This window comes from Kitasatospora sp. P5_F3 (assembly GCF_054049135.1).
On the sequence record NZ_JBFUMY010000001.1, the window covers coordinates 115,344 to 170,819 of the forward strand.

56 protein-coding genes and 1 pseudogene (2 of these 57 running past the window's edge) are annotated in these 55,476 nt (G+C 73.0%); 26 read left to right on the forward strand and 31 right to left on the reverse strand.

Annotation, left to right across the window (positions count from 1 at the left end; genetic code table 11):
• The 3 genes and pseudogenes from ACXJMZ_RS00365 to ACXJMZ_RS00375 form a co-directional block, all read left to right on the forward strand.
• Positions 1-646: the 3' portion of a winged helix DNA-binding domain-containing protein gene (locus ACXJMZ_RS00365; protein WP_457027909.1), read on the forward strand. It extends 518 nt beyond the left edge of the window; 646 of the gene's 1,164 nt are visible here — the last part of the coding sequence; the start codon falls outside the window, past its left edge; the stop codon is at positions 644-646.
• A gap of 71 nt (positions 647-717) precedes the next feature.
• A pseudogene (locus tag ACXJMZ_RS00370) lies at positions 718-1,116 on the forward strand (N-acetyltransferase family protein); the annotation flags it as partial.
• Positions 1,117-1,182: 66 nt separating this feature from the next.
• Complete coding sequence (locus tag ACXJMZ_RS00375) at positions 1,183-1,719, forward strand: GNAT family N-acetyltransferase (protein WP_457028043.1); 537 nt, start codon at positions 1,183-1,185, stop codon at positions 1,717-1,719.
• Here the strand turns inward: ACXJMZ_RS00375 and ACXJMZ_RS00380 are convergent.
• Positions 1,624-2,190, reverse strand: a complete 567-nt coding sequence (locus ACXJMZ_RS00380; RefSeq protein ID WP_457027910.1) for an antibiotic biosynthesis monooxygenase — start codon at positions 2,188-2,190, stop codon at positions 1,624-1,626. The genes ACXJMZ_RS00375 and ACXJMZ_RS00380 overlap by 96 nt on opposite strands.
• A gap of 337 nt (positions 2,191-2,527) precedes the next feature.
• On the opposite strand from ACXJMZ_RS00380, the gene egtA reads away from it, so the two are divergent.
• From egtA to ACXJMZ_RS00430, 10 genes are all read left to right on the forward strand, one after another.
• Positions 2,528-3,850: an ergothioneine biosynthesis glutamate--cysteine ligase EgtA gene (gene egtA / locus ACXJMZ_RS00385; protein ID WP_457027911.1), complete on the forward strand. Its 1,323-nt coding sequence runs from the start codon at positions 2,528-2,530 to the stop codon at positions 3,848-3,850.
• Positions 3,844-5,166 (forward strand): ergothioneine biosynthesis protein EgtB, encoded by a 1,323-nt coding sequence (gene egtB / locus ACXJMZ_RS00390; protein WP_457027912.1) that lies wholly within the window; start codon positions 3,844-3,846, stop codon positions 5,164-5,166. The genes egtA and egtB overlap by 7 nt, the downstream gene beginning before the upstream one ends.
• Positions 5,166-5,903: an ergothioneine biosynthesis protein EgtC gene (gene egtC, locus ACXJMZ_RS00395; RefSeq protein WP_457027913.1), complete on the forward strand. Its 738-nt coding sequence runs from the start codon at positions 5,166-5,168 to the stop codon at positions 5,901-5,903. Before egtB ends, egtC begins: the two co-directional genes overlap by 1 nt.
• Positions 5,904-5,937: 34 nt before the next feature.
• Complete coding sequence (gene egtD / locus ACXJMZ_RS00400; RefSeq protein WP_457027914.1) at positions 5,938-6,906, forward strand: L-histidine N(alpha)-methyltransferase; 969 nt, start codon at positions 5,938-5,940, stop codon at positions 6,904-6,906.
• 241 nt (positions 6,907-7,147) lie between these two features.
• On the forward strand, positions 7,148-8,245 hold the full coding sequence (locus ACXJMZ_RS00405) for a nitric oxide synthase oxygenase (RefSeq protein WP_457028044.1): 1,098 nt from the start codon (positions 7,148-7,150) through the stop codon (positions 8,243-8,245).
• A 47-nt stretch (positions 8,246-8,292) separates the two neighbouring features.
• Positions 8,293-9,108, forward strand: coding sequence for an alpha/beta fold hydrolase (locus ACXJMZ_RS00410; protein WP_457027915.1), 816 nt, complete (start codon positions 8,293-8,295; stop codon positions 9,106-9,108).
• A 179-nt stretch (positions 9,109-9,287) separates the two neighbouring features.
• A complete protein-coding gene (locus ACXJMZ_RS00415) occupies positions 9,288-10,340 on the forward strand; it encodes a sugar ABC transporter substrate-binding protein (RefSeq protein WP_457028045.1) in 1,053 nt (350 codons plus the stop codon).
• 63 nt (positions 10,341-10,403) lie between these two features.
• Positions 10,404-11,183 (forward strand): ATP-binding cassette domain-containing protein, encoded by a 780-nt coding sequence (locus ACXJMZ_RS00420; RefSeq protein ID WP_457027916.1) that lies wholly within the window; start codon positions 10,404-10,406, stop codon positions 11,181-11,183.
• Between the two features lie 68 nt (positions 11,184-11,251).
• Positions 11,252-12,520: a sugar ABC transporter permease gene (locus tag ACXJMZ_RS00425; protein WP_457028046.1), complete on the forward strand. Its 1,269-nt coding sequence runs from the start codon at positions 11,252-11,254 to the stop codon at positions 12,518-12,520.
• Between the two features lie 13 nt (positions 12,521-12,533).
• Complete coding sequence (locus ACXJMZ_RS00430) at positions 12,534-13,841, forward strand: DUF2254 domain-containing protein (RefSeq protein ID WP_457027917.1); 1,308 nt, start codon at positions 12,534-12,536, stop codon at positions 13,839-13,841.
• 7 nt (positions 13,842-13,848) lie between these two features.
• On the opposite strand, the gene ACXJMZ_RS00435 is transcribed toward ACXJMZ_RS00430, so the two are convergent.
• Positions 13,849-14,232: a DUF4259 domain-containing protein gene (locus ACXJMZ_RS00435; RefSeq protein WP_457027918.1), complete on the reverse strand. Its 384-nt coding sequence runs from the start codon at positions 14,230-14,232 to the stop codon at positions 13,849-13,851.
• Between the two features lie 194 nt (positions 14,233-14,426).
• On the opposite strand from ACXJMZ_RS00435, the gene ACXJMZ_RS00440 reads away from it, so the two are divergent.
• Complete coding sequence (locus tag ACXJMZ_RS00440) at positions 14,427-15,494, forward strand: RNA ligase (ATP) (RefSeq protein ID WP_457027919.1); 1,068 nt, start codon at positions 14,427-14,429, stop codon at positions 15,492-15,494.
• Between the two features lie 68 nt (positions 15,495-15,562).
• Entirely contained in the window at positions 15,563-16,693 is a 1,131-nt protein-coding gene (locus ACXJMZ_RS00445) for an aminoglycoside phosphotransferase family protein (RefSeq protein ID WP_457028047.1), read from the forward strand.
• A gap of 5 nt (positions 16,694-16,698) precedes the next feature.
• Here ACXJMZ_RS00445 and ACXJMZ_RS00450 read toward each other — a convergent pair whose 3' ends face one another.
• Both ACXJMZ_RS00450 and ACXJMZ_RS00455 read right to left on the reverse strand, forming a co-directional pair.
• Positions 16,699-16,968, reverse strand: coding sequence for a glutaredoxin domain-containing protein (locus ACXJMZ_RS00450; RefSeq protein WP_457027920.1), 270 nt, complete (start codon positions 16,966-16,968; stop codon positions 16,699-16,701).
• Complete coding sequence (locus ACXJMZ_RS00455) at positions 16,965-17,618, reverse strand: TetR/AcrR family transcriptional regulator (protein WP_457027921.1); 654 nt, start codon at positions 17,616-17,618, stop codon at positions 16,965-16,967. Before ACXJMZ_RS00455 ends, ACXJMZ_RS00450 begins: the two co-directional genes overlap by 4 nt.
• A 120-nt stretch (positions 17,619-17,738) precedes the next feature.
• Between ACXJMZ_RS00455 and ACXJMZ_RS00460 the strand changes: the two genes are divergently transcribed.
• The 3 genes from ACXJMZ_RS00460 to fabG are packed head-to-tail and all read left to right on the forward strand — an operon-like array spanning position 17,739 to position 20,871.
• Entirely contained in the window at positions 17,739-18,887 is a 1,149-nt protein-coding gene (locus ACXJMZ_RS00460; RefSeq protein ID WP_457027922.1) for an acyl-CoA dehydrogenase family protein, read from the forward strand.
• 28 nt (positions 18,888-18,915) lie between these two features.
• Entirely contained in the window at positions 18,916-20,103 is a 1,188-nt protein-coding gene (locus ACXJMZ_RS00465) for a thiolase family protein (RefSeq protein ID WP_457027923.1), read from the forward strand.
• Positions 20,104-20,112: 9 nt separating this feature from the next.
• Entirely contained in the window at positions 20,113-20,871 is a 759-nt protein-coding gene (fabG, locus tag ACXJMZ_RS00470) for a 3-oxoacyl-ACP reductase FabG (RefSeq protein ID WP_457027924.1), read from the forward strand.
• Between the two features lie 16 nt (positions 20,872-20,887).
• Here the strand turns inward: fabG and ACXJMZ_RS00475 are convergent, their stop codons facing one another.
• The 4 genes from ACXJMZ_RS00475 to ACXJMZ_RS00490 form a co-directional block, all read right to left on the reverse strand.
• On the reverse strand, positions 20,888-22,459 hold the full coding sequence (locus ACXJMZ_RS00475) for a hypothetical protein (RefSeq protein ID WP_457027925.1): 1,572 nt from the start codon (positions 22,457-22,459) through the stop codon (positions 20,888-20,890).
• Positions 22,460-22,603: 144 nt separating this feature from the next.
• Positions 22,604-23,647, reverse strand: coding sequence for a S66 family peptidase (locus ACXJMZ_RS00480; RefSeq protein ID WP_457027926.1), 1,044 nt, complete (start codon positions 23,645-23,647; stop codon positions 22,604-22,606).
• 44 nt (positions 23,648-23,691) lie between these two features.
• Positions 23,692-24,480, reverse strand: a complete 789-nt coding sequence (locus ACXJMZ_RS00485; protein WP_457027927.1) for an MBL fold metallo-hydrolase — start codon at positions 24,478-24,480, stop codon at positions 23,692-23,694.
• 4 nt (positions 24,481-24,484) lie between these two features.
• Positions 24,485-25,018, reverse strand: a complete 534-nt coding sequence (locus ACXJMZ_RS00490) for a GNAT family N-acetyltransferase (RefSeq protein ID WP_457027928.1) — start codon at positions 25,016-25,018, stop codon at positions 24,485-24,487.
• Between the two features lie 86 nt (positions 25,019-25,104).
• On the opposite strand from ACXJMZ_RS00490, the gene ACXJMZ_RS00495 reads away from it, so the two are divergent.
• Positions 25,105-25,848 carry an aspartate/glutamate racemase family protein gene (locus tag ACXJMZ_RS00495; RefSeq protein ID WP_457027929.1) on the forward strand — a complete coding sequence of 248 codons (744 nt, stop codon included), beginning with the start codon at positions 25,105-25,107 and terminating at the stop codon, positions 25,846-25,848.
• Here the strand turns inward: ACXJMZ_RS00495 and ACXJMZ_RS00500 are convergent.
• Positions 25,802-26,398 carry a TetR/AcrR family transcriptional regulator gene (locus ACXJMZ_RS00500; RefSeq protein WP_457027930.1) on the reverse strand — a complete coding sequence of 199 codons (597 nt, stop codon included), beginning with the start codon at positions 26,396-26,398 and terminating at the stop codon, positions 25,802-25,804. The genes ACXJMZ_RS00495 and ACXJMZ_RS00500 overlap by 47 nt on opposite strands.
• Positions 26,399-26,459: 61 nt before the next feature.
• Here ACXJMZ_RS00500 and ACXJMZ_RS00505 point away from each other — a divergent pair, with 61 nt between their 5' ends.
• Entirely contained in the window at positions 26,460-26,966 is a 507-nt protein-coding gene (locus ACXJMZ_RS00505) for a DUF3995 domain-containing protein (protein WP_457027931.1), read from the forward strand.
• Between the two features lie 12 nt (positions 26,967-26,978).
• On the opposite strand, the gene ACXJMZ_RS00510 is transcribed toward ACXJMZ_RS00505, so the two are convergent.
• The 13 genes from ACXJMZ_RS00510 to ACXJMZ_RS00570 form a co-directional block, all read right to left on the reverse strand.
• Positions 26,979-30,536: a BTAD domain-containing putative transcriptional regulator gene (locus tag ACXJMZ_RS00510; protein ID WP_457027932.1), complete on the reverse strand. Its 3,558-nt coding sequence runs from the start codon at positions 30,534-30,536 to the stop codon at positions 26,979-26,981.
• 83 nt (positions 30,537-30,619) lie between these two features.
• Positions 30,620-31,060, reverse strand: coding sequence for a hypothetical protein (locus ACXJMZ_RS00515; RefSeq protein ID WP_457027933.1), 441 nt, complete (start codon positions 31,058-31,060; stop codon positions 30,620-30,622).
• Complete coding sequence (locus ACXJMZ_RS00520; protein ID WP_457027934.1) at positions 31,057-31,512, reverse strand: TadE/TadG family type IV pilus assembly protein; 456 nt, start codon at positions 31,510-31,512, stop codon at positions 31,057-31,059. The genes ACXJMZ_RS00515 and ACXJMZ_RS00520 overlap by 4 nt, the downstream gene beginning before the upstream one ends.
• Complete coding sequence (locus ACXJMZ_RS00525; protein WP_457027935.1) at positions 31,509-31,922, reverse strand: TadE/TadG family type IV pilus assembly protein; 414 nt, start codon at positions 31,920-31,922, stop codon at positions 31,509-31,511. Before ACXJMZ_RS00525 ends, ACXJMZ_RS00520 begins: the two co-directional genes overlap by 4 nt.
• A complete protein-coding gene (locus ACXJMZ_RS00530) occupies positions 31,919-32,170 on the reverse strand; it encodes a hypothetical protein (RefSeq protein WP_457027936.1) in 252 nt (83 codons plus the stop codon). Before ACXJMZ_RS00530 ends, ACXJMZ_RS00525 begins: the two co-directional genes overlap by 4 nt.
• 58 nt (positions 32,171-32,228) lie before the next feature.
• Positions 32,229-33,113, reverse strand: a complete 885-nt coding sequence (locus ACXJMZ_RS00535; RefSeq protein WP_457027937.1) for a type II secretion system F family protein — start codon at positions 33,111-33,113, stop codon at positions 32,229-32,231.
• Positions 33,110-34,090, reverse strand: coding sequence for a type II secretion system F family protein (locus ACXJMZ_RS00540; RefSeq protein WP_457027938.1), 981 nt, complete (start codon positions 34,088-34,090; stop codon positions 33,110-33,112). Before ACXJMZ_RS00540 ends, ACXJMZ_RS00535 begins: the two co-directional genes overlap by 4 nt.
• Positions 34,090-35,661 (reverse strand): CpaF family protein, encoded by a 1,572-nt coding sequence (locus tag ACXJMZ_RS00545; RefSeq protein ID WP_457027939.1) that lies wholly within the window; start codon positions 35,659-35,661, stop codon positions 34,090-34,092. Before ACXJMZ_RS00545 ends, ACXJMZ_RS00540 begins: the two co-directional genes overlap by 1 nt.
• Positions 35,651-36,706 carry a hypothetical protein gene (locus tag ACXJMZ_RS00550; RefSeq protein ID WP_457027940.1) on the reverse strand — a complete coding sequence of 352 codons (1,056 nt, stop codon included), beginning with the start codon at positions 36,704-36,706 and terminating at the stop codon, positions 35,651-35,653. The genes ACXJMZ_RS00545 and ACXJMZ_RS00550 overlap by 11 nt, the downstream gene beginning before the upstream one ends.
• Positions 36,706-37,473 carry an SAF domain-containing protein gene (locus ACXJMZ_RS00555; protein WP_457027941.1) on the reverse strand — a complete coding sequence of 256 codons (768 nt, stop codon included), beginning with the start codon at positions 37,471-37,473 and terminating at the stop codon, positions 36,706-36,708. Before ACXJMZ_RS00555 ends, ACXJMZ_RS00550 begins: the two co-directional genes overlap by 1 nt.
• A gap of 84 nt (positions 37,474-37,557) precedes the next feature.
• Complete coding sequence (locus tag ACXJMZ_RS00560; RefSeq protein WP_457027942.1) at positions 37,558-38,451, reverse strand: hypothetical protein; 894 nt, start codon at positions 38,449-38,451, stop codon at positions 37,558-37,560.
• Positions 38,452-38,486: 35 nt separating this feature from the next.
• Positions 38,487-39,101 carry a hypothetical protein gene (locus tag ACXJMZ_RS00565; RefSeq protein WP_457027943.1) on the reverse strand — a complete coding sequence of 205 codons (615 nt, stop codon included), beginning with the start codon at positions 39,099-39,101 and terminating at the stop codon, positions 38,487-38,489.
• A 134-nt stretch (positions 39,102-39,235) separates the two neighbouring features.
• Positions 39,236-40,078 (reverse strand): hypothetical protein, encoded by an 843-nt coding sequence (locus ACXJMZ_RS00570; RefSeq protein ID WP_457027944.1) that lies wholly within the window; start codon positions 40,076-40,078, stop codon positions 39,236-39,238.
• Between the two features lie 160 nt (positions 40,079-40,238).
• On the opposite strand from ACXJMZ_RS00570, the gene ACXJMZ_RS00575 reads away from it, so the two are divergent.
• The 3 genes from ACXJMZ_RS00575 to ACXJMZ_RS00585 all read left to right on the forward strand — a co-directional run bounded on the left by ACXJMZ_RS00575 (position 40,239) and on the right by ACXJMZ_RS00585 (position 42,557).
• A complete protein-coding gene (locus ACXJMZ_RS00575) occupies positions 40,239-40,673 on the forward strand; it encodes a pyridoxamine 5'-phosphate oxidase family protein (RefSeq protein ID WP_457027945.1) in 435 nt (144 codons plus the stop codon).
• Positions 40,674-40,756: 83 nt separating this feature from the next.
• Positions 40,757-41,212 (forward strand): MaoC family dehydratase, encoded by a 456-nt coding sequence (locus ACXJMZ_RS00580; protein ID WP_457027946.1) that lies wholly within the window; start codon positions 40,757-40,759, stop codon positions 41,210-41,212.
• Positions 41,213-41,378: 166 nt separating this feature from the next.
• Complete coding sequence (locus tag ACXJMZ_RS00585) at positions 41,379-42,557, forward strand: MBL fold metallo-hydrolase (protein WP_457028048.1); 1,179 nt, start codon at positions 41,379-41,381, stop codon at positions 42,555-42,557.
• 12 nt (positions 42,558-42,569) lie between these two features.
• Here ACXJMZ_RS00585 and ACXJMZ_RS00590 read toward each other — a convergent pair whose 3' ends face one another.
• The 6 genes from ACXJMZ_RS00590 to ACXJMZ_RS00615 form a co-directional block, all read right to left on the reverse strand.
• A complete protein-coding gene (locus ACXJMZ_RS00590) occupies positions 42,570-43,514 on the reverse strand; it encodes a DUF389 domain-containing protein (protein ID WP_457027947.1) in 945 nt (314 codons plus the stop codon).
• Between the two features lie 23 nt (positions 43,515-43,537).
• Positions 43,538-43,720, reverse strand: a complete 183-nt coding sequence (locus ACXJMZ_RS00595) for a hypothetical protein (protein WP_457027948.1) — start codon at positions 43,718-43,720, stop codon at positions 43,538-43,540.
• Positions 43,721-43,874: 154 nt separating this feature from the next.
• Positions 43,875-45,527 (reverse strand): BCCT family transporter, encoded by a 1,653-nt coding sequence (locus tag ACXJMZ_RS00600; RefSeq protein WP_457027949.1) that lies wholly within the window; start codon positions 45,525-45,527, stop codon positions 43,875-43,877.
• Positions 45,528-45,635: 108 nt separating this feature from the next.
• Entirely contained in the window at positions 45,636-46,253 is a 618-nt protein-coding gene (locus ACXJMZ_RS00605) for a TetR/AcrR family transcriptional regulator (protein ID WP_457027950.1), read from the reverse strand.
• A gap of 53 nt (positions 46,254-46,306) precedes the next feature.
• Positions 46,307-47,203: an acyl-CoA thioesterase gene (locus tag ACXJMZ_RS00610; protein ID WP_457027951.1), complete on the reverse strand. Its 897-nt coding sequence runs from the start codon at positions 47,201-47,203 to the stop codon at positions 46,307-46,309.
• A 67-nt stretch (positions 47,204-47,270) separates the two neighbouring features.
• Complete coding sequence (locus ACXJMZ_RS00615) at positions 47,271-48,689, reverse strand: DUF2398 family protein (protein ID WP_457027952.1); 1,419 nt, start codon at positions 48,687-48,689, stop codon at positions 47,271-47,273.
• Positions 48,690-48,828: 139 nt separating this feature from the next.
• Between ACXJMZ_RS00615 and ACXJMZ_RS00620 the strand changes: the two genes are divergently transcribed.
• Both ACXJMZ_RS00620 and ACXJMZ_RS00625 read left to right on the forward strand, forming a co-directional pair.
• Entirely contained in the window at positions 48,829-49,689 is an 861-nt protein-coding gene (locus tag ACXJMZ_RS00620) for a sterol desaturase family protein (protein ID WP_457027953.1), read from the forward strand.
• Entirely contained in the window at positions 49,686-50,378 is a 693-nt protein-coding gene (locus tag ACXJMZ_RS00625; RefSeq protein ID WP_457027954.1) for a lysoplasmalogenase, read from the forward strand. Before ACXJMZ_RS00620 ends, ACXJMZ_RS00625 begins: the two co-directional genes overlap by 4 nt.
• Positions 50,379-50,406: 28 nt before the next feature.
• Here ACXJMZ_RS00625 and ACXJMZ_RS00630 read toward each other — a convergent pair whose 3' ends face one another.
• The 3 genes from ACXJMZ_RS00630 to ggt form a co-directional block, all read right to left on the reverse strand.
• Positions 50,407-50,946 carry a hypothetical protein gene (locus ACXJMZ_RS00630; RefSeq protein ID WP_457027955.1) on the reverse strand — a complete coding sequence of 180 codons (540 nt, stop codon included), beginning with the start codon at positions 50,944-50,946 and terminating at the stop codon, positions 50,407-50,409.
• A 140-nt stretch (positions 50,947-51,086) separates the two neighbouring features.
• Complete coding sequence (locus ACXJMZ_RS00635; RefSeq protein WP_457027956.1) at positions 51,087-51,890, reverse strand: exodeoxyribonuclease III; 804 nt, start codon at positions 51,888-51,890, stop codon at positions 51,087-51,089.
• A 251-nt stretch (positions 51,891-52,141) separates the two neighbouring features.
• On the reverse strand, positions 52,142-53,926 hold the full coding sequence (ggt, locus tag ACXJMZ_RS00640) for a gamma-glutamyltransferase (protein ID WP_457027957.1): 1,785 nt from the start codon (positions 53,924-53,926) through the stop codon (positions 52,142-52,144).
• Positions 53,927-54,122: 196 nt separating this feature from the next.
• Here ggt and ACXJMZ_RS00645 point away from each other — a divergent pair, with 196 nt between their 5' ends.
• Positions 54,123-55,476, forward strand: the 5' portion of a protein-coding gene (locus tag ACXJMZ_RS00645) for a CocE/NonD family hydrolase (RefSeq protein ID WP_457027958.1). Its footprint extends 257 nt past the window's final position; 1,354 of the gene's 1,611 nt are visible here — the first part of the coding sequence; the start codon lies at positions 54,123-54,125; the stop codon falls past the right edge of the window.

Here is a 55,476-nt window from a genome sequence, read left to right on the forward strand (position 1 = left end):
CGGGGTGCGGCTGCTCCGGGTGCTCGGGATGGAGAACGAGATCGTCCGCGGCCGCCCGGTCGGCGGCTGGACCAGCGGACAGCACCGCTGGGCGGTTCGGGGCGCCCTGCCGGCCCTCCCGCCGGCCGAGGCCCAGGCGGAACTGACCCGCCGTTGGCTGACCACCTTCGGTCCTGCCACCACCGAGGACGTCCGGTGGTGGACGGGCTGGGGCGTCCGCGAGGTCAGGGCGGCACTCACCGCCTGCGGTGCGGTGGCCGTCGACCTCGACTGCGGTCCGGGCCACACCCTCCCGGACGACCTCGACCCGCTGCCGGAGCCCGCCCCGTGGGCCGCCCTGCTCCCGTCGCTCGACCCCACCCCGATGGGCTGGCAGCAGCGCGACTGGTACCTGCCCGCTGCCCACCGCACCGACCTGATCGACCGCTCCGGCAACATCGGCCCCACCGTCTGGTGGAACGGCCGCGTGGTCGGCGGGTGGGCCCAGCACGCCGACGGCGGCCTCCGCTGGGAGGCCCTCGAACCCCTCCCCCGCGAGGCCACCACCGCCATCGACGCCGAGGCCGACCGTCTCACCCGCTGGCTCGGCCCGGCCCGGGTCACCCCGCGCTTCCGGACTCCACTGGAGCGCCGCCTGACGGGGTGACCCGACGTCACCTTCCCGGGCCCCGAAATACCGGTGGTCCCCGCTGGTGACCACCGGGCAGCATGGGGCGCATGGTGACAGTGGGAACAGTGACGGACCAGGACTGGCAGACCCTGCGGGCGGTACGCCTGCGCGCGCTGGAGCAGAACCCGGAGGCGTTCGGCTCGACGCTCGAACGCGAGCAGGACCAGCCGGCGGAGTACTGGCGCCGACGGATCGCGGCCGGGGTCTGGTTCATCGCCTGGGACGGCCCGGAGCCCGTCGGTCTGGCCTCGGCCGTCACCTCCCTGACGGGGCATCAGCTCAACGCGATGTGGGTCGACCCGGCCCGGCGCGGGCGCGGCGTGGGCGACGCCCTGGTGGCCGCCGTGCTCGACCGGGCCCGCGCCGAGGGGGCCGCCACCGTCTCGCTGACCGTGGGCGAGGACAACGCCGCGGCCCGGAGTCTCTACCTGCGCGCCGGTTTCCGGCCGACCGGCGCACGCGGGCCGCACCCCCGCGACCCCGGGCGATGGCACGAACAGCTCCGGGCCCGGCTGCTGCCGGACGGCTGCGAGATCTCCACCGATCCGGCCCGGCTGGACGCCGCGCTGGTCCACCGGTGGCTGTCGGAGGACACCTACTGGGCACTCGGCCGGTCCCGGGAGAAGCAGGACCTGGCCATCGCCGGCTCGCTCAACTTCGGGGTGTACGACTCCGCCACCGGCACCCAGCTCGGCTACGCCCGGGTGGTCACCGACCTGGCCACCTTCGCCTGGCTCTGCGACGTCTACATCGCGCCCACCGCCCGGGGCCGGGGTCTGGGCACCGCCCTGGCCGCCGCCGTCCGGGACCACCTCGCGCCGTACGAGCTGCGCCGCGTGCTGCTCTCCACCGGCGACGCCCACCAGGTCTACGCCCGGGTCGGCTTCGAGCCGCTGGCGAGCCCGGAGAAGTGGATGATCCTCGAGGCGGCCCCGAAGCCGGCCCCGGCCGGGCTAGCCGGGGAACAGCCAGCGGCGCAGCACCCGGGTGGCGACCGGGAGGGCGAGGTAGGTCATCAGGGCGCTGATCACCGGGGCCAGGATGAGTGAGCGGGCCAGCACCGGCAGGGTGGCCAGGTGCGGGGTGAGGTAGAAGTTCGCGGTGGTGGTGAGCGGGGCGATCGCCAGCGTGGAGGCGACGGCCATCTTCCAGCGCGGGGCCGGCGTGCGCCGGGCGCCGGCCGCAGTGGTGGCGAACCAGCCCTCCATGCCGAGCAGTTCGCGCCGGGCCACCTCGACGTGGTGGCCGTCGGCCTCGGCGAAGCAGGCAGCCCGGGCCGGCGAGAGCTGCCAGGCGCGGAACGAGTCGGCGTCCTGGAACGACAGCAGCAGGTGCCACGGGTCGTCCGGGCCGGCCGGGCGCAGCAGCCCGGTACCCAGGTTGCCGGGGTGGTCGGCGGCCGCGCCCAGGATGGACTTCGCCCAGACCTCGAACCGCTCCTCGTGCCCCGGGTCGACCCGTCGGGCCACGAAGAGGGTGACCTCTTCCCCGTTCTCCCCGTCCGGTACGTCCGTGCTCATGGTTCTCCGCCCATTGGTCCGCCCGCAGCCTATGCGGCGGCAGCGCCGGGAGTGAAGCCCTGACGGGTCGTCCACCGACACAGTCCCGGCCCGGCCGGACGACCGCCCTGTAGGCGGTTCCGCCAAGCCGGTCACACTCCGTCACCCGGGATCGGCCGGTGGCGATTGGCCGGATCCGAATCCGGATTGGCGTGTTCTGTTCGGCACCGAGGTTTGTTCCATTGCAGACTGAGCAGGAACCTCCGGGCCTCGAATCACTACCCAAGGAATGGTGAGTCCGGTGATACCCCTACGTCCCAACTCAGCGCCCGCTCAGACCGCACCGCAGCAGCAGGCGGTGGAGACACCGCTCCCGCTGACCGAATCGGCCGCACTGAGCCATCTGGCCGGAATCTGTTTCAAGATCGGACCTCCCCGGCTGATCGGGGTGGAAGCCGAGTGGTTCGTCCACGACGGCGACTGTCCGGAGTCACCGGTCGACCCGCGTCGCCTGGCCGACGCACTAGCCGCACTTCCCACCCACCAGAATCCGGGTGACCCCGCCCCCCTGCTTCCCTCGGGCACCGGTCTCACCTACGAACCGGGCGGACAGGTCGAGCTCAGCTCCCCGCCCGCCGCCGACCCCGAAGAGTGTGCCGACACCATGCTGCGGGATCAGGCCACCCTCCGCGCCGCCCTCGCCGCCCACCGTTTACGGCTCACCGGCAGCGGCACCGATCCACTCGGCCGCGAACGCCTGATGCGGCTCGACCACCCCCGCTACCTGGCGATGGAGCAGCACTTCGACCGGATCGGCCCGTGGGGCCGGGTCATGATGACCGGCACCGCCTCCGCCCAGGTCTGCGTGGACGCGGGCACCGGCACCGGGACGCACGGCTTCACCCGGCGCTGGCAGCTGGCCCACCGCCTCGGCCCGGTCCTGGTGGCCGCCTTCGCCAACTCACCCCTGCTGGACGGCCGGCCGACCGGCTACCGGTCCACCCGTCAGCTGGTCTGGTCCCGGATGGACCCGAGCCGCACCCTGGCCCCCGGTTTCGCCGGTGACCCGCGCGAGCGCTGGGCCGAGTACGTGCTGGACGCCGAGGTGCTCTGTGTCCGCCGCCCGGACGGGCTGCCGTGGACCGCCCCGGCCGGGCTGACCTTCCGCGGCTGGCTGCGGGGGGCGGGCGAGCGGCCGCCGACCATGGCCGACCTGGAGTACCACCGCACCACCCTCTTCCCACCCGTACGGCCGCGCGGGCACCTGGAGCTGCGCATGATCGACGCCCAGCCGGGCGAGGGCTGGCAGGTGCCGCTGGCCCTGGTCGGCGCGCTGCTGGACGACCCGGTGGCGGCCGAGGCCGCCGAGGAGGCGCTCGAACCGCTGGGCACCCCGGCCTACCGGGACCGCCACCCGCCACGCACCGAGCTGTGGCACCGGGCGGCCACCCTGGCGCTGGGCGACCCGCAGCTCCGCCGGGCCGCGCTGGCCTGCTTCGGCGCCGCCGACCAGGCGCTCGCCCGCCGGGAGCAGACCCGTGGCGGTCCGTCCCGGCTGCGGAGCGCGCTGGCCGACTTCGCCGAGCGCTACCCGGCCCGTGGCCGCTGCCCCGCCGACGACCAGTTGGACGCCCTGCGCACCGGCGCCCTTCCCCATGCCCTGGAGACCGCAGCATGCTGAACACCGACCACCGCGAGGCCGACGCCGTCCGTGAGCGGGTCGCCACCGAGCTGCTCGCCGCCCGCGAGCGCACCGCCGGACTCACCGCGCTGGACGACCACGACCTGACCGCCCAGCACTCCCCGCTGATGTCCCCGCTGGTCTGGGACCTCGCCCACATCGGCAACCAGGAGGAGCTCTGGCTGCTCCGCAACGTCGGCGGCCGGGAGCCGATGCGGCCCGAGATCGACCCGCTCTACGACGCCTTCGAGCACCCGCGGGCCGAGCGCCCCAAGCTGCCGCTGCTGCCGCCGAAGGAGGCCCGCGCGTACGCCCACGAGGTGCGCGGACGGGTGCTCGACCTGCTCGCCACCACCCCGCTGGACGGCGAACTCCCGCTGGTCCGGGACGGTTTCGCCTTCGGCATGATCGTCCAGCACGAGCAGCAGCACGACGAGACCATGCTGATCACCCATCAGCTCCGCAAGGGTCAGGGCGCGCTGACCGCCCCGCCGCCACCGGCCACCGCGACCGGGCCGCTGCCCACCGAAGTCCTGGTCCCCGGCGGCCCGTTCACCATGGGCACCGACACCGAGCCGTGGTCGCTGGACAACGAGCGCCCGGCCCACCAGGTGGAGGTGCCCGCCTTCCATCTGGACACCACCCCGGTGAGCAACGGCGCGTACCAGCAGTTCATCGCCGACGGCGGCTACGACAACCCGCGCTGGTGGACCACCGAGGGCTGGGCGCACCGGCAGCAGGCCGGGCTGTTCGCGCCGCTTTTCTGGAGCCGGGACGGCGGGCAGTGGCTGCGCCGCCGGTTCGGCGCGGTGGAGCCGGTGCCGGCCGACGAGCCGGTGCTGCACGTCAGTTGGTACGAGGCGGACGCGTACGCCCGCTGGGCCGGGCGGCGGCTGCCGACCGAGGCCGAGTGGGAGAAGGCGGCCCGGCACGACCCGGCCACCGGCCGCTCCCGCCGCTACCCCTGGGGCGACCAGGAGCCCGCCGCCGAGCTGGCCAACCTGGGCCAGCGGCACCTCCAGCCCGCGCCGGTCGGCAGCTACCCCGAGGGTGAATCCGCGCACGGTGTCCGGCAGTTGATGGGCGACGTGTGGGAGTGGACGGCGAGCGACTTCACCCCCTACCCGGGCTTCCGGGCCTGGCCGTACCAGGAGTACTCGGAGGTCTTCTTCGGCCCCGAGTACAAGGTGCTGCGCGGTGGCTGCTTCGCCGCCGCACCGGTCGCCAGCCGGGGCACCTTCCGGAACTGGGACTACCCGATCCGGCGGCAGATCTTCGCCGGCTTCCGGACCGCGCGCGACGGCGAGGCGGGCTGATGTGCCGCCATCTCGCTTATCTGGGCACGCCGGTGACGCTGAACGAGCTGCTGGTGGCACCACCGGCCGGGCTGTACCGGCAGTCCTGGGCTCCCCGGTTGCAGCAGTACGGCACGGTCAACGTGGACGGCTTCGGCGTCGGCTGGTACGCCGAGGGTGACCCGGTCCCGGCCAGGTACCGCAGGGCCGGGCCGATCTGGGCCGACGAGGGCTTCACCGACCTGGCCAGGGTGGTGCGTTCGGGCGCGGTGCTGGCGGCCGTCCGGTCCGCCACCGCCGGGTGTGCGGCGGGCGAGGCGGCGGCTGCTCCGTTCGCGGCCGACCAGTGGCTGTTCAGCCACAACGGCGCGCTGCCCGGGTGGCCGGACGGGCTGGCCGGGCTGGCGGCCCTGCTGCCGCCCGCCGAGCTGCTGCGGCTCACCGCGCGCACCGACTCGGCCCTGCTCTGGGCGCTCGCCCTGCACCACCTGCGGGACGGCGCCGGGCTGGACGAGGCGCTGACCGCGACCGTGCACGAGGCTGCCAAGCACACCGACGGGCGGATCAACCTGCTGCTCACCGACGGCACTTCGGTCGCCGCGACCAGCTGGGGCGACACGCTCTGCTACCGGACCGGCCCCGGCTCGGTGCTGGTCGCCTCGGAGCCCTCCGACGACCTGCCGGACTGGCGGCACCTGCCGGACCGTTCGCTGCTGCTCGCGGATGTCCACGGTGTGACCGTCTCCTCTCTCAACTGAATTCAACTGACCGATCGAGCAAGGGAATACTGCTGTGAGGGCCTACGAGCTGACCCGTCTGCTGGCCGCCGACCACTTCAGTCACGCGCTACGGCACGACGTACGCAGCGGTCTGACGGCGAGTCCGAAGTCGCTGCCGCCGAAGTGGTTCTACGACGCCCGGGGCAGCGAGCTGTTCGAGGAGATCACCCGGCTGCCGGAGTACTACCCGACCCGGGCCGAGCGGGAGATCCTGACCGACCGGGCCGCCGAGATCGCGGCCGCCACCGGGGCCCGCACCCTGGTCGAACTGGGCTCGGGCTCCTCGGAGAAGACCCGGCTGCTGCTCGACGCGCTGCGCGACTTCGGCACCCTGCGGACGTACGTTCCGGTGGATGTCAGCGAGAGCGCACTGGCGGCCGCCGCCGAGGCGCTCACCGTCGACTACCCGGAGCTGACCACGCACGCGGTGGTCTCCGACTTCACCCAGCGGCTCGGCCTGCCGCCGGGCCAGGGCCCGCGTCTGGTGGTCTTCCTGGGCGGCACCCTGGGCAACCTGCTGCCGGCCGAGCGCGCGGTCTTCCTGCGCGAGCTGCGCGAGGCGATGGAGCCGGGCGACACCCTGCTGCTCGGCACCGACCTGGTGAAGGACCCGGACACGCTGGTCGCGGCGTACGACGACGCGGCCGGGGTGACCTCGGCCTTCAACAAGAACGTGCTCAACGTGCTGAACCGGGAGCTGGGCGGCGACTTCGACCCGGAGCTCTTCGACCACGTGGCGCTCTGGGACGCCGAGCAGGAGTGGATCGAGATGCGGCTGCGTTCCCGGGTGGCCCAGACCGTCAAGATCCGCGAGCTGGACCTGCCGGTGCACTTCGAGCGCGGCGAGGAGCTGCGGACCGAGATCTCGGCGAAGTTCCGCCGCGAGCGGGTGGCGGCGGAACTGAGCGCGGCCGGGCTGGAGCTGTCGGCCTGGTGGACCGACCGGGCCGGCCGGTTCGGGCTCTCGCTCTCGACCCTCTGAGAATCTGACCGTGCGGGGCCTCACGCTGCGGCGTGGGGCCCCGTTCCGCGCGCACCTTAGCGGCTGATCACACCGGAGTGGGCAGGATTCACTCACTCCGCGCGCCCGGAACATCACCTCCGGTACCCATGTCGGTGGGAGGGATGTGTCCTTGATCTTCAGTCGGCTCCGCACCCGCAAGTCCGCCAGGCTCGTCACCGTCTCGACCGCCACGGTCGCCCCGGGCTGCCCGTACACCGGCATCCCGGCAACGCCTGAACCTTCCACGGCACCTGACGGATCGTTGGCCGGGCAGGCCGTCGCCTTCGTCCGGCAGTTCCACCAGGAGCGGCCCGGCGCGGGCGATCCGGCGCCGAGGGTCCGTCAGGTGCTCGCCGAGATCGAGCGCACCGGCACGTACGAGCACACCGCCGAGGAGCTGGCCTTCGGCGCCCGGGTGGCCTGGCGGAACTCCGCCCGCTGCATCGGCCGCCTCTACTGGCGCAGCCTGGTGGTCCGCGACCGGCGCCACGTCGACTCCCCCGACGGGATCGCCGAGGAGTGCTTCGAGCACCTGCGCACGGCCACCAACGGCGGCCGGATCCGCCCGGTGATCACGGTCTTCGCCCCCGACCGCCCCGACCGCCCCGCCCCGCGGATCGTCAACCAGCAGCTGGTCCGCTACGCGGGCCACCCCTCCGGGGCGGGTGACCCGGCCGGAGCCGTACTGGCCGTCCAGGCCCGGGAGTTGGGCTGGAAGGGCGGCGAGGAGCGGTTCGAGGTACTGCCGCTGATGATCCGTCGGCGGGACGAGGACGAGCCGCAGTGGTACGAGGTGCCGGAGGACGCGGTGCTCGAGGTACCGCTGCGCCACCCCGAGCACGCCTGGTTCGCCGAGCTCGGCCTGCGCTGGTACGCGGTGCCCGCGATCAGCGACATGGCGCTGGAGATCGGCGGCATCCGGTACCCGTCGGCCCCGTTCAACGGCTGGTACATGGGCACCGAGATCGGCGCCCGCAACCTGGCCGACGCCGACCGCTACGACCAACTCCCGGTGGTGGCCGCCCGCCTGGGCCTCGACACCACCTCCGAACGCACCCTCTGGCGGGACCGCGCCCTGGTCGAGCTCAACATCGCCGTCCTGCACTCCTTCCAGGAGGCGGGCGTCACGATGGCCGACCACCACACCGAGTCCGAGCGCTTCCTCAAGCACATCGCCCAGGAGGAGCGCCTGGGCCGCCGCACCCCGACCGACTGGAGCTGGATCGTCCCGCCCGTCTCCGGCGGCCTCACCCCGGTCTACCACCGCTACTACGACCCGGTGGACCCGGACCTCCGCCCGGCCTTCCTCCCCCGCTGACCCGAGGTCCGTGCCTACCCTGGAGGTCACCGGCGCGAGGAGGCACGATGCCCGGGATCGCCCTGAAGACCGCGAGGCTGCGGGAGGGTCTCGCGCTCCCGTACGCCGAGGTGGGCGCGCCGGGCAGCACGCCGGTCGTGTTCGTGCACGGGTGGGGGGACACCTGGCGCACCTTCGAGCCGCTGCTGCGGCGGCTGCCCGCCGGACTGCACGCGTACGCCCTCACCCAGCGCGGGCACGGTGACGCCGACCGGCCGCCCGACGGCTACGCCCCCGCCGAGCTGGCCGAGGACCTGCTCGCCTTCCTGGACACCGTCGGTCTCGGCCGGGCGATCCTGGTCGGCGGCTCCAGTGGCGGGGTGCAGGCCAGGATCCTGGCCGGACGGCACCCCGACCGGGTCGCCGGGCTGGTGCTGCTCGGGGTGCCCGCCACCCTCGCCGACAAGCCCAAGGCCCGCGAGGTCCGGGCGCTCGTGCAGGAGCTGCGCGATCCGGTCGGGCGGGAGTTCGCCGCGGCGTTCAGCAGCGGCCTGACCGACGGCGGCGTGGACCCGGACTTCCTGCAGTCCATGATCACCGAGAGCCTGAAGGCACCGGCCCGGGTCTGGCGGGACACCATGCTCGGCCTCCTCGACACCGACCTGCGGGCCACCCTCGACGGGATCTCGGCACCGACGCTGGTCGTCTGGGGCGATCACGACGACCTGCTGCCCCGCTCCGACCAGCAGGTGATCCTGGACGCGATCCCCGGCGCAAGCCTGATCATCCATCAGGGCGCCGGACACCTCGTGTACTGGGAACACCCCGACGAGGTGACCCGCGACATCGCCGCGTTCGCCGCGCAGGTCACGGGCCCCGCCTGACGGACTGTCCGCCGAACGGGGTGCACCACCGCACGTACGGCGCAGTTCCGTTCGCGCCGCCCGGCGCGGTTTCCCAGACTCGGTTGCGGGGGTGAGCTCGAACTGAGAGGCATTTCCCTATGAAGCTCGGTCTTCGTCGCATCGCGGTAGCGACCGCTGCAGTGTCCATCGGCCTCGGCATGGCCTCCTGCGGCAGCGCCAAACAGTCCACCGGCACCTCCACCGGCACCTCCACGGGAACGGCAGCGGCCGGCCCCATCAAGATCGGCCTGCTGCTGCCGGAGACCAAGACCACCCGGTATGAGCAGTTCGACCGGCCACTGATCGAGGCGAAGATCAAGGAGCTGGCGCCGGACGCCCAGATCGACTACTACAACGCGAACGAGAACGCGACGACGCAGCAGACCCAGGTCGACACCGCGCTCACCAAGGGCGACAAGGTACTGATCCTGGACGCGGTGGACTCCAAGTCCATCCAGTCCTCGGTGCAGAAGGCGCACGACGCCGGCGTCAAGGTGATCGCCTACGACCGGCTAGCCCAGGGGCCGGTCGACGCGTACGTGTCGTTCGACAACAACAAGGTCGGCCAGCTCCAGGGCGAGGCCCTGGTCGCGGCGGTGGGCCCGAAGGCGTCGAGCGGGAAGATCATCATGATCAACGGTTCGCCGACCGACCCGAACGCCGCCCAGTTCAAGGCGGGCGCACACAGCGCCATCGACGGGAAGCTGACCATCGGCAAGGAGTACGACACGCCGAACTGGGACCCGAACAACGCCAACCAGGAGGCCGCCGCGGCCATCACCGCCCTCGGCGCACCGAACGTGGTCGGCGTCTACTCCGCCAACGACGGCATGGCCGCCGGTATCGCCACCGCCCTCAAGGCGGCGGGTCTGAGCGTCCCGCTGACCGGGCAGGACGCTCAACTGGACGCGGTGCAGCGGATCCTGATCGGCACGCAGACGATGTCGATCTACAAGCCGTTCAAGCCGGAGACGGACGCGGCCGCCACGATGGCCGTTCACTTCGCCCAGGGCAAGAGCCTGGAGCCCTCCCTCGCGCCGACCAAGGCCACCAACGGCAGCGGCACCGAGGTGAAGTCGAACCTGATCACGCCGATCGTGCTGACCAAGGACAACATCAAGACCACCGTGGTGGCCGACGGCCTGTACACCGTCGCCCAGATCTGCACGCCCGACTACGCCGCCGCCTGCACCGCGGCGGGGCTTCAGTAACCGCACACGTCAAGCCATGTCACGTCACGTCGGATCCGGTACGGGGAAAGGAAGTTGATTGCTGTGACAGGTTCGCCCGTACTGGCGTTGCGCGGGATCTCCAAGCGGTTCGGTGCCGTCCAGGCGCTCACCGACATCGAGTTGGAGGTCAACGCGGGCGAGGTGGTCGCGCTGGTCGGTGACAACGGCGCCGGCAAGTCGACCCTGGTCAAGGCGGTGGCCGGGGTCAACCAGCCGGACGAGGGCGTCATCGAGTGGGAAGGCCGGCCGGTGACCATCCACCGGCCGCAGGACGCCCAGCACTTGGGCGTCGCCACCGTGTACCAGGACCTCGCGCTGTGCGACAACCTCGACGTGGTCGGCAACCTCTTCCTCGGCCGCGAGCTGATGCGGTTCGGCGTGCTGGACGAGGTCCGGATGGAGAAGCGGTCCCGCACTCTGCTGGACACGCTGTCCATCCGGATCCCCAGTGTGCGGATCCCGATCGCCTCGCTCTCCGGTGGCCAGCGTCAGGTGGTCGCCATCGCCCGCTCACTGATCGGCTCGCCCAAGATCGTCATTCTGGACGAGCCCACCGCCGCCCTGGGCGTGGAACAGACCGCCCAGGTCCTCGACCTGGTCGAGCGGCTCCGCGACCAGGGTCTCGGCGTCATCCTGATCAGCCACAACATGGCGGACGTGATGGCCGTGGCGGACCGGATCGCGGTGCTGCGGCTGGGACGGAACAACGGGTTCTTCGACCGCCGGAGCACCAGTCAGGAAGAAATCATCTCGGCCATCACCGGCGCCACGGACAATGCTGTGACCCGCCGTCAGGCCCGTGGCACGGAGGGCGACCAGTGAGCGAGGACGGCACCAACACCCCGCAGCCGGGGAACGGTTCGCATCGGAAACCCCTCCCCGAGGACTCGATGCCCAAGGGCGGGGTCAACGCCCCCGTCCCGGTGGCGGCCGAGGTGATCCAAGCGGTCGACCCGCGCCTGATCGTCCGTCAGGAGGGCGTGAAGGGCTACCTCGGTGAGTTCCGGCGCAGGATCGGCAGCGGCGAGCTGGGCTCGCTGCCGGTGGTCCTGGCGCTGGTCGTCATCTGGGCCGTCTTCGGCAGCCTGAACAGCACCTTCCTGTCGGCGCAGAACCTCTCGAACCTCTCGCAGCAGATCGTCGGCACCGGCATGATCGCCATCGGTGTGGTCTTCGTGCTGCTGCTCGGCGAGATCGACCTGTCGGTCGGTTCGGTCAGCGGCCTGTGTGCCGCCATCTTCGCCGTGATGAACGTGACGCACGGGGTCAACGAGTGGGTGGCACTGCTGAGCGCAGTAGCCGGCGGCGCGGTCGTCGGGCTCATCCAGGGCCTCTTCTTCGCCAAGATCGGTGTGCCCGCCTTCGTCGTCACCCTGGCCGGCTTCCTGTTCTGGAACGGCCTGATGCTGCAGATCCTCGGAGCCAGCGGCACGGTCAACCTCTCCGGCCACGACATCGTCTCCCGGCTCTACACCACCATCTACGGCCAGACCATCGCGGCGTACGCCCTCGCGGCCGTCGCCGTCCTGCTCTTCCTCGGCGCCGCCCTGATCGACACCAGGCGGCGCCGCCAGGCCGGGGTACCGTACCGGCCGGCCAGCGACATCGCACTGCGCACCGCCGTGCTCGCCGTGCTCGCCTTCCTGGCGGCGTACACGCTGAACCAGTACAAGGGCCTGCCGCTGGCCCTGCTGATCTTCCTGATCTTCATCGTGGTGCTCGACTTCGTGCTCCGCCGCACCGGCTACGGACGCCAGATCTTCGCGCTCGGCGGGAACATCGAGGGCGCCCGCCGGGCCGGTATCAACATCTCGTGGATCCGGATCTCGGTCTTCATGATCTGCTCGACCATGGCAGCGGTCGGCGGTCTGTTCCTGGCGGCCCAGATCCAGTCCGCCAGCCAGACCTCCGGCGGCGGCAACCTGCTGATGAACGCGATCGCGGCCGCCGTCATCGGCGGCACCAGCCTCTTCGGCGGACGCGGCAACACCTGGTCGGCCCTGCTCGGTGCGCTGGTGATCGGGTCGATCCAGTCCGGCATGAACATCCAGGGCCTCAGCAACGCGATCCAGTTCATGATCACCGGTGCGGTCCTGCTGGCCGCGGTGGTCATCGACTCGCTGTCCCGCCGCACCCAGCGAGCGGCCGGCCGGGCCTGAGGGCGAACCGCTGATGCGACCGCTGCGGACCCGGGCCGAGGCGCTGCAGGAGTACCTGGGCGGTGCGCTCTGGGTACTGCCCGGGCTGGCGGTGGTGCTCGCGCTGATCGCCGGCAGCGTGCTCTCCCAGATCGACATCCCGCCGGACTCGCCGCTCGACCCGCTCGCCTTCGCCGGCACAGCGGACGACGCCAGGAACGTGCTCACCGCGATCGCCGCGACCATGGTCACGGTGATCGCGGTGGTGCTCGGCCTGACGATCGTGGCGCTGCAGGTGGCCTCCACCCAGTTCTCGCCGCGCCTGCTGCGCAACTTCCTCCGCGACCGCCCGAACCAGATCGTGCTGGCGTCCTTCTGCGCCACCTTCGCCTACAGCACCGCCGGGCTGTACACGGTCGGGGTCTCGGGCGGCATGGACGTCGAGGAGTTCCCCCGGCTCGCCGTCACCGGGGCGATCACCCTGGTCTTCGTCAGCCTGGTGATGCTGGTGTACTTCGTGGACCACGTCGCGCACTCGATCCAGATCGACAGCGTGATGAACTCGGTCGCCGCCACCACCGCCCGCGGCGCGCAGACCCGCACCCCGCCCGGGCCCGGCATCGACCTGGTCGGCCCTCCCCCGCCGCCGGACGCCGTGCCGCTAGCCGCGCCGCGCTCCGGCTACCTGCAGACCGTCCACCCCGAGCGCCTGCTGGCGGCGGCCGTCGAGCTGGACCTGGTGATCACCGTCGCGGCCCGGGTCGGCGACCACCTCGTCGCCGGGGCCGAACCGCTCGGATACGCCTGGCGGCCGGGCGGCGGGCCGCCCGGTGACACCGACCGGGTGACCCACGAACTGTGGCACGCGGTGCAGATCGGTCACGAACGCACCCGGCAACAGGACACCCTGTTCGGCGTCCGGCAGCTGGAGGACATGGCGCTCCGCGCGCTCTCCCCCGCCATCAACGACCCGTACACCGCCGTCCAGGCGCTCGACCGGCTCGCCGCCCTGCTCGCCCTGCTGGCACCCCGAACCCTCGGCGACAGCCTGCGCACCGACCCGGCCGGGGTGGTCCGGGTGATCGCCCGCGGCCCCGCCTTCGCCGACTACCTCGACCTCGCCTGCGGCCAGGTCCGCCGCTACGGCGCCGCCGAACCGGCCGTCTGCCTGGCCCTGCTCCGGCTGCTCGCCGTCCTCACCACCGTGACCGACGACCCCATCCGCCGGCAGGCGATCACCGCCCAGGCGGCGCTGGTACTCGCCGACGCGGAGCGCCGGATCGCCCAGCCGGCCGACCTGGTCCGGGTACGGGAACTGGCGGCGGAACTGACCGAGAGTTGACCCTCCCTCAGTGGTCGGCCGCCGCAAGCCGGGTGGTGGCTTCGGCCAGCTGGTCGAACGTACGGTTCAGCACCGACCGCCGTTCCTCCTTGAAGACCGGCGAGGGCTCCAGACCGTCGATGGTCCGCTCCCAGACGGCCATGAAGGTCTTCTTCCACTCCTCGACCACCCCGGGCTCCGGCAGGTCGTCGTCGGCGTAGCCGGCCTGGGCGAGGGCATGCAGCAACTCCAGGTGGCACGGCACGGCGACACCCCAGTACTCATCGGGCTCGAGGGCGACGGGATCGCCGGCCATCGCCTCGGCGACCTCGGTGACGAGCCGGTCAACGACGATCGACAGGTGATCCAACGCTGCGTCACTCTCGAAGTTCCCACTGCCCCAAGTGCCCACGAAGTCTCCTCTGAGTGGTGGTGCCGCGTCTTCGGGCCTATCGAAGCACGAGGGCGGCGACCGGTTCGAGCATCATCACCACGGAGACGGTGGTGGCCCTGACCGCCATCAGGCCGGAGCACCGAAAACCGGTCGCGGCCGGGAACGTCCACCGGACAGAGTGACCCTCGTTCACCATCCGGGGAGGAATCACCATGTCGACACTGCGGGTCACGGCCGAGCGGCTGACCATCCTGACGCACCCGAACGCCGACGCGCTGGAGCTGGCCCAGATCGGCCTCTACCGTGCGGTGGTGGCCAAGGGGGCGTACCGGACCGGTGAGTTGGCCGTCTACATCCCGGAGCAGGCGGTGCTGCCGCCCGCGCTGATCGAGGAGTTGGGGCTGACCGGGAAGCTGGCGGGCAGCGCCCGCGACCGGGTGAAGGCGGTCCGGCTGCGCGGCGAGCTCTCCCAGGGCATCGTCTGCCGCCCCGCCGCGCTGGCCGGCACCGATCTGGCCGAGGCCGTCGCCGAGGGTGCGGACTTCGCCGAGCGGCTCGGCATCACCAAGTGGGTCCCGCCGATCCCGGTCGGCATGAGCGGTGACGTCGAGTCGGCGCCTGAGCTGCTGCCCTGGGTGGACATCGAGAACCTCAAGCGCTTCCCGGACGTCTTCGAGCCGGGCGAGCCGGTGGTCGTCTCCGAGAAGCTGCACGGCAGTTGCTGTCTGGTCACGTTCCACGCCGGCTCCGGCGCCGTGCAGGTCTCCTCGAAGGGGATCGGCGCTCAGGGGCTGGCGCTGCGCGAGGACGGCCTGAACCTGTACTGGCGGACGGTCCACGCGCACGGAATCCCGGCGGTGGCCGCCGAGTTGGCGGCGCGGCTGGGCGCGAGCCGGGTCGGCATCTTCGGCGAGGTCTTCGGCGCGGGCGTCCAGGACCTGACGTACGGCGAGTCGGGACGCACCGAGCTGCCCGGGTACGCGGCCTTCGACGTCTCGGCGGTGATCGACGGGCAGTCGGTCTGGCTGGACGCGGCCGAACTGCTGGCCGGGAAGCTGCCGTTGGTGCCGCAGCTGTGGAGCGGCCCGTTCGACGCCGGGACCGTACTGGCGCTGGCCGACGGCCGGGAGACCTTCTCCGGGCGGGAGTTGCACCTCCGCGAGGGCGTCGTGGTCCGGCCGGTGGTGGAGCGGTACAGCCCGGTGACCGGCGGCCGGGCGATCGCCAAGGTGGTCAGCGGGGCGTACCTGACCCGCAAGGGCGGCACCGAGTACGAGTAAAACCAGTTGCCGAGCGGGGTGTCGGGGCCGAAACTTCGCAGGTGACAGAGCGAAGCGTGACAGTGTTGGTGACGTATCAGGGCGAGCAGCTCGGCGAGATCGGGCCGTTCCCGGTGGCGACGCCGCGCTGGCACGACGTCGGGCCGGTGGCCGAGGAGTTGACGCTCCGGCTGGGCGTGCCGGTGCATGTGCTGCGCCTGCTGACGCACGACAGCGCCGACACCGGGTACGGCGGCACGGTCGCGTACCACGCCGAGGCGCTGCGGTTCCCGGAGGTCGAACTCGCCGACTCCGCCCTCTCGGTGGGCGAGGACCCGCTGCGGGCGCCGTGGGCCACCCCGGCCGGGCTGCGGTCCGCGCTGGCGTGGGCCGCCGGTACGGTGCGGGCGGTCGGTCCGGCCGAGCAGGTGAAGAGCTGGAACCTCTCCGGCCTGTACCGGCTGCCCACCGCCGACGGTGCGGTCTGGCTGAAGACCACGCCCTCGTTCGCGGTGCCCGAGGCCGAGGTGATCGCCCGACTGGCCGCCGTCGACCCGGAGTTGGTGCCGCCCGTACTGGCCACCGCCGAGGGCCGGGTGCTGCTCGGTCATCTGCCCGGGGTGGACTGCTGGGGGCTGCCCGAGGACGCCATGCTGGACGCCGTCCCCCGGCTGGTCGCCGCCCAGGCGGCGCTGGCCGGGCAGGGCGCCGGACTGCCAAACCGTACGCCGGGCACGCTGCCCGAGCGATTCGCGGCGCTGCTCCCCCGGGTCGTCCTGACCTCCGAGGAGCGGGCCGCCGCCGAGCGGCTGCTCGCCGATCTTCCGTCTCTGATCGAGGAGTTGGCGGCCTGCGGGCTGCCCGAGACGCTGGTGCACGGTGACTTCCACCCGGGCAACTGGCGCTTCGACGGCACCCGCAACGTGCTCGTCGACTTCTCCGACAGCTACTACGGGCACCCCGCCGTCGACGGCCTGCGGCCGCAGGACTTCCTCGCCGAGGACCGCTGGGCGACGGTCCGTCAGCTCTGGATCGACGCCTGGACCACCCACGCCCCCGGCTCCGACCCGGCCAAGGCGCTGGAGCTGGCGGAGCCGCTGATGCACCTCGGCTACGCCGTCCGCTACCAGGAGTTCCTGGACGGCATCGAGGCCACCGAGCGGGTCTACCACGACGGCGACCCCGAGTCGGAGATCCGCGCCGCGCTGGCCTGCCGCTGAGCGAGTCAGGCCAGCAGGTGCGGGGCGTGCTCCCGGACCGCCGCCAGCAGTTCCTTGCGCGAGGGGTTGACCATCGCGTGCCCGGCCACGGTCACCGTCGGGACGGTCTCGTTCCCGTCGGCGACCGAGCGGACGAAGGCGGCGGCCTCGGGGTCACGCCAGATGTTGACCTTGCGGAAGGGCAGGTCGGTGAACCGCAGCTGGGTGAGCAGCTTCATGCAGAAGGTGCACATCGGCCGCCAGTAGACGACCACGCCGTCCTGGTCCTCGGTCACGCTTCGCTCCCCCGGGTCGAGTTGACAGTGCGTTCGTAGCGTAGCTCCAGGCCGTCGAGCAGCGCCTCCAGGCCGGTCTCGAACGCGCCTTCGTCGATCCGCCGCCGGTGCTCGGCGAGCTTGTGGGCCTCGCCGAGGTGCGGGTACTCCTCGGCGTACACCGCCGCGTCCTCGGGGAAGCCGGCCGCGAACGAGCCGAGCGCCGAGCCGGTGACGAAGTACCGCATCAGGGCGCCGATCCGGGTGGCCTGGCCGCGCGGCCMGCCCGCCGCGACCAGACAGCCGAAGACCGCGTCGGCCAGCCGCAGCGCGTTCGGCCGACGGCCGGGGCCCTGGGCCAGCACCGGGACGATCGCGGGGTGGGCGGCCAGTGCCGCCCGGTAGGAGCGGGCCCAGTCGCGCAGCGCGGTGCGCCAGGGGGCCGGCGGCTCGAACATCGACAGGTCGACTTCGCCCATCACGCTGTCGACCACCGCGTCCAGCAGTTCGTCCTTGGTGGCGAAGTGGTTGTAGAGCGAGGGCCCGCTGACCGAGAGTTCGGTGGCCAGCCGGCGGGTGGAGAGTGCGGCCAGCCCGTCGGCGTCGACCAGGGCAAGGGCGGCCGCGACGATCCGCTCGCGGCTGAGCAGCGGGGTGCGCGGGCGGGCCATGGTCGCTTCCTCCGGTCGGGTGGGGTTCCGGGCATTCTCGCAGGCCGCTACTTCCCAGCGGCCCGGCGGCGGGCTACAGTCGGACAAAACTTGCACTGCTAGTTTAACCGAGAGGCCGCGATGAACCTGGAGCTCTCCGAGGAGCAGGCCGCCGTCAAGCAGCTCGCCGCCGACTTCACCGATCGCGAGATCGTGCCGTACGCCGCCGACTGGGACCGCGCCGAATCGGTGGACCGGGCGATCATCGGCAAGCTCGGCAAGGTCGGCTTCCTCGGCCTGACCATCCCGGAGGAGTACGGCGGCAGCGGCGGCGACCACCTGGCGTACTGCCTGGTGCTGGAGGAGCTCGGCCGGGGCGACTCCTCGGTGCGCGGCATCGTCTCGGTCTCGCTCGGCCTGGTGGCCAAGTCGGTCAACAGCTACGGCAGCGAGCAGCAGAAGCGGCACTGGCTCCCCCGGCTGACCTCCGGCGAGGCACTCGGCTGCTTTGCGCTCACCGAGCCCGGCACCGGTTCGGACGCCGCCAACCTGACCACCCGGGCGGTCCGGGACGGCGAGGACTGGCTGATCACCGGCGCCAAGATGTTCATCACCAACGGGACGTGGGCCGAGGTCGCGTTGGTCTTCGCCCGCACCGGCGGGCCCGGTCACCAGGGCATCACCGCCTTCCTGGTCCCGACCGCCACCCCGGGGCTCGAACGCCGGGAGATCCACGGCAAGTTGGGCCTGCGCGGCCAGGCCACCGCCGAGCTGACCTTCGACGCCGTCCGGGTGCCGGACAGCGCCCGGCTCGGCGCCGAGGGCAAGGGCTTCTCGGTCGCGATGGCCGCACTGGCCAAGGGCCGGATGTCGGTCGCGGCCGGCTGCGTCGGCATCGCCCAGGCCTGCCTGGACGCCGCCGTCGGCTATGCCAAGGAGCGCGAGCAGTTCGGAAAGCCGATCGCCTCCTACCAGTTGGTGCAGGAGCTGATCTCCGACATCTCGGTCGACCTGGACGCCGCCCGGCTGCTCACCTGGCGGGTGGCCGACCACATCGACCGCGGGCTGCCGTTCGCCACCGAGTCCTCGGTGGCGAAGCTGTACGCCAGCGAGGCCGCCGTCCGGGCCGCGAACAACGCGCTGCAGGTCTTCGGCGGGTACGGCTTCATCGACGAGTACCCGGTCGGCAAGTACCTGCGGGACGCCCGGGTGATGACCCTGTACGAGGGCACCAGCCAGATCCACAAGTTGCTCATCGGGCGTTCGCTCACCGGCGTCAACGCCTTCTAACCACCCAGTAGTTGAGGAGCCCAACGACGTGCGTCCCGTCTACTTCGCCGCCGCCCGCCGCACCCCGATCGGGCGGCTGCGCGGCGCCCTCTCGTCCGTCCGGCCTGACGACCTGTCGGCCGCCGTGCTGCGCGGACTGCTCGACTCCGTACCGCAGTTGGACCCGGCCCGGATCGACGACGTCTACTGGGGCGCCGCCAACCAGGCCGGGGAGGACAACCGCAACGCGGCCCGGATGGCCGTGCTGCTGGCCGGTCTGCCGGAGAGCATTCCCGGCGCCACCGTGAACCGGCTCTGTGCCTCCGGCCTGGAGGCCGTCAGCACCGCCGCCCGGGCGATCGGCTCCGGCGAGGCCGAGATCGTGGTCGCGGGCGGCTGCGAGTCGATGAGCCGCGCCCCGTTCGTGCTGCCGCGCCCCGACGAGGCGCTGCCGCACAAACTGGAGACCTTCGACACCCGGCTCGGCTGGCGGATCACCAACCCCCGGATGCGCGAGCTGCACGGCGTGCTGAGCATGGGCGAGACCGCCGAGGAGGTGGCCGACCGGTACGGCGTCAGCCGGTCGGACCAGGACGAGTTCGCGCTGCGCAGCCACCAACGGGCCGCCGCCGCCCGATCGAGCGGGCACTTCGACGCCGAACTGCTCCCCGTGCTGCGGGCCGACGGTGTGACCGTCACCCAGGACGAGAGCATCCGGGAGGACAGCTCGCTGGAGCGCCTCGCCGCCCTCAAGCCGGTCTTCCGGGCCGGTGGCACCGTGACGGCGGGCAACGCCTCGCCGATGAACGACGGCGCGGCCGCACTGCTGCTGGTGAGCGAGGAGGTGCTGCACGAGCTCGGCCTCGAACCGCTCGGCCGCTACGTGGCCGGGGCCTCGGCCGGGGTGCACCCCGACGTGATGGGCATCGGCCCGGTGCCCGCCACCCGCAAGGTGCTGGCCCGCACCGGCTGGGCGGTCGAGGACGTCGAGGAGGCCGAGTTCAACGAGGCTTTCGCGGCCCAGGCGCTCGCCTGTGTCCGGGAGTTGGGCTTCGACCCGGAGCTGGTCAACCCGTCCGGGGGCGCGATCGCCCTCGGTCACCCGCTGGGCGGCTCGGGCGCCCGGATCCTCACCACCCTGCTGCACCGGATGCGCCGCACCGGCGCCCGGCGCGGGCTGGCCACCATGTGTGTCGGTGTCGGGCAGGGCACCGCCGTACTCGTCGAGAACGTCTAAGGAGCTGTCATGACTCGTTTCGCAGGCAAGGTCGCCGTCGTCACCGGTGCGGCGCAGGGTATCGGCGCGGCCACCGCGCTGCGGCTCGCCGAGGAGGGGGCCACCGTCGCGGTGGTCGACCTCTCCACCGAGCGCGCGCAGGGCACCGTGGACGCGATCACCGCCAAGGGCGGCAGCGCGCGGGCGTACGGCTGCGACGTGGCCGACTACGACGCGGTGGAGGCCGTGTTCGCCTCGGTGGTCGAGGAGTTGGGGGCGATCCACATCCTGGTGAACAACGCCGGGATCACCCGGGACAACCTGTTCTTCAAGATGCCGAAGGCCGACTGGGACGCCGTCCTGACGGTCAATCTGACCAGCGCCTACAACTGCAGCCACGTGGCGCAGAAGTACCTGGTCAAGCAGAAGTACGGCAAGATCGTCTCGCTCAGCTCGCGTTCCGCCCTCGGCAACCGGGGCCAGGCCAACTACGCCGCCGCCAAGGCCGGCATCCAGGGCCTGACCGCCACCCTGGCGATCGAGCTCGGCCCGTACAACATCAACGTCAACGCGGTCGCCCCCGGCTACATCGCCACCTCGATGACCGCCGCCACCGCCGAACGCGTCGGCGCCACCGCCGAGGACCACCAGGCCCAGGTCGCCGAGCGCACCCCGCTGCGCCGCGTCGGCCAGCCGGAGGAGATCGCCTCCGTGGTGGCCTTCCTGGTCAGCGACGACGCCTCGTACGTCAGTGGCCAGACCCTGTACGTCAACGGCGGCGCCCGCTGACGCACCGTCCGAGGTCCTAGCCGTGCGCGGCGGCCGCGAGTTGCTTCAGGTGGCGTTCGGCGGCGCGGAGTTTGCGACCGTCCGGGCCCGGGAGGTGAGCGCGGAGTTCGATGATCTCGGGGGCCATCCGGATCGCCTCGGTGCGGTCGGGGACGGCGCGCCAGCAGGCTTCGGCGTTGGTGGCGGCCTGCTGGGTCTCCGGGTGGTCGGCGCCGTGCGAGCGGAGCAGGGCGAGGGCGACCTCGCGGTAGACCTCGGCGGCCTGGGCCAGCCGGCCGGCCAGGCGGGCGATGTGGGCGCGGACCTGGCGGACCTGGAGCACCTCGGCCGCCACCGGGCCGTGCGCGGCGACGGCGGACTGCTCCAGGGCGAGGGCGAGTTCGGCGGCGGTGTCGTGCTCGCCCGCCTCCGCGCTGCGGACGATCCGGCCGATCGCCTCCCGGTAGTCGACCGGGGTCGGATCGGGGGTCACCGCCGGGCCGGGCTTGTCGAAGGAGACCGCCGTCGGCCGCTTGTCCAGGCTGACCACCAGGTGCTGACCCGCCTTCAGCAACGAGACCGGCGGACCGACCCGTCGGAGCGTGGGCGGCACGCCGGGCTTGAGCAGCGAGACCCCGGCCGAGGCCACGGCAGGCTTGCCGAGCTGGACCACGGGCGTACCGGGGCGGGGCTTGGGCGTACGGGTCTGCCCCTTCGCCGGTACCTGGACGGCGGCCGGTCGCGGCCCGGACGCCGCGCCCGGGAGCGCCTCGTTGATCTGCCGAGAGGTGTTGCGGAAGAACGGCCGTTCGGTGGGGTGCGAGTGCAGGATGATCGAGTCGTTCCGCACCACCGAGTGCACCTGGTCGCGGAGCAGCTCGGGCGGGAGCAGCGCGGGGCCGCSGGGGCGGCCCCGGTGCAGCACCTCGATCAGCGCGCGGGAGAAGGTGCCGATCTGCTCGGGGTCGGGGCTGACCACGGCCCAGAGCGGGATGCCGTCCGCGAGCGGGGAGATCGCGCTCTGCACCAGCGGCCAGGCGGCCTGATCGGCACTCAGGTCGGCGATCACCAGGGTGGGCAGCTCGCCCCGGTGCTGGAGCTCGGCTGCCAGCGCCTGCCAGGGCAGGCCGTCCTGCCGGACGGTGGCGGGCTTCGAGTCACGCAGCGTCAGGTAGAGGTGCTCGCCGCGCCGGTCGGTGACCAGGTGGCCGCCGAGGTGGATCAGCAGCGGCCCCGGGTGCAGGGCGGCGGCGCGCAGGTGGGCCAGCACGCTCTGCGGGTCGGTGGCGCCCGGGAGGTGCACGGCGTCGACCGATTCGGCGGCCAGCAGGGTCCCCGGCGAGACGGCCGCCAGCATGGCGGAGAGCACCTGGGCCTGCGAGCCCGCGCCGCGCCCCCAGTGCCGGCGGCCGGCGGCCCCGTAGCCGCCCTCGATCACCAGGATGCGGCCCCGGGCGCCGTCGCCGACCGTCTGCGCTGCGGCGGGCTTGGGCAGTTGGACGGCCGGGATGCTGCCGGTCCAGCCCGTCGAGACCTCGCGCTGGGCGCTCGGGTCGGCCCGGTCCGCCGTCGCGCCCGACCAGATGCCGCCCGCCGTCAGGTCAGCCACCGCAGGTCACCGCCCCACCCCGTCGCCAGCGCGACATCCGCCGCAGTGCCCGCCACCACGATCTCGCCACCTTACGATGCGCTCCGGCGGCGGAGCCAGAGCGGGTGGTGATCACCCGCCACCTGTGACTGCCCGGCCATCGGTTCAGTACGTGACAGTGATAGTGCGGGCCGGGCCGTCGACCCGGATCCGGCCGCCGTACGGGATGACCAGTTGCGGGTCGGTGTGCCCGAGGTCGACGTCGAAGACGGCCAGCATGTCGGGGGCGTACTCCGCCAGCGCCCGAAGGACGGCTGCACGCTGGTCGGCCCGGAACGCGGCGCGGGCCTCGGCGTCGTTGGGGTGGTCGAAGGACCAGGCCCTGGCCCGGCCCATCAGCAGGGCGGGGAACTGCGCGAGCAGCCCGCGTTCGCCGAAGGCGCGCAGGATGCGGTAGACCGCCGTGCTGCTCGGCAGCTCCTCCGAGGTCTCCAGGAACAGCACCTGGCCCGCGTACTCCGTCACCGGGCGGAGGTCGCGCCCCGCCATCACCAGGTCGGCGAGCGACTCCAGGCAGCCGCCCCAGCTCGGACCCTCCACCACCCGGTCGGCGTTGTGCCAGGTCCAGCCGTCGGCGGGGTACATCACGGGCTCGCTGTCGAAGGTCGCCGGGTCCTCCCAGCGGCGCTCCACGTCGTTGGTGTCGGCCGAGGGGCGCAGTTCGTACTCACCGGAGGTGAACAGCGCGGCCCGGACCGACTCGGCGGTCAGCGGGTGCTCGGCGCCCGGGCGGCCGAACTGGGTCATCACGGCGGCGCCGTGGTAGCCGACCAGGCCGAGACTGCGCAGGAAGTTCAGCAGGTGGGTGTTGTCGCTGAACCCGAAGAACGGCTTCGGGTTCGCCCGGATCAGCTCGGCGTCCAGGTGCGGGATCACGGTGATCTGGTCGTCGCCGCCGATGCTGGCGATCACCGCCCTGATCTCCGGGTCGGCGAACGCCGCGTGGATGTCGGCCGCCCTGGCCTCGGCGCTCGCGCCGAGCTGACGGGTGGTCGGGTACTCCACGGGCTTGAGGCCGTACGCCTCGACCAGCCGGCGCACGCCGAGATCGTGCGGCAGCGGCAGGATCTCGGCGAGCCCTGCGGAGGGCGACAGGACGGCGACCCGGTCACCGGGGGCGGGCTTGGGCGGGTAGCGGAATTCGGTCATGCGGGGAGGGTAGTGCGAAGCGTCGTGCTCGGACGAACGGGTTTTCACAGCTGGGTGAACGGGTCGGCGAAGTGCGCGGTGGCCAGGATGCCGTGCCGCGCGGCGAGTTCGGCCAGCAGCCGCTGCCGGGTCGTGGTCGCGGCCTCCTGGGAGTGGTCGTAGACGTAACCCGCCGTCGGGTCGGCGAGCTGGACGGGGTGCAGCACCACGTCCCCGGCGACCACGAGTTGGCGTCCGCCGACCGCCACGCTCTGGTGGCCCGGGGTGTGGCCGGGGGTGGCGAAGACCTTGATCTCCGGGGCGAGCGTCACCTCACCCGCCCGGGCGTCCAGGCAGCCAGCCGCGCGCAGCGGCCGCACGACCGCGTCCAGCAGCGGCGAGTCGCTCGCCTCCAGCCAGTCCAGCTCGGTGCGCTGGACCAGGTAGCGGGCGTTCGGGAACGCCGGGGTGGCGCCGTCCGCCGCCAGGCTGCCGCTCGCGTGGTCGCTGTGCAGATGGGTCAGCACGACGGTGTCCACCTGATCGGGCCGTACTCCGGCCGCCGCCAGCTCGGCGGTCAGCCGCCCCGGCACCGGGGCCCAGTCGGCGGCGGGCGATTCGGGCCCGCCGAGGCCGGTGTCCACCAGGACGGTGCGGCCGTCCGAGGCCCGCAGCAGGTAGCAGTGGAAGTGCAGCACCCAGGGGTCGGTGGCGCCGGGCCGCGCCCAGACCGGATGGTCCGGGCCGCCGAACATCTCGCGCAGCGGCAGGGCGATCTGATCCCCCATCGGCCCGACCGCGTCGCACAGCGGGATCACCTCGACGCCCGCCCTCACCAACCCCGGGTGCGGCATCCCGCTACGCCTCCGTCTTCGCCCAGTCCTCGGCCAGCAGCGCGAGGATCACCTCGTCCAGGTACTCGCCGTACACCCAGGCGGACCGTCGCAGCCGCCCTTCCTGGACGAACCCGGCGCTCTCGGCGGCCCGGATCATCGGCTCGTTGTCGGCCAGCGTCTCCAGCTGGACCCGCTGGAAACCACGTACCTCGAACACGTACTGGCACATCACCCGGACCGACTCGGCCCCGTAACCGCGCCCCCGGAAGCCGGGCCGCAGGGCCAGCCCGAGGTGGGCCAGCCGGTTGTGGCTGTCGATCCCCCAGACGATCGCCTCGCCGACCACCTCACCGCTCGTCAACTCCACCACCGTGAAGGCGGCGTGGCCCTCACTGGCCTCCCCCACCGCGTACGGCGAGGCGCCGACCGGGGTCGGCTGCCAGGGCCGGGTGTCCGCTCGCGAGCGGGTCAATACATCCTCGTACAACTCCTCGTGCAGTACCGGTACATCCGACTCCAGGCGGACCCGCAGGCCAATTCGTTCTCCACGCAACATGGGACGGGTCTACCGAAACGGGATGGCCCGAAGCAAGCGCATTACCGATCCGGCGCGATGCGATGATGCCCGGTGGGAGGTGCGCGATGAAGGTCATCGGACTGATCGGCGGGATGAGCTGGGAATCCAGCGCCGAGTACTACCGGCTGCTGAACGAGCTGACCCGGGAGCGGCTGGGCGGGCTGCACTCGGCCCGGTGCGTGCTCTGGTCGGTGGACTTCGCCGAGATCGAACGGCTCCAGGCCGCCGGCGAGTGGGACCGGGCCGGGGCCGTACTCGCCGACGCCGCACGGTCGTTGGAGGCGGCCGGGGCCGAGCTGCTGCTGATCTGCACCAACACCATGCACAAGGTCGCCGACCAGGTGGCGGCCGCCGTCGACGTCCCGCTGCTGCACCTGGCGGACGCCACCGCGCTCGCCGTCCGGTCGGCGGGTCTGACCCGGGTCGGGCTGCTGGGCACCGCGTTCACCATGGAGCAGTCGTTCTACCGGGACCGGCTGGCCTCGCACGGTCTCGAGGTGCTGACCCCGGACGCCCCGGGCCGGGCGCTGGTGCACCGGGTGATCTACCAGGAGCTCTGTCTGGGCGTGATCCGGGAGGAGTCGCGGGCCGCCTACCGCTCCGTCATCGGGGAGTTGGTCGCGCAGGGTGCCGAGGGGATCGTCCTCGGCTGCACCGAGATCGAGCTGCTGATCTCCCCCGCCGACAGCCCCGTCCCGGTCTTCGCCACCACCCGCCTGCACGCCGAGGCGGCGGTCGCGGCCGCCCTCGGGATGACGCGCCTTACCTCGGCTCCGCCTGGTGCAGGGGCGGTCGGGCCAGCTCATTGATCAGGTGCTCCAGCGCGGCACCGGCGATGGCGCCTGAGGTGCCGACCTCGGGCACCATGTCGCAGACGGAGCGGCGCAGTTCGTGCCATCCGAGGTACGCGGCGTACGCGGCGACTGCCTGACGGCGGGCCGGGGCGGGGGCCAGGCCCAGGTCGGCGTAGAGGTCCGTGAGGTAGGAGATTCGCCGCTCGGTGACCCGGCGCAGGACCCGGGCGACGGCGGGGTGATCGGCGTGGGCGACGATCGCGGGCTCCAGGCCGTTGCTGCTCTCCTGCCCCAGCGCGGTGGTGAGCAGAACCGTCAGCCGCTGCCGGGGGTCGGTGATGTCGCCCAGCTCCGAGATCAGGGCTGTGGTGGTGTCCTGTTCCCACATCTCCAGGGCAGCCGTCAGCAGTGCGTCACGGTCCTTGAAATGCCAGTAGAAGCTGCCCCGCGTCGCCCCCAGCTCACCTGCGAGCGCGTTGACCGAGACGGCGGCGACTCCGCCGCGTGCCATCGCGCGCAACGCCGCAGTCGACCAGTCCTGGGGGGTGAGCTGCTTCCTCGTCATCTCCGTACAGTACTGTACGGTCCATCCGTACAGGGGTGTACGGATGGACCGGGGGATCACTATGACGCTGACAAAGCTCGCCGGCGGGACGGCCGCCGTGGGCCTCGGCGCGGCCGGGGCGCTGCACGGGATCTGGACCTTCTCTCCCTGGCCGCTGGCCGGCCGTGCCGAGATCGCCAGGACGGTTGTCGGGGTGGCTGAAGCAGACCTGCCCACACCGGAGTTGACGGCCGCGGTCGCGGCGGCCCTGTGGGCGGCGGCCTACGTGGTTGCGGCGCGGGCCGACCTGGTCCCTCGGATACCGCCGCGCGGCTTGGTGCGCCACGGTGCCTGGGGCGTCGCGGGCGTGCTGCTGCTGCGCGGTACGGCCGGTCTGATCTCCTCCGGCCTGACCAGCACCGGCCGGCCGCCCGAGTACACCCGCTGGGACCTGGCGCTGTACTCCCCGCTGTGTCTGGTGCTCGGAGGACTGACGGCATACGTCGCCGCCTCCACTCGCGCCCCTCGCCGCCAAGGCCGGCTCCAGGTCGTCAAGCGACGCAAGGACCGTACGGATCAAGAAAGCTGACGCCCTTTCGAGTCATCCTCCCGAGAGCAGGTCGCGGAGCAGGGCCACGGTGTCGGGGTCGAGATCGCGGCCGGTCCGGCGGCTCAGCGCGTCCAGGCGGTTGACCGCGCGGACGAGTTGGTCACGGGCGCCGGCCGAGGCGTAGGCGTAGAACAGGTCGCGGTGCAGCAGTTCGATGTCCGGGGCGACGGCGAGGCCGCGGAAGATGGCGGCCTCGGCGGTGCGGTGGTCGCCGTACTGGAGGCGGCGGGCGGCCAGTTCGTGGGCGGTGTCGACGATGGTGGCGATCATGTCCTGGCGTTCGGGCTCGGCCCAGCCGTAGGCGGAGCCCGGGGCCTCGGCGAACGGGGCGCCGCGGACCAGGGCGAGGGCGTGGGCCAGGGCGGCGTCGGCGGTGCTGCTGGTGCTGCGCATGCCGCGCCGGTACAGGCTGCGGAACTCGTCCCAGTCGCAGCTGACGGTCGGTGCGAAGGTGTGGCCCTCGCCGCCGTCGAGCGGGAGGAAGGCCCGGCCCTCGGTGGACTCGCCCAGCCAGGTGGCCAGTTCGGCCAGCCGGGTGGGCATCGGGGTGACGGTGTGTTCGGTGGTGGTGGGGTGCGGGTCGAGGTGGGCGGCGCCGGGGTGCAGGGCGCGGTCCAGGGTGGACTGGTCGGCGCCCGGGCGGAGGGCGAGCAGGGCGGCCAGTTCGGTCAGCCGGGGCTGGCCCTCGGCGGTGACCGGTCCGGTGGTGCCGAGCACGTCGGGCGGACCGAGCAGCCGGATCCGGGGCGCGGTCCGGACCGAGTGCGCCTCCGGGGACCGGAGAATGGCGAGCAGGTCGTCACTGTCGGTGCGGGGAGCGGGAGTCGGGGCTGCGGCGGGCGGCGGGGTGGGCCGGGCCGGGGTGGTGTCGGCCACCGGCGCGGCGGGCTCGTGCGTCGGGACCGGCTCCGGGTCGGGCTCAGGAGCAGGAGCAGGCGTGGGGAGCACGGGCGCGACCGGGATCACCGGGTCGGGAGACTTGATGTGCAGGCCGACCGAGTTGGCCGAGTGCCGGGGCGTGGCGGCCGGGCTGACACCCGCAAACGGGCTGCTGCCGGTGCCGATCACCCGGGAGACCGCTTCGATCGCGGCCGTCTCGGCGACGGTCCGGCCGGCACTCCCGGCCGAGGCGCCGACTGCGGCCAGCACCGGTACTGGCAACGGGAGTTCGGACGGCTCGAGCTCCATGCCGTCCAGGGTCCAGTCGGGAGCGGGCAGTTGGGCGGTGTCGGCCGAGGACCGGAGCAGGTCGCCGAGCTGGGCGTACTGGTCCTGGCTGAGCCGCTGCATCTGCACCGTGAGGTGCAGACCCGGGATGACGGCGCTGCCGGTGCTGGGCAGGGTCCAGCGGGCGACCGGGCCGCTGCCGCGCTCCGGGGCCCGGGTGACGACGGCCAGGCAGGTGCGCGGGGTGCCGTCGAGCAGTCGGCCGAGTTCGGTCGGCAGACTGCCGCTGGGCGGCTGGGCCGAGAGCACGATCTCCGGCACCCAGGACTCGTCGTCCTGACCCCGGCTGCGGGCGTCCCGGGGGCTGGCCGCCTCCGCGGCCACCAGGGTGGCCCTGGCCCGGGCGGTACGCGGTCCGAGCGCGGCGAGCGCCGCCTCCAGCGAGTCGTGCCGGTGCACCCGCTCCAGCGCGGGGCCGGAGATCGGCAGGTCCTCGGCCAGCCCGACCAGGTGCAGGTTCAGCCGGTCCGCGAGCGGGCTGTGCGCCAACTCGACGGCCAGGGTGCGCAGTACGTCGTGCGAGTCGTCCGGGTGCCCGGACAGGTGCATCAGCCGGACGGTCTCCAGGTCGGCCAGCACCACCGAGCCGTCCGGTGCGCTGCCGAGGGTGACCAGCGCCGGGTACGGGGCGTTGTTCTTCGCCGCCTGGGAAGCTCCGAGCAGCTCGGAGGAGTCGTCCGGGCACCACCAGACGTTCGGGGCGTGCGCGGCCCGGAACGGCGCGATCGGCGCGGCCGGGGCGGCGAGGTGCAGCTCGACCGTACGGCCGGGGGTGATCCGGGCCGCGACCAGGGTGGGCAGGCGCTTGCCGCCCCGGACGGTGTTCCGGGCCAGCGTGCGCAGCGCCCGGTCCAGCAGGGCCAGCCCCGAGTCGTCCTGACGGACCTTCAGCTCGGACTCGAAGGCGAGCGCGGCCGGGGCGGGCAGCGCGATCCGGTGCCGGGGCTTGCGGGACCGCTGCTGGTCACCACGCCGCCTGGCCACCGTGCCGACCAGGACGGCGGCGAGCAGGACCCCGACGGTCGAGGCGGCCAGCGCCACGGAGTAGTCGTCGCTCGGCGCTTCCGCCTTGGCGGGCGTGTGGGCGGCGGGCGTGTGGGCAGCGGGGGTCGGCGCCTGGGACGGGACCACCGGGCCCTGGGTCGCGGGGGCGGGAGTGGCTGGGGCAGGGGTGACCGGGGCAGGGGTGACCGGCGCAGGCGTGACCGGTGCGGGCGTCTCCTGCACGGGATCGGGAACGGGCGCCGGAGCCGGAGCAGGAGCAGGAGCAGGAGCGCCGGGGATGGCGAGCACCATGCCCGGCACCACCACGTCCGGATCGGTCAGCCGCGCACCGTCGGGCGCGGCCACGCCCTTGTTCGCCTCGAAGAGCTTCGGCCACCCCTCGGCGTCGCCCAACTCCCGCTCCGCGATGGCCGACAGGGTGTCCCCCGCCTCGACCGTCACCGAGGCGTGCCGGGGCGCGGGAGCCTGCGCGGCGGGTGCGGGTACGGGCACGGAGGCGGAGGCGGGCACGGGCCCGGGAGCCGGTGCCGCCTGGGTCTTGGCGTCGCCCGGCATCAGGAGCTGCCAGCCCGGGTGGATCGGCCGGTCCGCATCGAAGGTGCGACCCGAATCGTCCATCGTCCGGCCGTGGTTGAGCTTGGCGATCTCCAGCCACCTCTCGCCGGAGCCGAGTTGGCGTTCGGCGATCGACCAGAGGCTGTCGGCCGGCCGGCTGTCCTGCACCGTGTAGCGGGGCTGCGCGTCGGCCGCCGGGGTGAGCGCGGGCGCCACCGGGGCGGCGGGCAGCGCGGCGTACTGCGGCGCGGCCGTCAGCTGGGCCGGGGCCACCGCGGCCGGGCGGTCGGGCACGGCGGCGAAGGCCGAACCGGCCACCGGCAGCAGGGCCAGCACCGAGCCGACCAGCCCGGCCGCGATCCGCTGGCTCCAGCCGAAGGCGGGCAGCCTGCGGGCCACCCGGCCGCGCAGCTGGGCCGGGATCTCCAGCAGCACCGAGACGGCGAAGCAGAGCCAGGCCACCCAGCCGATCGCGACCAGCGCCCAGAGGAAGATCCGCCCGTCGTCCGGGGTGGTCAGCAGTTCGGCCAGGCTGTCGGTGCTCTGGCCGCCCATGTCGGCGACGGCGGTGGTCCCGTACAGCAGCAGTGCGGGCACGCCGACCAGCAGGATCGCCAGCAGCACCAGCGCACCGAGTGCGGTGAACACCGAACCGGCCGTCCGGCGGCGGTGGTCCCGCCGCAGCGGCACCGGCCGCCGTCCGGCCGGCGGGCTCGTGCCCGTACCGGCCCGGTGCTGTTCCTTGGCTCGTCGCGCGGCCATCAGTCCTTCTCCGCTTCCGTCACACCGTGCGCCACCGCGGCCGTGCCGCGCCGACGCCCATCAAGAGTCCTGCCCGCACCCATTCAGGCAGTCTCCGCTTCCTTGACGCCGTGCACCAGAGTGGCCGAGCCATGCCCGCGCACCTCCAGCGACTCCACCGCGAACGCTCCGAGCAGAGTGGTCCGGTACTGGGCCCGGATGTCCACCACCACCGTGCGGCCCTCGCGGAACCCGATCTCGGCGTGCAGACCGTACGGCTGCAGGTAGGCGTCGGCGGCCGCCCGGGCGGCGGCCACGTCCTGGGCCAGCAGGTAGCCCCCACCGCGCAGCAGCGCCGTCTCGTCGAGCTGTTGACCGATCACCCGGGCCACCTCCTGGGCCCGGGCGTCGGCGGTCTCGATCGCCCGCAACCGGCCCCCGGCCTCCAACACGATCCCGATCATCATCACCAGCCCGGCAGCGCAGATGGCGACGAACAGGGCGATCGAGCCGCCGTCCGCAGCGCCGGTCCGCCGTGCTCTCACCGCGGTCTCTCCTTCGTTCCCGGTTCGGTCCCCCGGTAGTGGTCCAGCACCGAGGTGAAACTGGCCGTCAGGGTCTTGCTGCCCGGCGTCAGGTCGACCAGCAGGTCGCTCAGCCGGACGGTACAACTCACCCGCACCGTCACCGTGCTGAGGGGGCCGGCCGGGGTGTTCAGAGTGCCGTACTCGACCGGCGGACTCGTCGCCTGCGCGCACTGCACCCCCTGCCCCCGGAGCACCTCCAGCACCGCGTCCCCCGCCGCCTGCTGCGCCCCCTCCGGTGTGCGGGCCAGCGAGGCCGCGCGGGCACCGGAACGGGCTGCCGCATCAACTACCCCGCCGGTGCTCTGAATACGCCCTGCCGCGACCGCGATCAGTACGAAGGCGACCAGCACCGGCGCGATGATGGCAGCCTCCAGGGCGGCGCTGCCCCGATCCCCCTGGTGCCGCCTCACGGTTGCACCGCCTGGGGCACGAACTTCTCCCGGGGAGCGGTGACCTGACGGGTGATGGTGAACCGCTCGAAGCCCGGGAGCACCGCCAGCGGCCGGACGGTCACCACGATCTTGAAGGTGTTCGGGTCCCCGCCGTTCGGGTCCACCGTGACGGGCTCGGCTAGGTCGCCGACCCGGGTCAGGAACTCCCTGGCCTTCCGCTCCCCCGCCTCGGGCGTGCCGCCCCTGACCCGGCCCGCGTCGGCCCCCTCGCGGGCAGCCGTCAGCGCGGCCTGGCCCGCGTACCAGTACAGCGAGGCCTGGACCACCAGGAAGACCAGAAAGAGCACCACCGGGAAGACCAGGGCGAGGCTGAGGGTCAGCGCGCCCCGGTCTCCCGGCCGGTGACGGATCGTCGGGCGTCGGATCACGGTGCCGTGACCACTGCGTCCTTCGGTACCTCGCTCTTCACCTTGTTGGCGAGACCCAGCAGGACGCCGAGGATGGCGACCGCGATGCCCACCAGCACGATGATGGCGAGGGCCAGTTCGATGCTGATGGCGCCGCGGTCACCGGCCGCGCGGGCCGCGCGGACCCGGCCGACCCGGTAGTGGAAGACGAACAGGCAGAGCTTCACGGGCAAGAACAGCGCCGTGAGCAGGTTTCGCAGAGCAACCATGGTGTGGTCTCCAGGGCGACGAGGGCGGAGGGTGGGTCGGACGGGGCGGGCGGGCGGGCTAGATCACGTTCAGCATCTGGTAGAGCGCGGGGAAGACGATCAGCACCGTCATGAGCAGGGTGAGCGCCGCGCCCGGCGCCACCATCCGCTCACTGTCGGTGTTGGCCCTGGCCAGGTCCTCGGCGAGCAGTTCGTCACGGAGGCTCTTGGAGCGGGCCCGCAGGGTGTCGTACACGGCGGCGCCGTCGCTGCCGGACAGCCGCATGATGTCGGCGACGTCCTGAAGCGGCGTCAGGCCGAGCTCGGTGGCGAGCGCGTCCAGCCCGTCCCACGGCGGCAACCGGTCGGTGGCGGCCCGCTCCAGCGCATCCCTGATCCGGCGGAACACGGTGGACCGGCCGACCGCCGCCGCCCGCCGCAGCGCCTCGGCGGGCCCGCAGTCGGCGGCCCGCTCCAGCGCGACCAGCTCCAGGTAGGCGGCGATCCCGTGCAGGTACTCCGTCCGGGCCTCCTTGGCCTCACCGGCCACGATGCCGTCCGGCAGCAGCCAGCCGAGCAGCGCCAGCGCCGGGCCCGCCAACAGCGGGACCATCCAGGGAAGTTGGAAGTCCACCAGCGCCGAGACCAGCACCAGGTAGCCGGGCGCCATCAGCCCGATCAGCGCGAACAGCAGCTTGTGCGCCATGAACCGCGCCGGGGTCCGGCCGATCATGGACAGCTGCTGCCGGGGGATCCGGGCGCCGGGCAGCCGGAGCGAGCTCTGGCCGATCCGGTCGATCCAGCTGACGCCGGGGTCGGTCAGCTCGGCGTGGTCGGCCGGGGTGCGGTGCAGCCGGTCCAGTGCCTGCCCCAAGTCAGGTGGCGCGGGCCGCAGTTCGGCGGCTATCGCGGCCACGCCGCCGAGCAGCAGGGCACCGGCCAGTACGGCCCAGATCGAGATCACGTGCCCTCCTTGGCGAACGGCCCGACGGACGGACCGACGGACGGGCCCACGAACGAGCCGACGGACGGCGCGTCCTGGCCGGCTCCGCCCGGCTCGCCCTCGGCCGGGGCCGCCCGCAGCGGGCGGGCCTTGCTCCGCCGGTCCGCCTCCAGCAGGCGGGGCAGCGGACGCTGGGTGGCCAGCTTGCGCATCCAGGCGATCACCAGCACGAACAGCACCAGCACCACCCCGAGCACCAGTTGGCCCAGCAGAGTGGAGTACGGCTGGGAGTACCGGGCGTTGAAGAAACCGGCCACCAGCACCAGCATGATGATCACCAGCAGCCAGCGGATGGTGGTGCGGTGCTTGGCCCGGTCCGCCTCGATCACCCGGCGCTGCCGGACCTCCTCGCGGACCGAGGTGGCCAGGTCGGCCAGCGTCCGGGCCAGGCCGGGGCCGCTGTCGCCCGCACGCAGCACCAGGGCGGCCAGCACCTTGTCGGCGGTGGCGTCGGCCAGCGTGTCGGCGAAGGCCCGCAGCGCCTCCTCCGGGCGCCAGCGGGACTGCAGCCGGGCGCTCAGCTCGGCGATCTCGGCCTCCAGCGCGGCCGGCGCGGTCCGTCGGCTGGTCACGATCGCCTGATTCAGCCCGACCCCCAACAGCAGGACGTCGCCCAGGCGTTGGGTCCACTCGGCGAGCGCCTCCAGCCGGTCGATCCGGTGCATGTCGGCCCGAGTGGCGCCGAACACCCAGGGCAGACCGAAGTCCAGCAGCGCCAGCAGCCCGATCGCCACCGGCGGCCGGCCGCTCAGGATCAACCAGCCGCTGCCGACCACCAGCACCGCCGCCTGGACCGACAGCCGGCGGCGGGCCGACGGAGCGAGCCGGACCGACCAGGCGGCGGCCTCCGGTGCGGCCGGCTCCTTCCCGTACACCCCGGCCACCAGGGCCACCAGGCCGCCCGCCACCAGCAGCCCGCACATGACGAAGAGCAGCATCAGCGCACCCCCCCGATCCGCAGGTTCAGCGGGGCGGGCCAACTCCCGTACGCGGACTGCAGCAACCCCGCGTCGAAGCCCGCCCGGCGCAGGTCGTCCAGGCAGTTCGGCGGGGTGTGCGGCACGGCCCGGGGCTCGCCCAGGTCGGGGCGCGGGCCGAAGACGGTGTTGGTGGCCGGGCGGCCGCTCTCACCGAGGCCGGTGATCTCCAGCACGTGCGAGACGAAGCGGTGCCGGCCGCCGCCCACGGCGGTCTCGTCCACCATGGCCACGTGCACGATCAGGTCGACCGCGTTGGCGGTCAGCCGGTAGGCCAGGCTGTCGGTCATGTGCGAGCCGTACTCCAGGCAGAGTTCGGCGATCCGGTCGACCACCATGTGCGGGCCGCGCGCGTGCAGGGTGCACATCGAGCCGCCCTCGCCGTTGGTCATCACCCGCAGCATCGGGACCACCTCGCCGGAGCGGACCTCGCCGACGATGATCCGGGACAGCGTCATCCGCAGGGCGGCGGGGATCAGTTCACCGATCGTCAGCTCGCCGGCCGCCCGCCCGTCCACCCGCTCGCCGTTGCCCTCCCTGGCCTCCATCGGGACCACCTGGCGCAGGTGCCCCAGGGTGTGCAGCCAGAGCTCGAACTCCGACTCCAGGGTGCCGACCCGTTCGTCCGGCGGGATCTCGGCGGCCATCGCGCGCAGCAGGCTGGTCTTGCCGACCCCCTGGGTGCCGGTGATCATCACGTTCTTCCTGGCTCGGATGGCCGAGGCCAGGAAGGCGGCCAAGGTGGCGTCCACGGTGCCGAGTTGGACCAGGTCGGCGAGGGTCGCCGAGGCCACCCGGTGCCGCCGGATCGCCACGTACGGACGGGGCGTCACCTCGGTGAGCGCCTGCAGGCGCATCCCGCCCTCCAGGCGCAGCGCCAGGGTCGGGCTGGCGGTGGAGAGGCTCCGCTCGCCGCCGCCGTGCTGCCGGGCCAGGTCCTGGAGCAGCTCGACCAGCTCCTCGTCGCTCTCGGCCACCGGCGGCACCTGGCGCAGCGGTTGGTGCACCTTGGAGATCCACACGTCGTCGCAGCCGTTGATCAGGATGTTCTCGATGTCCGGGTCGTCCAGGTAGGGCTGCAGCCGCCCGGCCCGGAACAGCAGGTCGTAGACGGTCTCGGCGAGCGCCCGGTCCTGCTCCCTGGTGGGCGGGATGCCGTGGGTCTGGGCGTACGCGTCGGACCAGCGGGCCACCGCCTCCTCGATCAGCGCCCGGCCGCGCTGACGCCGGGTGGCCCGGTCCGCCTCCACCCCGGAGGCGTCCGCCAACCGGGTGAGCTGCTGGTGCAGTTCGGCCGCGACCTGCCGCTTGAGCTCCCGGGCCACCTGCTGGTCGACCACCGGCTTCACCGCGACCGGCTGGATCACCGGGGCCGAACCAACCGCCCCCGCACCGGAGTTGACCGGGCCGGTGGTGAACTGGCCAACCGGGCTCGCGCTCGGTATCACCGGCGGGGCAGCCGTCCAGGGCAGCCCCGCCGGATCGGCGTTCGCGGGCTTGTGCAGCGGGTCGTACAGCGGGCTACCGCGCACGGAGCACCTGCCCGTAGACCGGCGGCGACTGCGGCGGCGACTCCCACTGGCCGGGGAACGGCGCGGGCGCGGGAGGCTGCGGCACCGGCGGGGCCGGGTACGGCTGCTGCAGCGGGTAGGCGTCCTGGGGGTAGGGCTGCTGGGCCTGCGGCTGGTGCGGTTGGTGCGGGTGGGACTGCTGCGCGTAGGCCAACGGGTGTGACTCCGGGGCGGGTTGGGCGGCGATCGGCGACGGCGCGGCCACCGGTGCGACGGTCGGCGCCAGCCGCTGGCGGCGGCGCCGGACCAGCAGCTGGATCTGGTCGACGGTGGTCCGGGCGGTCCGCATCAGCTCCGAGCGGATGAACCGCCGGTCGGTGGTGTCGCCACCGTCCGAGAGCAGCCGGGCGGTGCGCGGTACGTACGGCAGCACCCCGAGCACCGGCACCCCGAACTGCCGGGAGACCTCGGCCGCCGGGTAGGGCCCCTCGGCGACCAGCAGCAGGCCGACCCCGTCCGCACCCGTCCCTGCCTGCTCCAGGTCCTCGCGCAGCGCGGCCAACCGGGGCCTGGTCGCGCTCAGCCCGCGCAGCGTGCTGCGCAGGACGACCGCCACCACGTCGGCCCGCCGGGCCAGCACCGCGCCGGGTCCCTGGGCACCGGAGCGGCCGAGGTCGAGGATCACGTCGTAGCCCTGCGGTTCGAGCCCGTGCAGCGCCTCCAGCAGTGGCTCCCAGGTGTACGCCAGGCCGGGCGCCTGGGCCGGGTCGGTCAGCCCCGGCAGCAGCAGGCGGTCGCCGGTGCCGGCCGGGGAGAGGTCGATCAGCTGCTCCCACAGGGTCTGGGCGAGCAGCCCGCGACGGTCCGCCACGGCCAGGTTGCGCAGCCCGAAGACCGCCTCGACCCGTCCCTCCAGCGCGCCGGCCAGCACCGCGCCGCCGTCCGGGTCGCACTCCACCAGCAGGACCTTGCGGCCCGGCTGCAGCGGCCAGGCCAGCAGCAGGGCGAGCGCACCGGTGGTGGCACCGGGGGCACCGGGGCCGCCGACCACCGTGATCACGGCCATCAGGCCACGCTCCCGCTCGGAGCCGGGGTCGGGGCCGCGGCTGCGCTGCCGGCCCGCGGTGCCAGGATGATCTGCAGCTTGCCGGTGGCCACCCAGGCGGCCAGCCGGGTGCCGTCGGCGGGCGCCACGGCCACGTCGATCACCACGCTGCCGTCGGTGTCGGCCTTGCCGACCGCCACCACCCGGACCGCGAGCGTCTCCGGGGTCCGCACGGTGGAGCCGCCCTGGCCCGAATCCGGGGTGGAGACCACCAGCACCCGGTCCCCGGGTTGCAGCCGGGTGGCCGGGAGCTGGGTCCGCTTGGTGGCGACCCCGACCACGGTCTGGCCCGCCTCGACCAGCGGATCGTCCGTCAGGTCGGCCTTCACCAGCAGTGCTCCCCGGCGCAGGTCGCCGGTGGCCCGCAGCCCGACCGCCTTGGTCCGCTCCTGGGCGCCGAGCGGCCGGAGCGCGGGGTCGGAGGCGATCCGGGCCACCACCAGGTCCTCGGCACTGATCGCCTGACCCTTCGGTACGTCACGGGCCAGCGCCAGCACGGCGATCCGCTGGCCGGTGCTGTTGTAGAGCACCGCCCCGCCGAGGCCGCCGGCCGCCACCATGGCCACCGCCATGGCCAGCACCGCCGGGCGCCGCCGCCGGGCCCGCAACGTGCGCGGCGGGGTCCGCGGCGGGATGCCGGACGCGCTCCGGCCCGGCTCGGGGGCGGACTGGGCGGAGCCCACGGTCGCGGTGCCGGGGCTCGGCGAGGGGAAGGTTCGGTGCTCCACCGGGCTTCGGCCTTTCGTACGAGTGCGGTGCAGGGCGGTGCGAGTGCGGTGCAGGGCGGCGTGGGTCCGCCGGTGCGGCGCCCGCTAGTTGATCAGCTGGACCTCGGCGACCCGGAGCGGCATCGGAGCCGCGGCCGGTACGGGGAAGTCGAACTCGACCTTGGCGTTGGTGTCGCTCCGGGTGGCGGTGACGTGCCAGATCGCGGTGGCCACCAGGTAGAGCGTCCCGTCGGCGCGGTGCGAGGAGCTGCTCCGGTAGAGGTACTTGCAGTCCGGCGACTCGGTCCGGCCCAGATCGGCCCGGTACGGCGTGCCGGACCCGGGGCACTCGGCGGTGTGTCCGTCGTCCATGTCCCAAGTCACCGTCAGCACCTCGGCGGTGGCGGTCACACTGATCACGTTGCCCTTGGCCGTGGCGGTCAGCGGACCGACGCTGGCCGGGCTCCGGTCGTACCAGAGCCAGAGCGGTGCCCCGACCACGGCGCTGCCACCGGGGGCGGCGTGCATGGCCGGCGGGGCCAGCTGCAGCTTCGCCAGTGCCTCCCGGCGCAGGTTCACCACGTCGTCGGTCGGCGGCGCTCCGGCCGGGGGGACGGCGAAGAACTGCGGGCCGTCCACGTCGGACCCGCCGTCCCGGCAGCTGACCAGATAGATGTCACCGGTGGCCGGGTCACGGCCGCCCCAGGCCCGCGCATCCGCGGCGGGCTTGGGGCGCTCCAGCTTGTAGTAGCAGCCGGTGGAGTTGCTGTACCAGCCCAGGTTGTCGTCCCAGCAGGCGATTTCCGGCCTGCCCTCCTCGTGCGAGTAGCACTTCGCCGCGACGGTCTCGCTCGTGCCGCCGCCGCCCGGATGTCCGGTGCTGGTGCTGCCGGGCTCGGTCACCTTGACGCAGATGTCCCGCGAGGCGCACGGGGTCACCGTGCCGCCCGGCTCCTCGGCGGCGGCCGGGGTGATCGTCGCCGCCAGCATTCCGATCATCAGCAGGACACGAACCAAGATTCCCGGTGAAGTTCTCAACACGACCGGCTCTCCTCGCGTTTGAAGTCCACGATCAGCCAGCGCGAGTCCGCTTTCCGGAGCGTGGCTGTGGCGACGTACCGGGTCAGCCGTTGCGCCGGATCACGCAACGCCTTGGTGCCGGCATCCGCCTGGTGCCAATCCGTCACGTCGACACAGTCCTCGACGGTCGCGGACGGCGGATTCTCGGTGAGCCGAATCGACTTCACCAACGGTGAGTTGCGCGGAGTCCCGACCATCACCAGTTTCGCGTCACGGAGTTGCTGACGCGTGATCAGGGTGTCGCTCAGTGCCTGGTCGACGGCGAAGGCACGGACGGCCGCCGGGTCCTGCTCGGGTTGGCCGAAAGCCGTGATCCGCGCCTCCCACCAGCCCTGATAGGCCCGCAGGACGACCCGGCCGACCGCGCCGTCGACTCCTTCGGTGGGTGCGTTCTGCACCACCGCCGAGCCACTGGGCGTGACCGCCGGGACAGTTGGGGCCGCAGTGACATCGGGCAGCCGGTCGGTGGGACTCCCGCCCTCGGAGGCGCCGCAGGAAGTGAGCAGCAGCAGTGCCAGCCCACCGGCCCCAACCGCCCCAGGGCGCACTGTAATTACGCGCTGCCGCATTCGCCCCACCTCATCGCGGCCGACCCGAACGGAGCGCCGACCGCAGCAGATATCCGCCGCCCGAACCACTGCTCACGGGACATTGATTCTTCGCCAACTCGCCCCGCCCCGGCAACACCTCGGGCCCCCTGACCTTACGCGGAAGGCGGATCGGTTGGGGCACTTTCGCGCCACAGAACTGCCAACAGTTCCTCAGAAAGCGACAATCCGGCCAATGCGCCCCGCACCGCAGCCCGATTGCGCAACAGCAGCCGCCCGTGCTCACCCGGCGTCAACAACCGCACCTGGCCCGCCCCGTACCCCGACTCCGCCCAGGCCAGCTCCTGCTCGAGCGCGGGCTGGAGCTCCACCGGGGCGACCGCCGCCGGGGCGCCGGGCAGACCGTGCTCCAGCACCCGGTCCAGCGCCCAGCTGAACGAGCCCTCGCCGCCCGGCAGTACGGACTCCCTGCCCCGGCGCGGACCGGCGTACCTGGCCACCCGGCCCCAGAGCGGCACCCGGGAGTGGCTGAGCAGCTCGCCCGCGCCCTCCTCGCCCCGCTCCAGCGCGGCCCAGGCATCCCGGTCCGCGACCGTGTCCACCAGCAGCAGGGTCTCCTCCTGGTCGCCGTGCACCATGGTGCTCACCACCCAGTCCCAGGCCAGCCCGCGGCGGTACGCGTTCTCCGGGGTGGCACCGGCCGTGACCAGGGCCAGCCGGCGGCCGCGCGGATCGACCGCGAGCTGGCCGAGCAGGCAGACCACCAGCCAGCGGGCCGGGCGCTGGGCGGCCGCCCGCAGCGCGGTGAGCATCGCGTTGGCGTCGGCCTCCGGCGGCACCAGGGTCACCCGGCTCCCCCGGGCACCCGCGTCGAAGCACCGCCCCGGCAGACCGGCCGCCAGCAGCCGGGCTCCGGCCGCCGCCTGGGCCGACCCCGCATGGGCCCGCTCCGGCCCACCGTCCGCGCCGATCACCACCAGTTCGATGCCGCCGCTCACCGGTACCCACCCCTCACTAGCCCGCTCCCGCCGACAAGGTATCGGTCCGTTTCCGGTGCCGGGGCCTTTCATCCGGATTGACGCAGGTCAGCGACCATCGAGGCAGCATCAGGGACCATGGGCCCTATTGACTCCGCCGCCGGAGCGGCACCATCGAGGTATGGACCGAGACGACCGCGTGGAGACCCTGAGCGAGGCCGAGTGCCTGCAGCTGCTCCGCACCGTGCCCATCGGGCGCGTGGTGTACACCGAGCACGCGCTCCCGGCCGTCCTCCCGGTGGCCTTCGAGGTGGCCCCCGACGACCGGCTGGTCCTCGGCCTGCGCGCGGGCAGCACGCTGAGCCGCGCCCTGGACGGGACGGTGGCGGCCTTCCAGGCCGACCTGCTCGACCCGGTCGGCCGGAGCGGCTGGAGCGTCCTGGTGCACGGCCGCGCCGAGGTGGTCCGGGACGAGGCCGAGTTCCAGCGGCTGCTGCGCAGCGGTCCGGTGCCGTGGATCGGCGGCGGGCAGCAGCGGATGTTCGTCCGGATCACCCCCGAGCTGGTGAGCGGCCGCCGGCTGCTGACGGCCGGGCAGAGCCTGCACCGGGCGTAGTGAGATCCTGGGGCCGCTGACAAGTGACCAGCGAGTAGGCATACTCTCCGGTGCCCCGTCAGCACCCCCCACCAGGAGCAGCCGTGACCACGTACGCCTCTCTCGCCGACCTGACCGCCGCGGTCGGCACCGAGCTCGGCACCAGCGAGTGGCACACCATCGACCAGGCCAGGGTGGACCTGTTCGCCGAGGCGACCGGCGACCACCAGTGGATCCACGTCGATCCGGCGCGGGCCAAGGAGAGCACCTTCGGCGGCACCATCGCGCACGGCTACCTGACGCTGTCGCTGATCCCGGTGCTGGCCAAGGAGTGCTACGCCGTCGAGGGGATCAGGATGGCCCTCAACTACGGCTCCGAGAAGGTCCGCTTCCCCGCCCCGGTGCCGGTCGGCACCGCGATCCGGGCCACCGCCGAGCTGGTCTCCGCCGAGCAGGTCGCCGGGGGCGTACAGGCCGTGGTCCGGTACACCATCACCAGCGAGGGCAGCCCGAAGCCGCACTGCGTGGCGGAGACGATCACCCGGTTCTACCCGGTCTGACGGTCGCTCAGCGGGGCGGTTAGACCGAACGGATCGCCTGCCTACGCCCCACCGGGTCGGTGCGGCATATCGCCGGTAATGTCCGATGGGACGGACCAACCCCGCTCATGGAGGCGCCGTGCCCAGCTCCGCTGCCTGGACGTCCCGGGTCGCCGCTCTCACCGCACTGCTCGCCACTGGCACTCCGCCGATCGGCGAACTGCCCCGCGCCGCCTGGCGCCAGGTCCGTACCGAGTCCTTCGGGACCGAACCGACCGGCGCCCGGCTGGCCCGGATCCTGAACTCCCCGCACTTCGCGGACGGCAGCTTCCAGAACCCGGTACCGACCCGGCGGCTGGCCGGGGGACGGTCCCGGCTGGAGCTGACCCGCCGGCAGTTCGCCGCCAACCGGCACCGCAGGCAGCCCACCGCCGCCGTCCCGCTGCACCGGCTGCTGCCGATCGAGCTGGCCGAACCGCCCGCCGACGGACTGCGGCTGACCTGGCTCGGGCACGCCACCGTACTGGCCGAACTGGACGGCCGCCGGGTGCTGTTCGACCCGGTCTGGGGTGAGCGCTGCTCACCGTTCGGCTGGACCGGACCGAAGCGGCTGCACCCGATGCCGATCCCGCTGGCCGAGCTCGGCCCGGTGGACGTGGTGGTGATCTCGCACGACCACTACGACCACCTGGACCTCGCCACCGTGCGCACGCTGGCCGCCTCCGGCGCCGCCTTCGCCGTACCGCTCGGGATCGGCGCGCACCTGGAGCACTGGGGCATCCCGGCCGACCGGATCACCGAACTGGACTGGTGGGAGTCGGCCGAGGTGGCCGGGCTGACCCTGACCGCCACCCCCGCCCGCCACTACTGCAACCGCGGTCCCCGGGCCAACCCGCTGGTGCTCTGGGCCTCCTGGGTGGTGGCGAGCGGCTCGCACCGCCTCTTCCACAGCGGCGACACCGGCTACTTCCCCGGCTTCGCCGAGATCGGCCGCCGGTTCGGCCCGTTCGACCTGACGATGATGCAGATCGGCGCGTACAGCGATCTCTGGCCCGAGGTGCACATGACCCCCGAGGAGGGCGTCCGGGCCCACCTCGACCTCGGCGGCGACCTGTTGCTGCCGATCCACTGGGGCACCTTCAACCTGGCCCCGCACCCCTGGGAGGAGCCGGCCGAACGGACCGTCGCCGCCGCCCGGGCGCTCGGCGCCCGGCTGGTGGCACCCCGGCCCGGCAAGCCGTTCGAGCCGGCCGACCCACCCGCGCTCAAGCTCTGGTGGCGGGCGGTCGCCGCGATGCCTCGGGGTGCCGAGCTGCTGGTCCCCGACGGGTTCTCCACCCACACGGACGACGGGGTCACCGTCTGAACGGCGGCGGCGTCAGCGCCCGAACGGCCGGGGCCTGGACCGGATGATCCGCCAGGCCCCTTGCTGCACCAGCAGGGTGAGCACCCCGGCGAGCACGATGCCGAGCAGGTTCAGCAGCAGTTGGACGGCCGATCCGCCGGCCTGCGCGTAGTCCCCGTACCCGAGCGCCACCGCCGCGTTGGCGGCGGCCGGCACGGTGGTCACCGAGATCGCCACCCCGACCAGGGCCCCGGCCTTGGCCGAGGTGAGCGAGAGCAGTCCGGCCACACCGGCCAGGAAGGCGACCACGAAGGACATCGCGTCGGGCTTCCAGATGAACGAGGTGTTCGGCCGGGCCGACTCGAACTGGTCCTGGGTGAACAGCCCCAGACCGTCCATCAGCAGCGAGAACCCCACGGTGAGCAGCATCGCCACCGCGAAGCCGACCAGCAGCGCGTTCAGCGACCGCAGTGCCGGGTGCAGCCTGCGCTGCACCAGTGCCACGCAGAGTCCGGCCACCGGGCCGAACTCCGGACCGACCACCATCGCGCCGACGATCAGGATCGCGCTGTCCAGCACCGCGCCGCAGGCCGCCAGCATGGTCGCCACCGCCATGAACGCCAGGTAGACGGCGGTAAGGGTGGACTCCTCGTGGGTGATCTCGGAGACCGCCTCCCAGACCAGCGCGTCCGCGCCCTCCCCCGGAGCCAGCTCCTCGGCCAGGTCGGCCGACTTCGAGATGGTCAGCTGAATCTGCTGGACGTCGATCGCCCCGCGCTCGGCCAGCCCAATCGCCCGCAGCCCGGCCAGCACCTCATCGGCGGCCTCCCGGGCCACGTCGCAGAGCACCACGTCCCCGGCGGGGCGGACCGCCGCGTCGGGCAGCAGCACCACGTGGGTGACGCCGACCCAGCCGTCCAGGTCGGTCAGTACGGTGTCGCGCAGGTCGGTGGGGACGATCAGTCGCAGATGCAGCACCGGGCAAGCCTAGACCCGGGGGATCAGCGGCTGGCGGTGGCGACGACGCCCTGTTGGACGGTCTCCACGGTCGCGCCGACGCCGAGGGTGCCGAGGGCGACGGAGGCGGCCACTGCGGCGCAGGCGATGAAGCGGCGGTGCCGCTTCGGGAGGGGGAAGCGCGGTACTTCCAGGGCCAGGGGGGCCGGGGCGGATCGAGCGTTCATGATGGTCAGCATTCCAAGGCGTTGTTAAACCGTGACGACGCCAGAGTGAAGTCTGGACGGGGGCTGGGCGTCCGGATATCGGTACCGGCGCGGCAGTCAGGATGACACCGGCCGGCCGCTCCGGCGGCGAACGGTCAGCCCCGGTCGGCCCAGTTCACTCGGACGGGGGATGCTTCTCGGGGCGCGCCCCGGACGCTACGCCGGCCCGGTGGTCGGCCATCGCGTCGCCGACCGCGACCCGGACCGCGTCCCGCAGCCCGTGCGCCGCGTGCAGCCTGGACGGGCCGGCCGCCGGGTCCTCCCGGAGCTCACGCACCAGCGCGACGCAGAGCAGCAGCATCACCACCACGAACGGCAGCGCGACCAGGATGGTGGCGTTCTGCAGCGCCGTCAGGCCGCCGGCCAGCAGCAGCGCGGCGGCCACCCCGCCCATCAGCACACCCCAGACCACCACCAGCCAGGTCTTCGGGTGCAGCGAACCCCGGCTGGAGAGCGAGCCGAGCACCAGCGAGGCGGAGTCGGCGCTGGTGATGAAGAAGGTCATCACCAGCACCACCGCGATGACGCTGGTGACGCCGCCCAGCGGCAGCGACTTGAGCATCTCGAACAGCGAGGCCTCGGCGCCCGCCGGAATGGTGCCCACCAGGTCGGCGGCGCCGGTGGAGTCCAGCCGGATCGCGGTGCCGCCCATCACGCAGAACCAGATCACGGTGGCCCCGCTGGGCACCAGCAGCACGCCGAGCAGGAACTGACGGATCGTCCGGCCGCGCGAGATGCGCGCGATGAAGGTGCCGACGAACGGGGCCCAGGAGAGCCACCAGGCCCAGTAGAAGATCGTCCAGCTGCCGAGCCAGGCCTCGTCCGTGAAGGCGCCGGTCTGGGTGGCCATGCTGGTCAGGTCGGCGAGGTAGCCACCGACCGTGGAGGGGATCGCGTCCAGCACGTAGACCGAGGGGCCGAAGAGGAAGACGAACAGCATGATCAGGCAGGCCAGCACCACGTTGGCGGTGGAGAGCCACTTGACGCCCTTGTGCACGCCGGAGAAGGCGGAGAGCACGAAGGCGGCGGTCAGCGAACCGATGATGATCAGCTGGACGTTCTCGCTGGACTTGACCGAGGTGATGTAGCCGAGGCCGTCGGCCACCTGCAGCGCGCCGAGGCCGAGGCTGGTGGCGGAGCCGAACACGGTGGCGAAGACCGCCAGCAGGTCGATCGCCCGGCCGGGCCAGCCGTCCGCGCCCTTGGTGCCGATCAGCGGGACGAACGCGGCACTGATCCGGTTGCCCCGGCCCTTGCGGAAGGTGGTGTACGCCAGCGCCAGGCCCCCGACCGCGTAGATCGCCCACGGGTGCAGAGTCCAGTGGAAGAGCGAGAACTCCAGCGCCGACTGGGCGGCGGCCGGGGTCTGCGGCTCGATCCCGGAGCCTGGCTGGGGTGCCGCGTACAGCTGGAGCGGCTCGCCGACACCGTAGAACATCAGGCCGATGCCCATGCCCGCGCTGAACATCATCGCGACCCAGGCCAGCGTGTTGAACTCCGGCTCCTCGTCGTCCCGTCCGAGCCTGATCCGGCCGAACCGGCTGAACGCCAGCAGCACGGTGAGCACCAGGAAGACGTCGGCGGCCACCACGAACAGCCAGCCGAAGTTGTGCAGCACCCAGCCGAGCGCGCTGCTGGAGACCCGGCCGAGCGAGTCCGCCGCGAACACGCCCCAGGCGACCACCCCGAGCACCGCGACGGCACTCACCCCGAACACCACCTTGTCGGTGGGCAGGGTGGCCTTGGGCTCCTCGGGCTGACTGCTCATCAACTGACTCCGGCAGGGCTACGGTCGGACAATAGCTACATTTCGTACTATGTCCGCCGCGCAGCCCCGGCGCGGGCAGGACGCGCCGAGGGGCCTGGTGACGGGCGGTCAGGCCGCCTCGTACGGCGTCAGCACCAGCCGGACCACGTCCTCGAGGCGGCGGCGGGCGTCGTCCAGCGTGGTCCGGCCGGTCACCCAGGCGGTCAGCTCGCCCTGCCAGGAGTGGCCGACGATGTGCCGCACCAGCTCACCGGCGGCCGGGGGCAGCCGGGGGCCGACCGCGTCCAGTGCCGCCCGGTCGGCCCGGGCCAGCGACTGCAGCGTCTCGCTGGCGAACGGGTCGGTCGAGGCGGCCACCGCGACCCGGAGCCGGGCCAGTTGGGGCTGTCGTTGGTAGGCGCGCATACCGTTGCGGACGAACCGCACCACCCGGTCGGTCTCGGCCTGCCCGTGCCGGGAGCCGCGCTGCTCGGCGACCAGGTCGGCGAGCAGCAGGCGGTGCCAGTCCGCGATGGCGGCGGCGAGCAGATGGTCCTTGGAGGAGAAGTACCGGTAGGCGGTGCCGAGGGCCACTCCGGAGCGCTCGCAGACGTGTTTCATCTGGAGTCTCTCCACGCCGGCCTCGTTCACCAGCGCGAGGGCGGCCGAGATCAGGCTGTTGCGGCGTTCGAGCTGACGGGGCGACATCGCCTCCACCGGCCTTGGTGACAGGTCAACCTTGGTCACCCGCACCATGATACGGGCCGGGATCGCTCGGGCGAACGACGCCTGAACTGGTGCTACCCGCGGCGCTCGCGGAGCAGTGCCTCCTGGACGGCGGAGGCCACCAGGTTCCCCTGCCGGTCGTAGAACTCGCCGTGCGCCAGCCCCCGCCCGTCCGAGGCGGACGGGCTGCGCTGGGCGAACAGCAGCCACTCGTCGGCGCGGAACGGGCGGTGGAACCACATCGCGTGGTCCAGCGAGGCGAGCATGATCCGGGCCGGTGCGGTGCGCTGGATCCGGTGCGGCTGCACGGTCAGCACGGTGGTGGAGGCGAGCGTCAGGTCGGACAGGTAGGTCAGCGCGCAGACCTGCAGCAGCGGGTCGTCCCCGGGCAGCGGGCTGCCGGTCCGCAGCCAGACGAACTGCTGTGGGGCGCCGGGCAGTTCGGGTGGCAGGCCGGGTGTGTCGGGCGGGATGAAGCGCAGCTCCAGGGTACGGAAGGCGCTCGCCAGGTAGTCCTTCGGCGCGGCCTCCGCCCAGGCCAGGAAGGGGTCGGGCAGCTCTTCGGGCCCCGGCACCTGCGGCATCGCGGACTGCCGGGCCCCCGGCGTCGGCTCCGGGAACTTGAACGAGGCGGAGAGCGTGAAGATCACCTCACCGTGCTGAACCGCCGTCACCCGCCGGGTGGCGTACGAGAACCCGTCCCTGGCCCGGTCCACCTGGTAGTCGATCGGGTGCCGGGGATCGCCGGGGCGGAGGAAGTACCCGTGCAGCGAGTGCACCTGGCGCTCGGCGTCCAGCGTCTTTCCGGCGGCGGTGAGCGCCTGCGCGGCGACCTGGCCGCCGAACGCGCGCATCGGCGCCCCGGCGTGGCAGCGGCCACGGAACAGGTTCTCGTCCAGCCGCTCGATCCGGAGCAGGTCGACGAAGGAACCGGCCGTCTCTCCGGCCTCGGGCACTCTGCTGGCGTCCATCACGCGGCACAGCGTACGCCATGCGTTCTGGAACACGTTGCAGGAATGCCCCCGCCGACTCGGGACCTCAGCCGACCACCAGCGGCCGGGAGTGCCGCCCCGAACCCGGCGGCTGCGGGAGCTCCGCCTCCGGCGCGTAGCGGGCGGCCGGAGCCCGGAGCAGCCAGGCCCGCCCCGCCGGGGCGATCAGCTGCATCCGGTGCAGCAGGTCCAGCGCGTCCCGCCGAAAGGCCGTCAGATCGGCCAGGTAGGCCCGCCGCCAGCCGGACCGCAGGCCGTACTCGTCGGTGACGTCGCCGAGTGCGCCGTCTATCAGGGCATCCGGGATCAGCACCGCCGGGGGCGCGGCCTCGCCGGACAGCGGGCGCAGCTCCTCGACCAGCCGGGCGGCCAGCAGCAGCGCGGCCTGCGCCACGGTGCCGGTGCCCGGCAGTGCCAGGTCGGTCAGCTCGTCGGCCGGGTCCAGCAGGGCGACGCCCTCGGCCCGGATCTCCGCCTCGAGCCCGAGGAACTCGGCGAACAGCTCGGCCTCCGGCTCCAGCCGGCCCTGCAGCCAGTGCCGCTGGTCCGGCGTCAGCTCGTCCAGCAGCACCACCGGCGTCTCGGCCAGCCGCCGCCGGACCGCCAGCGCGGGGCCGACCGGCGCCGGTGCGGGCAGCGGCGCGAGCGCCCTGGCCAGCTCGGGGTCAGGCACCCCGTCGGCCGTCAGCACCTGCCACTCGGTCAGTTGCCGACGCACCCCCGGCACCTCCAGCGCGGCCGGCCGCTGCTCGGCCAGGGCAGCGAGGGCGAGCACCAGGGCTGCGTACCCGCCCGGGGTCCAGGCGGTGTCGGCCGCCGGTGCCAGGGCGCGGCCGGGCAGCGGGGCCTTGTGCAGGCGGGCGTGCCGGGCGCCGACGGTCAGCGGGTAGCCGAGCACGGTGGCGAACCGCTCGGTCAGCCAGTCGGCGTGGCGGACGATCAGCGGGAAGCCCGCGCCGTGCGGCCCGTCGGCGGTGACCAGCGGCTGGGCGGCGAGCAGCCGGGCGGCGGTGCGGCGCTCGACCGCGATCTCCTGCGGGGTGCTGCCCGGGGAGTGCTCGGGCTTGCGGTGTCGGCCGCGCCGGCCGCTGACGGCGGGTGTGCCGCGCCGGGCCAGCACCCCGCTGCGGCGGCCGCCCTCCCGGGGCCGCAGGCCCGCCGGGTGATGGACCGTCGGGCCGTGCCACCAACTCAGCTCGGCCCCGGCCCGGGGCCCGTCGGGCAGCGCGCCGCCCAGGTGCCGGGCACCGTAGAGGCCGAACGCGGCGGTGAACAGCTCGTCGGCGGCCTGCTGGTCGGCAGCGGCCAGCCGGTCGGCCAGCAGCTCGGCGGCGCCCCGGCCGGTGGTCTGCGCGGGCACTCCGGCGATCGCGTCGGCGGTGAGCCGCCCCGCCCCCGTCGCGCGTCCGCCCGTTGCCACCGTCGGTGCCTCCCCGGCTCCGACCGTGTCCTCGTACCGCTCCATGTCGCCCACCAGAGTAGACGGTGCCCGAGCCCCTCCGTGGCACCCCGCAGCCGATCCGGCCGATTTCCGTCGTACTCTCACCTACGCGTCGGTAACAACCTCTTCCGCAGGCCGCCCGCTGTCACCTATCGTCCTCGGCATGCCGAACCTGCCCAACGTCGTGCTGTGGTCGATACCCGCCTTCGTGCTGCTCACCGTCCTGGAAGTGGTCTCCTACCGCTTCCATCCGGACGAGGAGGAGCAGGGGTACACCGCCAAGGACACCGCGACCAGCCTCACCATGGGACTGGGCAGCCTGGTCTTCGACACCGCCTGGAAGATCCCGATCGTGGCGATCTACTCCGCGCTGTACGAGCTGACGCCGCTCCGGGTGCCGGTGCTCTGGTGGACCGTGCCGCTGATGCTGCTGGCGCAGGACTTCTTCTACTACTGGTCGCACCGCGGCCACCACGTGATCCGGATTCTCTGGGCCTGCCACGTGGTGCACCACTCCAGCAAGCACTACAACCTCTCCACCGCACTGCGGCAGCCCTGGACCAGCGCCACCACCTGGGTGTTCTACATCCCGATGATCCTGGCCGGGGTGCACCCCGCCGCGCTGGCGTTCTGCTCCTCGGCCAACCTGGTCTACCAGTTCTGGATCCACACCGAGCGGATCGACCGGCTGCCCCGCCCGCTGGAGTTCGTCCTCAACACCCCGTCGCACCACCGGGTTCACCACGCCTCGCAGGGCGGCTACCTGGACCGGAACTTCGGCGGCATCCTGATCCTGTTCGACCGCCTGTTCGGCTCGTTCACCCCCGAGACCACCAAGCCGGTCTACGGGCTGACCAAGAACCTGAGCACCCACAACCCGCTCCGGGTGGCCACCCACGAGTACGCCTCGATCGCCCGCGACCTGGCCGCCGCCACCACCTGGCGGGACCGGGTCCGCCACCTCATCAACGGTCCCGGCTGGCAGCCGGGCCCCACCGACCGCCCGGAGGGCACCACCGCATGACCATCACCGGCCGACTCCGCACCGCCCGTGGCCTGCTGACCACCTTCGCGGCCACCTCCGCCGTGCACCTCGGGGCGATCGCCACCGGCGCGAGCGCGGTCCAGCACGCCACCAAGCCCGCGCTGATGCCGCTGCTGGCGGGGTGGGTGGCGGCCCGGGCGGAGCACGCGCCGAAGTTGTTGGTGCCCGCGCTGGCGTTCAGCACCGGCGGGGACGTGCTGCTCCAGGTCGGCGGGGAGGCCGCGTTCCTGGCCGGGATGGGCTCGTTCGCGGCGGCGCACATCTGCTACGTGACCATGTTCGTGAAGCTCGGGGCGCTGGAGGACCGGCGGCGCACGGTGCTCACCGCGCTGGCGTACGCGGCGGCCTGGGGCGTGATGATCAGTCAGCTCTGGCCCGGGCTGGGCGACCTGAAGATCCCGGTCGCGATCTACAGCCTGCTGCTCTCCTCCACCGCGGTCAGCTCGGCCGGCCTCGGCTGGCGGACCGGCCTGGGCGGGGCGCTGTTCCTGCTCTCGGACACCCTGATCGCCACCGAACTGGCCGAGTGGAAGGCCCTGCCGGGCCACGGCTTCTGGATCATGGCGACCTACGTCACGGCGCAGTACCTGCTGGCCGAGGGCACCATCCGGGCCACCCGGCCCGAGAACGTACCGCTCAGCGCCCCGCTGGCGMCGGCGGGGCGCTGAGCGACCGAGGAGAGACTCCGACGGCGGGTCAGAGCGCGGTCCGGCGCCGGAGCAGCCAGAAACCTCCGACCCCGGCGCCGACCAGGGCGCCACCGGCCACCAGGTCGGCCGGTCCTGGCCGGACCGACCCGCCCAGGCCGGTCTTCACCGGGCCGGTCGGCAGCTTGCCGCCGTCGGCCGGGGCGCCGGCCTGCGAGCCGGTCCTGACCTCGATCGCGCCGGTGAAGGTGTCGTGGTTCGGGCAGCTTCCGTCAATGCCCCAACTGGAGCTCTTGCCCGCCTTGGCGGCGAACTCCTCCTTGGAGGCGAGCAGCGCCTTGCCGCTGTACTTGCCGTCCGGACCGACCGTGAGGGTCGCGCTGCCGGTGGAGAAGGCCTGCGAGTTGGCGGTGACGGTCTTCACCGAGCTGGTCTCGCAGGTGACACTCACCGTCACGCTCTCACCGGGCGCCGCCTCGGCGGGGTGCACCCAGGCCGGCTCGACGCTCTTGGCCGCCGCGTGGGGTGCGGCGAGCCCGAGCAGGGCGATGGCGCCCAGCAGGGTGGTGGCCGTACGCGAAGCGCGCATGCCGTACCTCCAGGTTCTCGGGCGCAGCGCGGGACTCCGTCGTCGCCGTAATCGAACAGCTACACCCTGTCAGCTGTGACGCTAGGCAGCACGAGTCCGGTCGGCCACCGTTCGGGCCCATCCGGGGGGCGCACCACGGCTCAGAGGTCGAGGTCGACGACCACCGGGGCGTGGTCGGAGGTGCCCTTGCCCTTGCGGGCCTCGCGGTCCACGTAGCTGTCGGTCACCGCGTCGGCGAACGGCTTGTTCGCGTAGGTGAGGTCGATCCGCATCCCGAGGTTCTTCGGGAAGCCGAGCGCCCGGTAGTCCCAGAAGGTGTACGGGCGGTCGTACTTGAGGGCGCGCGGCATGACGTCCTGCAGCCCGGCCTCGCGCAGCGCGGCCAGCGCGGCCCGCTCGGCGGGGGTGACGTGGGTCAGCCCGGCGAACACGGCCGGGTCGTAGACGTCCTCGTCGGTGGGGGCCACGTTGAAGTCACCGAGCACCGCGAACGGGCGCTCGCCCGCCGCGTCCGCCAGCGTGGCCCTGCGCAGGGCCTCCAGCCACTCCAGCTTGTACTGGTAGTGCGCGTGGTCCACCTCGCGGCCGTTCGGCACGTACACCGACCAGACCCGGACCGGGCCGCAGGTGGCGGCGATCGCCCGGGGCTCGGTGTCGGGGATCAGTGCGCCGTCGGCCAGGAAGCCGGGCTGCTCGGGCAGGTCGCGGACGACGTCCTCCAGGCCGAGCCGGGAGACGATCGCCACGCCGTTCCACCGGCCGGTGCCGTGGGCGGCGGTCTCGTAGCCGAGCTCCTTGACCGCCTCGTACGGGAAGGCGTCCGAGGCGCACTTGAGCTCCTGGAGGCAGAGCACGTCGGGCTTGGCCGACTCCAGCCACTCCAGCAGCTTGGGCAGCCGCGCGGTGACGGAGTTGATGTTCCAGGTGGCGATGCGGACGGTCACGGCGGGCGGCCTTCCCGATGGGTGCTTCGGACGAGGGTGGGCACCCGCAGGGGTGCCCACCTCCGAACATACCGCCCGGCAGTGACAGCGATGACCCTCTGCCGGTTGGGGGGTGGGTGAAGGAGCGGCGGTGGGGTGCGTGCCTCGGCGGTGCCGAGGAGGGAGTCCATGCGGAGCATCGGCGACCGACGAGAAGCCGGCGAGGTGCGTGCCCCGGCGCCGCGACGCCGCCCCCCAACCGGCAGAGGGTCTTAGCGGGTCGGGTGGACCACCGCCGCCGAGCCACCGCCGCGGCGGGTCGGCTCGGCCGCCGCGATCCAGCGGCCGTCGGGCAGCCGCTCGACGCCGGTCGCGGCGCCGATCTCCGGGTTGAGCACGAAGCTGTGGCCGAGTGCCTCCAGGCCGGCCCGCTCCGGGCTCGCCAGGAAGGCCGGTTCGGCCTGGCTGGCGGCGGTGTTGCGCTGGCTGGCACGGGGGGCGGTGATCGCCTGTTCCAGCGTCAGGCCCCGGTCCAGGCGGCCGAGCAGGACCTGGAGCACGGTGGTGATGATGGTCGAGCCGCCGGGCGTGCCGACCGCGACCACCGGCTTGCCGTCCTTGAGCACCATGGTCGGCGAGATCGAGGAGCGCGGCCGCTTGCCGGGCCCGGGCAGGTTGGGGTCGGGCACCCCGGCGGTGGCGGGGGCGAAGGAGAAGTCGGTCAGCTCGTTGTTGAGCAGGAAGCCCCGGCCGGGCACGGTCAGGCCGCTGCCGCCGGTCTGCTCCAGGGTCAGGGTGTAAGCGACCACGTTGCCCCAGCGGTCGGCCACCGTCAGGTGGGTGGTGCTCGGGCCCTCGTGGGTCTCCGGCACCGCCTGGCCGCCGGTGGCGCAGGCGGCCGGGTGGTACGGGTCGCCCGCCGCCAGCGGGCTGGTCAGCGCATGTGCCGGGTCGATCAGGCAGGCCCTGGCAGCGGTGAACTCCTCGCTCAGCAGCTGCTGGGTCGGCACCTGGGAGAACGCTGGGTCACCGACCCACCGGCCCCGGTCGGCGAACGCGATCCGGCTGGAGTCCAGGTAGCGGTGCAGGTATTGGGTGGCGCTCACCGCGCCCAGGTCGCTGTGCTCCAGGATGCCGAGCGCCTCGCCGACCGTGGTCCCGCCGGAGGAGGACGGCGCCATCCCGTAGACGTCGTAGCCCCGGTAGTCGACGTGGGTGGGCTGACGGCGGATCACCCGGTAGTCCGCCAGGTCCTTGCGGTCCACCTGGCCCGGCCGGGCGTTCCAGCCGGAGGCCGGGTCGACCGGCGGGTGCTGGAGGGTGCGGACGATGTCGGCGGCCAGCTCCCCCCGGTAGAGCGTCTGGACTCCCTTGCGGCCCAGCTCGCGGTAGGTGTCGGCTAGTTCGGGGTTGCGGAAGGTCGAGCCGAGCACCGGCAGCTTGCCGCCGGGCAGGAACAGTTTGCTGGTGTCGGGGAAGGCTCTGAACCTGGTCTCGTTCAGCGCCGTCTGGTCCACGAACGTCTGGTCGACGGTGAACCCCCGGTCCGCCAGCTTGACGGCGGGCTTGAGGACCTCGTCCAGCCCCCGGCTCCCCCACAGCTCCAGCGCCTGGGCCCAGGTGGCCGGTGCGCCGGGAACGCCGACGCTCAGCCCGCTGGTCACCGCGTCGGCGAAGGCCAGCGGCTTGCCGTTCTCCTGGAACAGCGTCTCGCCCGCCGTCCGGCCGGCCACCTCGCGGCCGTCCAGCGTCTCCACCCGACCGGTGCGGGCGTCGTAGTGGACGAAGTAGCCGCCACCGCCGATGCCCGCCGAGTACGGCTCGGCGACCCCGAGCGCGGCGGCGGTGGCCACGGCGGCGTCCACCGCGTTGCCGCCGCGCCGCAGCACCTCGAGCCCGGCGGCGGTGGCGTCGGCGTCCACACTGGCCACCGCGCCGCCCCAGCCGACCGCCTCGGGCACCTTGGGTGGTGGGCCGCCGTGCGCCTGCGCGGGAGTGGCCAGGGCGCAGATCAGCGCCCCGGCGAGGGTGAGCGGGGCGAGCCTGGTCAGTCGCATGAGTCCTCCTGGACGGCGTCAACTCCTCGTTCTTTCACAGGCGGTGGCCGCGCACAACGCGTCTTCGCGCCACTACCCGCCAGTAGTTTCGTTATCGGTCCGGTACCTGCCGACGAGTTACTGACAGCGTGTCTGATTGGCTACCGTCCAGTCACGAGGTCCTGCACCCCCACCCACGCAGCGCCAGGAGTCCCCCATGCCCGTACGCAACCGCGCCGCCGCGCTCGCGCTGGCCACCGCCCTGCTCACCACCGCACCGCTCGCCCTGGCACCCGCCGCCCAGGCACTGACTGTCACTCAGACGGTCCAGTCCGGGCTGCGGTTCACCGACATCCCCGGCTCCGACGGCGTGGTCCTCAAGGGCAACGTCTACGAGCCCGCCGACGGCGCCGCCCGGCACCCGCTGGTGGTGCTGCCGGCCTCCTGGGGTGTCAACGACCTGGAGTACCTCGCCCAGGCGAAGCAACTAGCCGACGCCGGTTACGTGGTGGTCAGCTACACCCCGCGCGGCTTCTGGGGCTCGGGCGGGAAGATCGAGGTGGCCGGGCCGCCCGACGTCGCCGACCTCTCCAAGGTGATCGACTGGGCGCTGGCCAACACCAGCGCCGACCCGGCCAGGATCGGCGCGGCCGGCATCTCGTACGGCGCCGGGATCAGCCTGCTCGGCTCCGCCTTCGACCCCCGGATCAAGGTGGTGGCCGCGCTCAGCGGCTGGGCCGACCTGGCCGACTCGCTGTTCAGCGACGAGACCCAGCACCTGCAGTCGGCCGGGGTGTTGGCGATCGCGGGCTATCTCACCGGACGGCCCGGCAGTGAGCTCCAGGAGCAGCTGACCGCGTTCTTCGGCAGCGACTTCGAGAACGAGGCCAAGCTGCGGGCCTGGGCCGCCAAGCGCTCCGCCGCGACGTACCTGGACCGGATCAACGCCAACGGCGCCGCCGTGCTGCTCGCCAACGCCTGGGGCGACTCGATCTTCCCGCCCAACCAACTGACCGGTTTCTACGAGAAGTTGACCGGCCCCAAACGGCTGGAACTGCGCCCCGGCGACCACGCCACCGCCGAGGCCACCGGACTGGCCGGGCTCCCCAACGACGTCTGGTCCACCACCCACGCCTGGCTCGACCACTACCTCAAGGGCACCGACAACGGCATCGACCGGGCCAAGCCGGTCCGGCTGAAGCCCCAACTCCAGGACGGCTACGAGGAGTACGCCAGCTGGGCCGCCGTCACCGGCAGCACCCGGCGGCTCGGTCTCGGCGAACGCAACTGGCTGAACACCGGCTCACTCGCGGCCGGCACCGACACCGGCTGGCGCACCCCGATCGCCACCGGCCTGGACTCCGGTGCGGACGGCGGGGTGGTCTTCCTCAGCAACCTCGCCGAGCAGTTCCTCAAGCTCCCCCCGCTGGTCTCCGTCCCGCTGCTCCCCCGCCCGGTGGCCGCCGTCTGGCAGTCCGAGCCGTACCCCACCCGCCAGCAGCTGCGCGGCACCGTCCGGGTCCACCTCGGCGTCACCCCCTCCGCCTCGCGCGGCAGCCTGGTCGCGTACC

What these genes read in the sequence shown, in the direction of transcription:
- ACXJMZ_RS00380 (WP_457027910.1), bottom strand. Translation starts at nt 2,190, where the DNA reads ATGAGCACGGACGTACCGGACGGGGAGAACGGGGAAGAGGTCACCCTC.
- egtB (WP_457027912.1), top strand. Translation starts at nt 3,844, where the DNA reads ATGCTGAACACCGACCACCGCGAGGCCGACGCCGTCCGTGAGCGGGTC.
- egtC (WP_457027913.1), top strand. Translation starts at nt 5,166, where the DNA reads ATGTGCCGCCATCTCGCTTATCTGGGCACGCCGGTGACGCTGAACGAG.
- ACXJMZ_RS00410 (WP_457027915.1), top strand. Translation starts at nt 8,293, where the DNA reads ATGCCCGGGATCGCCCTGAAGACCGCGAGGCTGCGGGAGGGTCTCGCG.
- ACXJMZ_RS00415 (WP_457028045.1), top strand. Translation starts at nt 9,288, where the DNA reads ATGGCCTCCTGCGGCAGCGCCAAACAGTCCACCGGCACCTCCACCGGC.
- ACXJMZ_RS00425 (WP_457028046.1), top strand. Translation starts at nt 11,252, where the DNA reads ATGCCCAAGGGCGGGGTCAACGCCCCCGTCCCGGTGGCGGCCGAGGTG.
- ACXJMZ_RS00430 (WP_457027917.1), top strand. Translation starts at nt 12,534, where the DNA reads ATGCGACCGCTGCGGACCCGGGCCGAGGCGCTGCAGGAGTACCTGGGC.
- ACXJMZ_RS00440 (WP_457027919.1), top strand. Translation starts at nt 14,427, where the DNA reads ATGTCGACACTGCGGGTCACGGCCGAGCGGCTGACCATCCTGACGCAC.
- ACXJMZ_RS00460 (WP_457027922.1), top strand. Translation starts at nt 17,739, where the DNA reads ATGAACCTGGAGCTCTCCGAGGAGCAGGCCGCCGTCAAGCAGCTCGCC.
- fabG (WP_457027924.1), top strand. Translation starts at nt 20,113, where the DNA reads ATGACTCGTTTCGCAGGCAAGGTCGCCGTCGTCACCGGTGCGGCGCAG.
- ACXJMZ_RS00480 (WP_457027926.1), bottom strand. Translation starts at nt 23,647, where the DNA reads ATGACCGAATTCCGCTACCCGCCCAAGCCCGCCCCCGGTGACCGGGTC.
- ACXJMZ_RS00485 (WP_457027927.1), bottom strand. Translation starts at nt 24,480, where the DNA reads ATGCCGCACCCGGGGTTGGTGAGGGCGGGCGTCGAGGTGATCCCGCTG.
- ACXJMZ_RS00490 (WP_457027928.1), bottom strand. Translation starts at nt 25,018, where the DNA reads ATGTTGCGTGGAGAACGAATTGGCCTGCGGGTCCGCCTGGAGTCGGAT.
- ACXJMZ_RS00495 (WP_457027929.1), top strand. Translation starts at nt 25,105, where the DNA reads ATGAAGGTCATCGGACTGATCGGCGGGATGAGCTGGGAATCCAGCGCC.
- ACXJMZ_RS00500 (WP_457027930.1), bottom strand. Translation starts at nt 26,398, where the DNA reads ATGACGAGGAAGCAGCTCACCCCCCAGGACTGGTCGACTGCGGCGTTG.
- ACXJMZ_RS00505 (WP_457027931.1), top strand. Translation starts at nt 26,460, where the DNA reads ATGACGCTGACAAAGCTCGCCGGCGGGACGGCCGCCGTGGGCCTCGGC.
- ACXJMZ_RS00510 (WP_457027932.1), bottom strand. Translation starts at nt 30,536, where the DNA reads ATGGCCGCGCGACGAGCCAAGGAACAGCACCGGGCCGGTACGGGCACG.
- ACXJMZ_RS00530 (WP_457027936.1), bottom strand. Translation starts at nt 32,170, where the DNA reads ATGGTTGCTCTGCGAAACCTGCTCACGGCGCTGTTCTTGCCCGTGAAG.
- ACXJMZ_RS00540 (WP_457027938.1), bottom strand. Translation starts at nt 34,090, where the DNA reads ATGCTGCTCTTCGTCATGTGCGGGCTGCTGGTGGCGGGCGGCCTGGTG.
- ACXJMZ_RS00550 (WP_457027940.1), bottom strand. Translation starts at nt 36,706, where the DNA reads ATGGCCGTGATCACGGTGGTCGGCGGCCCCGGTGCCCCCGGTGCCACC.
- ACXJMZ_RS00560 (WP_457027942.1), bottom strand. Translation starts at nt 38,451, where the DNA reads ATGATCGGAATGCTGGCGGCGACGATCACCCCGGCCGCCGCCGAGGAG.
- ACXJMZ_RS00565 (WP_457027943.1), bottom strand. Translation starts at nt 39,101, where the DNA reads ATGCGGCAGCGCGTAATTACAGTGCGCCCTGGGGCGGTTGGGGCCGGT.
- ACXJMZ_RS00575 (WP_457027945.1), top strand. Translation starts at nt 40,239, where the DNA reads ATGGACCGAGACGACCGCGTGGAGACCCTGAGCGAGGCCGAGTGCCTG.
- ACXJMZ_RS00595 (WP_457027948.1), bottom strand. Translation starts at nt 43,720, where the DNA reads ATGAACGCTCGATCCGCCCCGGCCCCCCTGGCCCTGGAAGTACCGCGC.
- ACXJMZ_RS00600 (WP_457027949.1), bottom strand. Translation starts at nt 45,527, where the DNA reads ATGAGCAGTCAGCCCGAGGAGCCCAAGGCCACCCTGCCCACCGACAAG.
- ACXJMZ_RS00610 (WP_457027951.1), bottom strand. Translation starts at nt 47,203, where the DNA reads ATGGACGCCAGCAGAGTGCCCGAGGCCGGAGAGACGGCCGGTTCCTTC.
- ACXJMZ_RS00615 (WP_457027952.1), bottom strand. Translation starts at nt 48,689, where the DNA reads ATGGAGCGGTACGAGGACACGGTCGGAGCCGGGGAGGCACCGACGGTG.
- ACXJMZ_RS00620 (WP_457027953.1), top strand. Translation starts at nt 48,829, where the DNA reads ATGCCGAACCTGCCCAACGTCGTGCTGTGGTCGATACCCGCCTTCGTG.
- ACXJMZ_RS00630 (WP_457027955.1), bottom strand. Translation starts at nt 50,946, where the DNA reads ATGCGCGCTTCGCGTACGGCCACCACCCTGCTGGGCGCCATCGCCCTG.
- ggt (WP_457027957.1), bottom strand. Translation starts at nt 53,926, where the DNA reads ATGCGACTGACCAGGCTCGCCCCGCTCACCCTCGCCGGGGCGCTGATC.